This window comes from Pseudomonas sp. NFX5, assembly GCF_049132125.1.
GTDB lineage: Bacteria > Pseudomonadota > Gammaproteobacteria > Pseudomonadales > Pseudomonadaceae > Aquipseudomonas > Aquipseudomonas marginalis.
Genome location: NZ_JAFMZG010000032.1, coordinates 111,265 through 167,197, shown reverse-complemented (window position 1 = coordinate 167,197; position 55,933 = coordinate 111,265). Strand labels below are relative to the sequence as shown.

Annotated in this window: 52 protein-coding genes, 5 tRNA genes and 1 pseudogene (2 of these 58 running past the window's edge); 21 read left to right on the top strand and 37 right to left on the bottom strand. The window is 61.1% G+C overall.

Annotated elements, in window-relative coordinates:
• Positions 1-20: transfer RNA gene (locus J1N02_RS23360), tRNA-Val, on the bottom strand (it extends 56 nt beyond the left edge of the window).
• 159 nt (positions 21-179) lie between these two features.
• On the opposite strand from J1N02_RS23360, the gene rdgC reads away from it, so the two are divergent.
• The 3 genes from rdgC to sugE all read left to right on the top strand — a co-directional run bounded on the left by rdgC (position 180) and on the right by sugE (position 2,580).
• Positions 180-1,100 carry a recombination-associated protein RdgC gene (gene rdgC / locus J1N02_RS23355; RefSeq protein WP_027607105.1) on the top strand — a complete coding sequence of 307 codons (921 nt, stop codon included), beginning with the start codon at positions 180-182 and terminating at the stop codon, positions 1,098-1,100.
• A 92-nt stretch (positions 1,101-1,192) separates the two neighbouring features.
• Positions 1,193-2,158 (top strand): bile acid:sodium symporter family protein, encoded by a 966-nt coding sequence (locus tag J1N02_RS23350; protein ID WP_027607104.1) that lies wholly within the window; start codon positions 1,193-1,195, stop codon positions 2,156-2,158.
• A 107-nt stretch (positions 2,159-2,265) separates the two neighbouring features.
• Positions 2,266-2,580, top strand: a complete 315-nt coding sequence (sugE, locus tag J1N02_RS23345; protein ID WP_027607103.1) for a quaternary ammonium compound efflux SMR transporter SugE — start codon at positions 2,266-2,268, stop codon at positions 2,578-2,580.
• A gap of 56 nt (positions 2,581-2,636) precedes the next feature.
• Here sugE and J1N02_RS23340 read toward each other — a convergent pair whose 3' ends face one another.
• From J1N02_RS23340 to J1N02_RS23330, 3 genes are all read right to left on the bottom strand, one after another.
• Positions 2,637-4,511, bottom strand: coding sequence for an MFS transporter (locus J1N02_RS23340; protein ID WP_092358557.1), 1,875 nt, complete (start codon positions 4,509-4,511; stop codon positions 2,637-2,639).
• Between the two features lie 57 nt (positions 4,512-4,568).
• Positions 4,569-5,717 carry a TDT family transporter gene (locus J1N02_RS23335; RefSeq protein WP_027607101.1) on the bottom strand — a complete coding sequence of 383 codons (1,149 nt, stop codon included), beginning with the start codon at positions 5,715-5,717 and terminating at the stop codon, positions 4,569-4,571.
• Between the two features lie 88 nt (positions 5,718-5,805).
• Positions 5,806-7,005: an MFS transporter gene (locus J1N02_RS23330; RefSeq protein WP_098480066.1), complete on the bottom strand. Its 1,200-nt coding sequence runs from the start codon at positions 7,003-7,005 to the stop codon at positions 5,806-5,808.
• 90 nt (positions 7,006-7,095) lie between these two features.
• On the opposite strand from J1N02_RS23330, the gene J1N02_RS23325 reads away from it, so the two are divergent.
• Positions 7,096-7,635, top strand: coding sequence for a TetR/AcrR family transcriptional regulator (locus tag J1N02_RS23325; protein ID WP_027607099.1), 540 nt, complete (start codon positions 7,096-7,098; stop codon positions 7,633-7,635).
• A 66-nt stretch (positions 7,636-7,701) separates the two neighbouring features.
• On the opposite strand, the gene J1N02_RS23320 is transcribed toward J1N02_RS23325, so the two are convergent.
• The 4 genes from J1N02_RS23320 to J1N02_RS23305 form a co-directional block, all read right to left on the bottom strand.
• A complete protein-coding gene (locus J1N02_RS23320) occupies positions 7,702-8,481 on the bottom strand; it encodes an ABC transporter permease (RefSeq protein WP_012723134.1) in 780 nt (259 codons plus the stop codon).
• A complete protein-coding gene (locus tag J1N02_RS23315) occupies positions 8,478-9,410 on the bottom strand; it encodes an ABC transporter ATP-binding protein (protein WP_027607098.1) in 933 nt (310 codons plus the stop codon). The genes J1N02_RS23320 and J1N02_RS23315 overlap by 4 nt, the downstream gene beginning before the upstream one ends.
• Positions 9,411-9,544: 134 nt before the next feature.
• Positions 9,545-10,162 (bottom strand): glutathione S-transferase family protein, encoded by a 618-nt coding sequence (locus tag J1N02_RS23310; protein WP_027607097.1) that lies wholly within the window; start codon positions 10,160-10,162, stop codon positions 9,545-9,547.
• A gap of 56 nt (positions 10,163-10,218) precedes the next feature.
• On the bottom strand, positions 10,219-10,878 hold the full coding sequence (locus tag J1N02_RS23305; protein WP_027607096.1) for a transglutaminase-like domain-containing protein: 660 nt from the start codon (positions 10,876-10,878) through the stop codon (positions 10,219-10,221).
• Between the two features lie 191 nt (positions 10,879-11,069).
• On the opposite strand from J1N02_RS23305, the gene J1N02_RS23300 reads away from it, so the two are divergent.
• Together J1N02_RS23300 and J1N02_RS23295 are read left to right on the top strand one after the other, a co-directional pair.
• Positions 11,070-13,517, top strand: coding sequence for an acyl-CoA dehydrogenase (locus J1N02_RS23300; protein ID WP_421147785.1), 2,448 nt, complete (start codon positions 11,070-11,072; stop codon positions 13,515-13,517).
• A gap of 75 nt (positions 13,518-13,592) precedes the next feature.
• Positions 13,593-14,000: a PA2817 family protein gene (locus tag J1N02_RS23295; RefSeq protein ID WP_010567536.1), complete on the top strand. Its 408-nt coding sequence runs from the start codon at positions 13,593-13,595 to the stop codon at positions 13,998-14,000.
• A gap of 67 nt (positions 14,001-14,067) precedes the next feature.
• On the opposite strand, the gene J1N02_RS23290 is transcribed toward J1N02_RS23295, so the two are convergent.
• Complete coding sequence (locus tag J1N02_RS23290) at positions 14,068-15,000, bottom strand: LysR family transcriptional regulator (RefSeq protein ID WP_092358551.1); 933 nt, start codon at positions 14,998-15,000, stop codon at positions 14,068-14,070.
• Positions 15,001-15,089: 89 nt separating this feature from the next.
• Between J1N02_RS23290 and J1N02_RS23285 the strand changes: the two genes are divergently transcribed.
• Positions 15,090-15,716: a hypothetical protein gene (locus J1N02_RS23285; RefSeq protein WP_098480063.1), complete on the top strand. Its 627-nt coding sequence runs from the start codon at positions 15,090-15,092 to the stop codon at positions 15,714-15,716.
• A 147-nt stretch (positions 15,717-15,863) separates the two neighbouring features.
• Positions 15,864-17,603 carry a dipeptidase gene (locus J1N02_RS23280; protein ID WP_027607092.1) on the top strand — a complete coding sequence of 580 codons (1,740 nt, stop codon included), beginning with the start codon at positions 15,864-15,866 and terminating at the stop codon, positions 17,601-17,603.
• 64 nt (positions 17,604-17,667) lie between these two features.
• On the opposite strand, the gene J1N02_RS23275 is transcribed toward J1N02_RS23280, so the two are convergent.
• The 5 genes from J1N02_RS23275 to J1N02_RS23255 form a co-directional block, all read right to left on the bottom strand.
• On the bottom strand, positions 17,668-18,405 hold the full coding sequence (locus tag J1N02_RS23275) for a hypothetical protein (RefSeq protein ID WP_027607091.1): 738 nt from the start codon (positions 18,403-18,405) through the stop codon (positions 17,668-17,670).
• A gap of 144 nt (positions 18,406-18,549) precedes the next feature.
• Positions 18,550-18,625: transfer RNA gene (locus J1N02_RS23270), tRNA-Gly, on the bottom strand.
• A 3-nt stretch (positions 18,626-18,628) separates the two neighbouring features.
• Positions 18,629-18,704, bottom strand: a tRNA-Glu gene (locus tag J1N02_RS23265).
• Positions 18,705-18,809: 105 nt separating this feature from the next.
• A tRNA-Gly gene (locus J1N02_RS23260) sits at positions 18,810-18,885 on the bottom strand.
• Positions 18,886-18,888: 3 nt separating this feature from the next.
• Positions 18,889-18,964, bottom strand: a tRNA-Glu gene (locus J1N02_RS23255).
• A 359-nt stretch (positions 18,965-19,323) separates the two neighbouring features.
• On the opposite strand from J1N02_RS23255, the gene J1N02_RS23250 reads away from it, so the two are divergent.
• Both J1N02_RS23250 and J1N02_RS23245 read left to right on the top strand, forming a co-directional pair.
• Entirely contained in the window at positions 19,324-20,094 is a 771-nt protein-coding gene (locus J1N02_RS23250) for a hypothetical protein (RefSeq protein ID WP_027607090.1), read from the top strand.
• Between the two features lie 126 nt (positions 20,095-20,220).
• Positions 20,221-21,033 carry an alpha/beta fold hydrolase gene (locus J1N02_RS23245; RefSeq protein WP_027607089.1) on the top strand — a complete coding sequence of 271 codons (813 nt, stop codon included), beginning with the start codon at positions 20,221-20,223 and terminating at the stop codon, positions 21,031-21,033.
• A gap of 36 nt (positions 21,034-21,069) precedes the next feature.
• On the opposite strand, the gene J1N02_RS23240 is transcribed toward J1N02_RS23245, so the two are convergent.
• From J1N02_RS23240 to J1N02_RS23225, 4 genes and pseudogenes are all read right to left on the bottom strand, one after another.
• A complete protein-coding gene (locus J1N02_RS23240; protein WP_371263386.1) occupies positions 21,070-21,774 on the bottom strand; it encodes a methyl-accepting chemotaxis protein in 705 nt (234 codons plus the stop codon).
• Between the two features lie 201 nt (positions 21,775-21,975).
• Positions 21,976-22,128, bottom strand: a pseudogene (locus tag J1N02_RS23235) (HAMP domain-containing protein); the annotation flags it as partial.
• A gap of 1,024 nt (positions 22,129-23,152) precedes the next feature.
• Positions 23,153-24,565: a PLP-dependent aminotransferase family protein gene (locus tag J1N02_RS23230; RefSeq protein WP_027607087.1), complete on the bottom strand. Its 1,413-nt coding sequence runs from the start codon at positions 24,563-24,565 to the stop codon at positions 23,153-23,155.
• A 202-nt stretch (positions 24,566-24,767) separates the two neighbouring features.
• The gene (locus J1N02_RS23225) at positions 24,768-25,529 is read right to left on the bottom strand and encodes an SDR family oxidoreductase (protein WP_065924512.1); all 762 of its coding nucleotides are present in this window, start codon (positions 25,527-25,529) and stop codon (positions 24,768-24,770) included.
• Positions 25,530-25,757: 228 nt separating this feature from the next.
• On the opposite strand from J1N02_RS23225, the gene J1N02_RS23220 reads away from it, so the two are divergent.
• Positions 25,758-26,765, top strand: a complete 1,008-nt coding sequence (locus J1N02_RS23220; protein ID WP_027607085.1) for an NADP-dependent oxidoreductase — start codon at positions 25,758-25,760, stop codon at positions 26,763-26,765.
• A gap of 49 nt (positions 26,766-26,814) precedes the next feature.
• Here J1N02_RS23220 and pyrF read toward each other — a convergent pair whose 3' ends face one another.
• Positions 26,815-27,513, bottom strand: coding sequence for an orotidine-5'-phosphate decarboxylase (gene pyrF / locus J1N02_RS23215; protein WP_027607084.1), 699 nt, complete (start codon positions 27,511-27,513; stop codon positions 26,815-26,817).
• Between the two features lie 208 nt (positions 27,514-27,721).
• On the opposite strand from pyrF, the gene J1N02_RS23210 reads away from it, so the two are divergent.
• Positions 27,722-28,537 carry a response regulator gene (locus tag J1N02_RS23210; RefSeq protein WP_083236427.1) on the top strand — a complete coding sequence of 272 codons (816 nt, stop codon included), beginning with the start codon at positions 27,722-27,724 and terminating at the stop codon, positions 28,535-28,537.
• Positions 28,537-29,574: a sensor histidine kinase gene (locus J1N02_RS23205; RefSeq protein ID WP_027607082.1), complete on the top strand. Its 1,038-nt coding sequence runs from the start codon at positions 28,537-28,539 to the stop codon at positions 29,572-29,574. The genes J1N02_RS23210 and J1N02_RS23205 overlap by 1 nt, the downstream gene beginning before the upstream one ends.
• On the opposite strand, the gene J1N02_RS23200 is transcribed toward J1N02_RS23205, so the two are convergent.
• From J1N02_RS23200 to J1N02_RS23165, 8 genes are all read right to left on the bottom strand, one after another.
• Complete coding sequence (locus J1N02_RS23200; protein WP_368962621.1) at positions 29,571-30,632, bottom strand: AI-2E family transporter; 1,062 nt, start codon at positions 30,630-30,632, stop codon at positions 29,571-29,573. The two genes, J1N02_RS23205 and J1N02_RS23200, sit on opposite strands and share 4 nt — an antisense overlap.
• A 71-nt stretch (positions 30,633-30,703) precedes the next feature.
• Positions 30,704-31,522: a DUF4892 domain-containing protein gene (locus tag J1N02_RS23195; RefSeq protein ID WP_027607080.1), complete on the bottom strand. Its 819-nt coding sequence runs from the start codon at positions 31,520-31,522 to the stop codon at positions 30,704-30,706.
• A gap of 102 nt (positions 31,523-31,624) precedes the next feature.
• Entirely contained in the window at positions 31,625-32,479 is an 855-nt protein-coding gene (locus tag J1N02_RS23190) for an alpha/beta hydrolase (RefSeq protein ID WP_421147784.1), read from the bottom strand.
• Positions 32,476-33,279: an alpha/beta fold hydrolase gene (locus tag J1N02_RS23185; protein WP_027607078.1), complete on the bottom strand. Its 804-nt coding sequence runs from the start codon at positions 33,277-33,279 to the stop codon at positions 32,476-32,478. The genes J1N02_RS23190 and J1N02_RS23185 overlap by 4 nt, the downstream gene beginning before the upstream one ends.
• Positions 33,280-33,376: 97 nt before the next feature.
• Complete coding sequence (locus J1N02_RS23180) at positions 33,377-33,820, bottom strand: hotdog fold thioesterase (RefSeq protein WP_027607077.1); 444 nt, start codon at positions 33,818-33,820, stop codon at positions 33,377-33,379.
• 118 nt (positions 33,821-33,938) lie between these two features.
• A complete protein-coding gene (gene sixA / locus J1N02_RS23175; RefSeq protein WP_108574510.1) occupies positions 33,939-34,388 on the bottom strand; it encodes a phosphohistidine phosphatase SixA in 450 nt (149 codons plus the stop codon).
• Complete coding sequence (locus tag J1N02_RS23170; protein WP_027607075.1) at positions 34,385-34,732, bottom strand: DUF4389 domain-containing protein; 348 nt, start codon at positions 34,730-34,732, stop codon at positions 34,385-34,387. The genes sixA and J1N02_RS23170 overlap by 4 nt, the downstream gene beginning before the upstream one ends.
• Before the next feature lie 10 nt (positions 34,733-34,742).
• Positions 34,743-35,768 carry an NAD(P)H-dependent glycerol-3-phosphate dehydrogenase gene (locus J1N02_RS23165; RefSeq protein ID WP_027607074.1) on the bottom strand — a complete coding sequence of 342 codons (1,026 nt, stop codon included), beginning with the start codon at positions 35,766-35,768 and terminating at the stop codon, positions 34,743-34,745.
• Positions 35,769-35,963: 195 nt separating this feature from the next.
• Between J1N02_RS23165 and J1N02_RS23160 the strand changes: the two genes are divergently transcribed.
• From J1N02_RS23160 to fabB, 5 genes are all read left to right on the top strand, one after another.
• Positions 35,964-38,084, top strand: coding sequence for a TonB-dependent receptor plug domain-containing protein (locus J1N02_RS23160; protein ID WP_319805411.1), 2,121 nt, complete (start codon positions 35,964-35,966; stop codon positions 38,082-38,084).
• Between the two features lies 1 nt (position 38,085).
• Positions 38,086-39,015: an ABC transporter substrate-binding protein gene (locus tag J1N02_RS23155; RefSeq protein ID WP_027607072.1), complete on the top strand. Its 930-nt coding sequence runs from the start codon at positions 38,086-38,088 to the stop codon at positions 39,013-39,015.
• Entirely contained in the window at positions 39,012-40,913 is a 1,902-nt protein-coding gene (locus tag J1N02_RS23150; protein WP_146478060.1) for an ATP-binding protein, read from the top strand. The genes J1N02_RS23155 and J1N02_RS23150 overlap by 4 nt, the downstream gene beginning before the upstream one ends.
• 249 nt (positions 40,914-41,162) lie before the next feature.
• On the top strand, positions 41,163-41,678 hold the full coding sequence (gene fabA, locus J1N02_RS23145; protein ID WP_003210552.1) for a 3-hydroxyacyl-[acyl-carrier-protein] dehydratase FabA: 516 nt from the start codon (positions 41,163-41,165) through the stop codon (positions 41,676-41,678).
• An 11-nt stretch (positions 41,679-41,689) separates the two neighbouring features.
• The gene (gene fabB / locus J1N02_RS23140; protein WP_027607070.1) at positions 41,690-42,910 is read left to right on the top strand and encodes a beta-ketoacyl-ACP synthase I; all 1,221 of its coding nucleotides are present in this window, start codon (positions 41,690-41,692) and stop codon (positions 42,908-42,910) included.
• A gap of 106 nt (positions 42,911-43,016) precedes the next feature.
• Here the strand turns inward: fabB and J1N02_RS23135 are convergent, their stop codons facing one another.
• The gene (locus J1N02_RS23135; RefSeq protein ID WP_092358537.1) at positions 43,017-44,039 is read right to left on the bottom strand and encodes an amidohydrolase family protein; all 1,023 of its coding nucleotides are present in this window, start codon (positions 44,037-44,039) and stop codon (positions 43,017-43,019) included.
• Positions 44,040-44,179: 140 nt separating this feature from the next.
• Between J1N02_RS23135 and J1N02_RS23130 the strand changes: the two genes are divergently transcribed.
• Both J1N02_RS23130 and J1N02_RS23125 read left to right on the top strand, forming a co-directional pair.
• The gene (locus J1N02_RS23130; protein ID WP_092358535.1) at positions 44,180-44,596 is read left to right on the top strand and encodes an OsmC family protein; all 417 of its coding nucleotides are present in this window, start codon (positions 44,180-44,182) and stop codon (positions 44,594-44,596) included.
• A 64-nt stretch (positions 44,597-44,660) separates the two neighbouring features.
• Positions 44,661-45,527 (top strand): pirin family protein, encoded by an 867-nt coding sequence (locus tag J1N02_RS23125; protein ID WP_027607067.1) that lies wholly within the window; start codon positions 44,661-44,663, stop codon positions 45,525-45,527.
• A gap of 46 nt (positions 45,528-45,573) precedes the next feature.
• On the opposite strand, the gene J1N02_RS23120 is transcribed toward J1N02_RS23125, so the two are convergent.
• The 4 genes from J1N02_RS23120 to J1N02_RS23105 form a co-directional block, all read right to left on the bottom strand.
• Positions 45,574-46,302: a dienelactone hydrolase family protein gene (locus J1N02_RS23120; RefSeq protein ID WP_027607066.1), complete on the bottom strand. Its 729-nt coding sequence runs from the start codon at positions 46,300-46,302 to the stop codon at positions 45,574-45,576.
• Positions 46,303-46,368: 66 nt separating this feature from the next.
• Positions 46,369-48,273 carry a molecular chaperone HtpG gene (gene htpG / locus J1N02_RS23115; protein ID WP_027607065.1) on the bottom strand — a complete coding sequence of 635 codons (1,905 nt, stop codon included), beginning with the start codon at positions 48,271-48,273 and terminating at the stop codon, positions 46,369-46,371.
• A gap of 89 nt (positions 48,274-48,362) precedes the next feature.
• Positions 48,363-48,815, bottom strand: a complete 453-nt coding sequence (locus J1N02_RS23110; protein WP_065939925.1) for a PaaI family thioesterase — start codon at positions 48,813-48,815, stop codon at positions 48,363-48,365.
• Positions 48,812-49,288, bottom strand: coding sequence for a PaaI family thioesterase (locus tag J1N02_RS23105; protein WP_027607063.1), 477 nt, complete (start codon positions 49,286-49,288; stop codon positions 48,812-48,814). The genes J1N02_RS23110 and J1N02_RS23105 overlap by 4 nt, the downstream gene beginning before the upstream one ends.
• A gap of 158 nt (positions 49,289-49,446) precedes the next feature.
• On the opposite strand from J1N02_RS23105, the gene J1N02_RS23100 reads away from it, so the two are divergent.
• Positions 49,447-49,698 (top strand): hypothetical protein, encoded by a 252-nt coding sequence (locus J1N02_RS23100; protein ID WP_010211724.1) that lies wholly within the window; start codon positions 49,447-49,449, stop codon positions 49,696-49,698.
• A gap of 94 nt (positions 49,699-49,792) precedes the next feature.
• Here J1N02_RS23100 and J1N02_RS23095 read toward each other — a convergent pair whose 3' ends face one another.
• From J1N02_RS23095 to lpdA, 5 genes are all read right to left on the bottom strand, one after another.
• The gene (locus tag J1N02_RS23095) at positions 49,793-50,530 is read right to left on the bottom strand and encodes a DUF599 domain-containing protein (protein ID WP_027607062.1); all 738 of its coding nucleotides are present in this window, start codon (positions 50,528-50,530) and stop codon (positions 49,793-49,795) included.
• A gap of 143 nt (positions 50,531-50,673) precedes the next feature.
• Positions 50,674-51,987, bottom strand: a complete 1,314-nt coding sequence (brnQ, locus tag J1N02_RS23090; RefSeq protein WP_027607061.1) for a branched-chain amino acid transport system II carrier protein — start codon at positions 51,985-51,987, stop codon at positions 50,674-50,676.
• A 416-nt stretch (positions 51,988-52,403) separates the two neighbouring features.
• The gene (gene sucD, locus J1N02_RS23085) at positions 52,404-53,285 is read right to left on the bottom strand and encodes a succinate--CoA ligase subunit alpha (protein WP_003172813.1); all 882 of its coding nucleotides are present in this window, start codon (positions 53,283-53,285) and stop codon (positions 52,404-52,406) included.
• The gene (gene sucC, locus J1N02_RS23080; RefSeq protein ID WP_003233235.1) at positions 53,285-54,451 is read right to left on the bottom strand and encodes an ADP-forming succinate--CoA ligase subunit beta; all 1,167 of its coding nucleotides are present in this window, start codon (positions 54,449-54,451) and stop codon (positions 53,285-53,287) included. The genes sucD and sucC overlap by 1 nt, the downstream gene beginning before the upstream one ends.
• 204 nt (positions 54,452-54,655) lie before the next feature.
• A protein-coding gene (lpdA, locus tag J1N02_RS23075) for a dihydrolipoyl dehydrogenase (RefSeq protein WP_421147783.1) crosses the window boundary here: on the bottom strand, positions 54,656-55,933 show its 3' portion. 159 nt of this gene lie beyond the right edge of the window; 1,278 of the gene's 1,437 nt are visible here — the last part of the coding sequence; its start codon lies off the right edge, out of view — the gene reads right to left on this strand; its stop codon occupies positions 54,656-54,658.

The following is a 55,933-nucleotide window of genomic DNA, read 5'->3' as shown; positions in this document are numbered from 1 at the left end:
CCCAGCTGAGCTAATCACCCTTCGTCTCGGTGTGGCGCGCATTCTACGGAGCGACCTTATGTCTGGCAAGCACTTTCTTAAATCTTTTTTTTGAGGCCTTCCAATGGCTTAGGCAGGGTTGGCCTGGGGCGCTATCAAGAGAATAATGCCCCCCTTTGTATAAAGGAGAGACTCACCCCATGTGGTTCAAGAACCTGCTTATCTATCGCCTGACCCAAGATCTGCCTGTTGATGCCGAGGCGTTGGAAGCGGCCATGGCCACCAAACTGGCGCGCCCTTGTGCCAGCCAGGAGTTGACCACCTACGGTTTCGTCGCACCGTTCGGTAAAGGTGAAGACGCTCCCCTGGTTCACGTCAGCGGTGACTTCCTGCTGATCGCCGCCCGCAAGGAAGAACGCATCCTGCCGGGCAGCGTGGTGCGTGACGCACTGAAAGAGAAAGTCGAAGAGATCGAGGCCGAGCAAATGCGCAAGGTCTATAAAAAGGAACGCGACCAGATCAAGGATGAAATCATCCAGGCCTTCCTGCCCCGCGCTTTTATTCGCCGCTCGTCGACCTTTGCCGCCATCGCGCCGAAGCAAGGCCTGATCCTGGTGAACTCGGCCAGCCCGAAACGCGCCGAAGACCTGCTCTCCACCCTGCGTGAAGTGATCGGCACCCTGCCGGTGCGCCCACTCACCGTGAAAACCGCGCCCACCGCCATCATGACCGACTGGGTCACCACCCAGAAACCGGCCGATGACTTCTTCGTCCTCGACGAATGCGAACTGCGCGACACCCACGAAGACGGCGGCATCGTACGTTGCAAGCGTCAGGACCTGACCGGCGAAGAAATCCAGCTGCACCTGACCACCGGCAAAGTCGTGACCCAACTGTCCCTGGCCTGGCAGGACAAGCTGTCCTTCATGCTTGACGACAAGATGACCGTCAAGCGCCTGAAGTTCGAAGACCTGCTGCAAGACCAGGCGGAACAGGACGGTGGCGAAGAGGCCCTGGGTCAGCTGGACGCCAGCTTCACGCTGATGATGCTGACCTTCGGCGACTTCCTGCCGGCGTTGATCGAAGCCCTCGGCGGCGAAGAAACCCCGCAAGGTATCTAAGCCGTTTGAAGATCAAATTGTGGGAGGGGAATTGCCCCCTCACACATTTGATCGCATTTGCACTTCAAGAATCTAATAACAAGGACACCCCCATGCGCGCACTCGCCGCCTTGAGCCGCTTCGTCGGCAATACCTTCGCCTACTGGGTGTTGATCTTCGCCGTTGTCGCGTTCCTCGAGCCCAGCTGGTTCATCGGCCTGAAAAGCGCCATCGTCCCGCTGCTGGGCCTGGTGATGTTCGGCATGGGGCTGACCCTCAAACTTGAAGACTTCGCCGAAGTCGCTCGCCACCCGTGGCGCGTGGCCCTGGGCGTGGTCGCGCATTTCGTGATCATGCCGGGGGTGGCGTGGCTGCTGTGCCAGGCCTTTCACCTGCCGCCGGAAATTGCCGTCGGCGTGATCCTGGTCGGTTGCTGCCCAAGCGGCACCTCGTCCAACGTGATGACCTGGCTGGCCCGTGGCGACCTGGCGCTGTCGGTGGCCATCGCTGCCGTCACCACCCTCCTCGCCCCGCTGCTCACCCCGGCGCTGATCTGGCTGTTGGCCTCGGCCTGGTTGCCGGTGTCGTTCATGGAGTTGTTCTGGTCGATCCTGCAAGTGGTGCTGCTGCCGATCGTGCTCGGCGTGGTCGCGCAACGCGTGCTCGGCGAGCGGGTCCGCCATGCAGTGGACGTGCTGCCCCTGGTGTCGGTGGTCAGCATTGTGATCATCGTCGCCGCGGTAGTGGCTGCCAGCCAGGCGAAAATTGCCGAATCGGGCCTGCTGATCATGGCTGTGGTGATGCTGCACAACAGCTTCGGCTACCTGCTGGGCTACTTCACCGGCCGTGTGTTCAAACTACCATTGGCCCAACGCAAGTCGTTGGCACTGGAAGTGGGCATGCAGAACTCAGGGCTGGGCGCCGCCTTGGCCAGCGCGCACTTTTCGCCGTTGGCGGCAGTGCCCAGTGCGTTGTTCAGTGTCTGGCACAATATTTCCGGGGCATTGCTGTCGACGTATTTCCGCCGCATGAGCGAGAAGGAAGACCGCCGCGTACTGGAGAACACGCCGCAAACTTGATCGCATGATCAATTTTCGGCACTCTACCGGGCTTCGCGGGGACGACCTCGCGACGCTGTCGAGGCGCACAATCCGGGGACGACCCCGCCTATGGAAGCGAGGTCATCATGTCCTGGATCATTCTGTTTTTTGCCGGTCTGTTCGAAGTCGGCTGGGCCGTCGGCCTGAAGTACACCGACGGTTTCAGCAAGCCACTGCCCACCGCCCTGACGATTGCCGCCATGGCCATCAGCCTCGGCCTGCTGGGGCTGGCCATGAAGGAACTGCCCCTGGGCACCGCCTATGCCATCTGGACCGGTGTGGGCGCGGTGGGCACCGTGATTGCCGGGATTGTCCTGTTCGGGGAGTCCATGGCGTTGTTTCGATTGGCCAGTGTGGCGTTGATCATTTGCGGGCTTGTTGGGCTTAAGATCAGCGCTTAGGCCGCTACCGCCATCGGGGGCAAGCCCCCGATGAGTCCGGTACATCCAGCACAGAACTACCTGACACTCCCCCGCAAAACACCCACCACCGCCTGCAACTGCGCAGGCGTAGCCGCCTCCACGGCAACAGGCTCACCCGCCACCAATACCACCCGCGACCAGATCCGATGAAAGAAGCCCTTGTGCGGATCGCGGCTGAAGAAACTCCCCCACAGCCCCTGCAACGCCATCGGAATCACCGGCACCGGTGTCTCTTCCAGGATGCGCGTCACCCCACCACGGAACTCATTCATCTCGCCATCCGCCGTCAATTTGCCTTCCGGGAAGATACACACCAACTCCCCGTCCTTCAGGTACTGGGCAATGCGCGTGAAGGCCTTTTCGTAGATCTGGATGTCTTCATTGCGCCCGGCAATCGGAATCGCCCCGGCGGTGCGGAAGATAAAGTTCAGCACCGGCAAACGGTAGATCTTGTAGTACATGACAAAGCGAATCGGCCGACGCACCGCGCCACCGATCAACAACGCATCGACAAACGACACGTGATTGCACACCAGCAACGCCGCGCCTTCGTCCGGGATCAGGTCGAGGTTGCGATGCTCCACGCGGTACATGGAGTGGCTGAGCAGCCAGATCATGAAGCGCATGGTGAACTCGGGGACGATCTTGAAGATGTAGGCATTGACCGCGATGTTGAGCAGCGACACCACCAGGAACAACTCCGGGATCGACAGCTTGGCCACGCTCAGCAGCAGGATCGACACGATCGCCGAGACCACCATGAACAGCGCATTGAGAATGTTGTTGGCGGCGATCACCCGCGCCCGCTCGTTCTCGGCGGTACGCGACTGGATCAGCGCGTACAGCGGCACGATATAGAAGCCGCCGAACACACCCAGGCCAAGGATATCGAACAACACCCACCAGGCCTGGCCGTAGCTGAGCACCGCGAGCCAATCGTTGGCCTGGACGTTCTGCGGGAAACCGCCGGAATGCCACCAGAGCAGCAGGCCGAACACCGTCAGGCCGAACGAGCCAAACGGCACCAGGCCGATTTCCACCTTACGCCCGGAGAGTTTTTCGCAGAGCATCGAGCCCAGGGCGATGCCCACCGAGAACACCGTGAGGATCAGGGTGACCACGGTTTCATCGCCGTACAACCATTCCTTGGCGTAGGCCGGGATCTGCGTCAGGTAGATCGCGCCGACAAACCAGAACCACGAGTTACCGACAATCGAGCGCGACACCGCGGGCGTCTGCCCCAGGCCCATGCGCAGCGTGGCCCAGGACTGGGTGAAAATATTCCAGTCCAGGCGCAGTTGCGGCGTGGATGCGGCCGCCCGTGGAATGCTGCGGCTGGCCAGGTAACCCAGCACCGCCACGCCGACAATCGCCACCGCCACGATCGGCGCGTAATGGGTGGACGACATCATGATCCCGGCGCCAATGGTGCCGGCCAGGATGGCCAGGAACGTGCCCATCTCCACCAGGCCGTTGCCACCTACCAGCTCATCTTCGTGCAGGGCCTGGGGCATGATCGAGTACTTCACCGGACCGAACAGCGCCGAGTGGGTACCCATGGCAAACAACGCCAGCAGCATCAATTCCAAATGGTTGAACAGGAAGCCTGTGGCACCGACGGCCATGATCACGATCTCGCCGATCTTGATCGCACGGATCAACGCATCCTTGTTGAATTTCTCGCCAAACTGCCCGGCCAGCGCCGAAAACAGGAAGAACGGCAGGATAAACAGCAAGGCGCACAGGTTGACCCAAATGCTGCGGTCACCGTCGATGGTGAGCTTGTAGAGAATCGCCAGGATCAGCGATTGCTTGAAGATGTTGTCGTTGAAAGCGCCCAGCAACTGGGTGATGAAAAACGGCAGGAAGCGCCGTGTGCGCAGCAAGGTGAATTGTGAGGGGTGGCTCATCGTCCGTGTTCCTGCGTGGCCTAATAGTTATCAGGCCACGACTTTACCTAACTCCGCTTACTTATTCCCTAGTCCTGCAATGCACGGCGAAACAAAAAGCTCGCCTTTGTAGGCGCCCTGCACAGTGCGCTTGGCCACGATCAGCCACATCAGCGCCAACGCCGCCACCAGCAGGCTGCCGAAGGCGCTGAAGAAGCCCAGGTGCAGCAGGTTCGCCAGCTTCAGCGTGGCCAGGGCGTACACCCCCAACGGGAAGGTGAAGCCCCACCAACCCAGGTTGAACGGGATACCGCCGCGCAGGTAACGCAGGGTGATCAATACCGCGATCAGCATCCACCACAAGCCGAAGCCCCACAGGGTGATGCCTGCGACCAGGCCAAGCCCATTGGCTATTTCACCCACGCCGGGCAGGCCATTGGCGGCAAAGATCGCCGGAGCATCGCCGCCCAGCAACAACATGCCCAGGGCACCGGTACCGATCGGGCCCAACGCCAGCCAGCTCGACGCCGCCATGTTGGCGTGGGGCAGTTTGTGCAGGGCCATGCGCAACATCAGGATGGTCAGGATGCTGAACGCCACCGGCAGGGAAAACGCCCACAACACGTAGCTGGTCACCAGCATCACCAGTTGCGAATGAGCGTCCGCCAGGTGCGGCGCGAGCAAGCCGCCGCTGGCTGCGGCGACTTCGGCCGCCACCACCGGCAGCAGCCAGACCGCAGTCATCTGGTCGATGCTGTGTTCCTGGCGGGTGAACATCATGAAGGGAATCAGCACACCGCAGGCCAGGGCCATCGCCACATCCAGCCACCACAGGGCTTCGGCCAGCGGGATCACATCGGCGCCCCAACGCGGCAGGCCAAACAGCAGCAAGCCATTGAGAATGGTCGCCAGGCCCATGGGGATGGTGCCGAAGAACATCGAGACCGTGGAGTGCCCGAAAATCCGCCGCGCCTCGTGGAAAAACATCACCCAGCGCGCGGTATACAAGGCACTGAACAGAATGAACAGGCCAATGGTGAACCACCACAGTGCTTCGGCAATGGCCTGCACACCTGGCAGGTTGACCGGCCATTGCGCCAGGGCCAGCGCCAGCACCCCGGTGCCCATGGTCGCGGCGAACCAGTTGGGGGTGAATTGGCGAATCACTTCCCGAGGCCGGGTCAGGTGACTGAAGGGTTTGTAGCTGATGGTCGTCGAGCAGTTCATGATGGCAATCCTCTTCCTCGCATGAGGTTGAGGCCATGGTAGAACCTGATCGAATATCTATATAACGGGTAATATCTCTAACTGTTATCTACTTTACAGATATGCAGGCCGCCTTGGATTTTGCCGAATCCTGCAGCAGCAAGGCGACCAACGCCCCGAGGGCCAGCAGGATCAGTACGGCGCCGTAACCGTCGGTGGTGACGATCAGGCCAAAGCGGCGAATCAGGTTGCCCGCCAGCAGCGAAGGCAAGCAGAACGCCAAATAACTCAGCACATAGAATGCCGACATCAAGCCTGCCCGTTCATGGGGCAAAGCCAGCGGCACCACACTGCGCAATGCGCCGAGAAAGCCGGCGCCAAAGCCGCTGCCGGCGATCAATGTGGCGATAAAAAACAGCGGCAGGCTGGCGCTGTGCACCGCCGTAAGGATCAGCGCCACCCCCACCGCCAGCAGCGTCGCGCCCAGGCGCAGCACCTTGCTGGCCGGGCGATTGCGCAGGGTGAAGATCATCAGCGCCCCGCTCAACGTCAGCACCGCCACCAGGCCGCCACCGATAAGGTTCGATGTAGAGCCTGTCGCCGCCCGTACCAGCGACGGCGCCAGGGACAGGTAAAAGCCCCCCATCGCCCACACCGCCACGTCCACCGGCAATGACAGCCACAACGCGCGACGCGCCTGGGGCGGCACATGCAGCGTGGGGCGCAGCGAGGCCAGTGCACCGGGAATACGATCAACGGTTTCCGGCAGGCGCCACACATACAGCGCCTGCATCAGCATCAGCGCCAGCAGCGTCCAGTAGATCAACTGCGTCGGCAGTGGCGCGAACTCCGCCAGCACACTGCTGCCCATCGCACCGCACGCCATGCCCAGCAGAGGTGCCACGCTGTTGACCAGCGGGCCCTGCTGGCGGTCGGTGTCGAGCAAGGCCGCGCCCAGCACCGCCGTGGCCATGCCGGTGGCAAACCCCTGTACGGTACGCGCTGCGATCAGCCAGGCCACACTGTCTTCATTGATAAACAGCAGCATCGCCAACATATTCAGGACCAATGCCGTAAAAATCACGGGCCTGCGTCCCAGGTGGTCCGACAGCGAGCCCACGGTCAACAGCGCCGCCAACAGGCTCAAGGCGTACACGCCAAAGATCAGCGTGAGCGTGCCCGCCGAAAAATGCAGGCCCTCCTGATACAGGTGGTACAACGGTGTCGGCGCACTGGAAGCGGCGAGAAACGTCAGCAACGTGACCGCGAGGAACACCAGGCTGGAACGATGAGAAGTGAGGCTGGACATGGGCACGCTCCGCTAAAGCTAATATTTTGCTTTTGCGGAGTGTGCTACCCGCCGGCGCTTAAAGCAAATTCTTTGTGTTAAGGTCGCAACATGGCGATAAAAGAAGGCCTCCGCCCGGGGGGCCGCAGTGCCCGGGTACAGGAATCGGTCCACTCGGCCGTGCGTGAATTGCTCGAAACCCATGAGCGCTCCAGTGTCACGGTGCCGATGATTGCCGCGCGCGCAGGCGTAACGCCCTCGACTATCTACCGGCGCTGGGGCGACCTCTCGGTGCTGCTCGCGGATGTGGCCCTGGCGCGTATGCGCCCCGACAGCGAGCCCGCCAACACCGGCAGCCTGCGTGGCGACTTGCGGGCATGGGCCGAGCAATACCTGGATGAGATGAGTTCGGAGCCGGGCCGCAACATGATGCGCGACCTGCAATGCAGGGGGACGCCGGGCTACTGCGTGAGCATCTTGAGTGGGCAGCTTCAGGCGATTGTCGACCGTTATCCGCACCAGTCGCCACCAAGCGTGGACCACTTGATCAATCTGCTGGCAGCACCGACGGTGTTTCGTATTCTGTTCTCAAGCGCGCCGCTGACGGTTGAAGAACTGCACGCGCTGATCGAGCTGGCTCTGCAGGCCTGAAGACCTGAAACAAAACCAAATGTGGGAGGGGGCAAGCCCCCTCCCACATTTTTTGACCGCGCTTTATCAGGTCCGCATCCCGCGCCCGCTCACCAGCAGCTTCGCGCAACCGATATACAACACCACAGTCGCCACCAGCATGAAGGTGATCGCCACGCTGATCTTGATATCCGACACGCCCAGGATGCCGTAGCGGAAGGCGTTGACCATATGCAGCACCGGGTTGGCCAGCGACACGGTCTGCCAGAACGGCGGCAGCAAGGTGATGGAGTAGAACACCCCGCCCAAGTAGGTCAGGGGCGTCAGCACGAAGGTCGGGATGATCGAAATATCATCGAAGTTGCGTGCGAACACGGCGTTGATAAACCCCAGCAGCGAGAAGATCGTCGCCGTCAGCACCACCACCAGAATGGTGACGCCGAGGTGATGCACCTGCAGGTGGGTGAAGAACAGTGACAGCAGCGTCACGATCACGCCCACCATCAAGCCGCGCAGTACGCCACCCAAGGTGTAGCCGATCAAAATGGTATGCGGCGACACCGGCGAGACCATCAGCTCTTCGATGGAGCGCTGGAACTTGCTGCCGAAGAAACTGGAGACCACGTTGCCATAGGAGTTGGTGATCACCGACATCATGATCAGGCCCGGCACGATGTACTCCATATAGGTGAAACCACCCATGTCGCCGATCTGCCGACCGATCAGGTTACCGAAGATCACAAAGTACAACACCATGGTGATCGCCGGCGGCAGCAGGGTCTGCGGCCAGATCCGGGTAAAGCGCTTCACTTCGCGGTAGACGATGGTCTGCAGTGCGACAAGGTTGGGCTGCAGCTCAGAACTCATACCGCCACCTTCGTCAGATTTTTCTCCACCAAGGACACGAACAACTCCTCAAGGCGATTGGTTTTATTACGCAGGCTCAGCACGTCGATGTTCTGCGCCGCCAACTGGGTGAACAACGCGGTGATGCCCATGGCTTTATCCACCTGGACTTCCAGGGTATGGCTGTCCACCAGGCGGCTGGGGTAACCGAGCAATTGCGGCGGTGCCGACAGGTTGTTCTTCAGGTCGAGCAGGAAGGTTTCCACATGCAGTTGGCCCAGCAGGTTACGCATGCTGGTGTTCTCGACGATGGTGCCGTGGTCGATGATGCCGATGTTGCGGCACAGCTGCTCAGCCTCTTCCAGGTAATGGGTGGTGAGGATGATGGTGATGCCCTTCTCGTTCAGCTCGGTGAGGAAGGTCCACATCGAGCGACGCAGTTCGATATCCACGCCGGCGGTGGGCTCATCGAGGATCAACAGGCGCGGTTCATGCACCAGCGCACGGGCAATCATCAGGCGACGCTTCATGCCGCCGGACAGCGACCGGGACGGCACGTCGCGCTTGTCCCACAGGCCCAACTGGGTCAGGTATTGCTCGGCGCGCTCCTTGGCAACTTTCGCCGGGATGCCGTAGTAACCAGCCTGGGTCACGACAATGTCGAAAGTCTTTTCAAACTGGTTGAAGTTGAATTCCTGGGGCACCACGCCGATGGAACGCTTGAGCGCCGCCGGGGATTTGTCCAGGTCGTGGCCGAAGATATTCACCGTGCCGCTGGTCTTGTTGACCAGAGTGGAGAGGATACCGATGGTGGTGGATTTGCCGGCGCCGTTGGGGCCGAGCAAGGCGAAGAAGTCACCTTCAGCAACGTCCAGATCGATACCACTCAGGGCCTGGAAACCGTTGCCGTAGGTTTTGGTTAGCTGCCGGATGGACAGAGCGGAACTCATATCGGAATACGCACCAAAGAAGGGAATAGAAAGAGTAGATGAGGGCGCAGCGCACGTAGTTCAACGGCGGCGCATGACAGGCATGGTGCTTGCCCGCGCCGCACAAGTACAGTCACCTGTATTAATAGTCAGTATTAAGTCAACGCGGTCATGACCGCCTTGCGGTAGGCCGGGCGCTGTTGCAGGCGCTGGTACCAGGCCTCCAGATGGGGCATCGCAGGGCGCTCGATGGGCATCTCGAACCAGGCGTAGATAAAGCAGCCGAGGGGAATATCACCCATGCCGAAGGTCTCGCCCGACAGGTAAGGCTGCTCGGCCAATGCATCGTCAACGGTACTCAGTGCATCGATACAGGCCTGACGCCCGGCGTTGATGCTGCCCCAGTCCTGCTTCTCCGCCGGGGTGCGCACAACGCCCCAGAACACGGCCTTGAACGGCTCGGCGAGGGTCGAGGTGGTCCAGTCCATCCATTTCTCGGCGCTGGCACGCGCCTGCAGGTCGCTCGGGTATAACCCCGACGCGTGTTTGGCGCAGAGGTAGCGCACGATGGTGTTGGACTCCCACAGCACAAAGTCGCCATCCTCGATCATCGGCACCCGGCCATTCGGGTTCAATGCCCGGTATTGCGGCGTGTCCACCACGCCAAAAGCCCCGCCCGCATCAATTGCCTCATAGTCCAGGCCGAGTTCCTCGGCGCACCACAGTGCTTTCCTGACGTTTGATGAATTTTTACGACCCCAGATTTTCAGCATGACCGCGCCTTTTTGTTGATGAACATGGCTGGATGAACGCAGCAGCATACGCCGGTTCACCCGCGGCTCAAATCGCTCTGCATGTCGCCCAACAAGGCCGGCATCTGTTCGGCAAACAGGTGCGGGTAACATTTCTCCAGATGGGCGAAGAAGAAATCCTCGGGCACATCGGGAAACTGCCCATGGTCCACCACGTACTCCATCGAGCGCTGCCCCTGGCGGTTGAATGCATGGAACACGCTGTCGTTGATCCCGTCGAAGTCCAGTGGTGGCACGTCGAACACCTCACAGAGTTGGCGGTTGAACGCCGGCGTCGCCTTAACCCAGCGGCCATCCAGGTAAAGCTCGGTGTAGCCGTGCATCGCGAACACATCGCTTTTGAGCAACGCGATCAGGCGCGGTGTCGACAGATGATTGCGCACATCCGCAAGACCGATGCGCGCAGGGATGCCGCAGTGGCGAGCGCAGGCGGCGAGCAAGGTGGCCTTGGGCACGCAATAGCTTTCGCCGGCGGCCAGGGCAAAGCTGGCGCTGAGGCTGCCGGGGTCGCGGCTGAAGGTGTAGGGGTTGTAGCGAATCGCCTCACGCACGGCGTAATAGAGACTGACCGCCTGGTCACGTAAATTCGCGCTGGAGCCGCGGTGTTTTTCGGCGAACTCCACCACCGCAGGGTGGTCACTATCGATGAAGCGGCTGGGGCTCAGGTACGTATCCATGAGTTTGATCTCCGAAGGAAGCCTGGAGTTTAACGACAGGTCCGCCACGGAGATAACGACGATTCGGCCAAATGTCGGCGCCTGATGCCAGGTGTTCCCAGTACAACTTGTAACACCCTGATCACCCCGCTTGTTCGGATGCCGACTAAGCTCCCTGGTGGTTTCGCCCCTGGTTTCACGGAGGATTGAATATGCTGTTGTTGTGGATACTGGTTCTGGTGGTCGGCATTGCCTACCTGGCACATCGCCGCGTCGCCCCCCTGCCCGCCCTGGGCGTGATCGCCGTTTACCTGCTGGCGATGGGCGCCTGGAGCCATGCACCGGGTTGGCTGCTGCTGATTTTCTGGGTATTGATCGCTGTGGTGGCCGCGCCCTTGCTGCTGCCGGACCTGCGCCGCCAATACTTCACCAAGCCGCTGTTCAGCTGGTTCCAGAAAGTCTTGCCGCCGATGTCCGAGACCGAGCGCGACGCCATCGACGCCGGCACCGTGTGGTGGGACGGCGAACTGTTCAGCGGTCGTCCCGACTGGGACAAATTGCTGGCCTACCCCAAGGTGCAACTGACCGAGGAAGAACAGGCCTTTATCGACGGCCCCACCGAAGAACTCTGCGCCATGGTCAGCGACTGGGAAATCGGCCAGGCCATGGACCTGCCGCCGGCCGCGTGGGAGCACATCAAGACCCACGGTTTCTTCGCCCTGATCATTCCCAAGGAATATGGCGGCAAGGGCTTCTCCGCTTATGCCCACTCCCAGGTCGCGATGAAACTCGCCACCCGCAGCGGCGACCTCGCCTCCACCGTGATGGTGCCCAACTCCCTCGGCCCGGCCGAATTGCTGTTGCATTACGGCACCGACGAACAACGCAACCACTACCTGCCGCGCCTGGCGCGTGGCGATGACATCCCCTGCTTCGCCCTCACCGGCCCGCTGGCCGGTTCCGATGCCGGCGCCATGCCTGACACGGGGGTGATCTGCAAAGGCGAATGGGAAGGCAAGGAAACCCTCGGCCTGCGCCTGAACTGGGAAAAACGCTACATCACCCTTGGCCCGGTCGCGACCCTGCTGGGCCTGGCCTTCAAGGCCCATGACCCGGACCACCTGCTGGGTGAAGAAGAAGACCTGGGTATCAGCCTGGCGCTGATCCCTACCGACACCCCCGGCGTGGAAATCGGCCGTCGCCACCTGCCCCTCGGCGCCGCGTTCATGAACGGCCCCAACTCCGGCAAGGATGTGTTCATCCCCCTGGAATACCTCATCGGCGGCCAGGAAATGCTCGGCAAAGGCTGGATGATGCTGATGAACTGCCTGTCTGTCGGCCGTTCGATCTCCCTGCCCGCCGTGGGCACCGGTGCTGCCAAGTTCACCAGCCTGGTCACCGGCCAGTACGCCCAGGTGCGCGAGCAGTTCAACGTACCGCTGTCAGCCTTCGAAGGTATCCAGGAAGCCCTGGCGCGCATCGGCGGCAACGCCTGGCTGATGGACAGCGCACGCATGCTCACCGCCAATGCCGTGGACCTAGGGGAAAAACCCTCGGTGCTGTCAGCGATCCTCAAGTACCACCTGACGGAACGCGGCCGCGAGTGCATCAGCCACGCCATGGACGTACACGGCGGCAAGGGCATCATCATGGGCCCGAACAACTACCTGGGCCGCAGCTGGCAGGGCGCGCCGATCTTCATCACCGTGGAAGGCGCGAACATCCTCTCGCGCAACCTGATGATCTTCGGCCAGGGTGCCATCCGCTGCCATCCGTTCGTGCTCAAGGAAATGGCGCTGGCCGGTCGTGAGGACCACGATCAGGCGCTGAAGGAGTTCGACGGGCTGTTGATGCAACACATTGGCTTTGCCGTGAGCAATGCCGCCAGCACCCTGGTGCTGAACCTCGGCGTGGGGCACTTCGAGAAAGCCCCGGGCAACCGTTTGAGCCAGGGTTATTTCCGCGCATTGAACCGCCAGGCTGCCGCGTTCGCGCTGCTGGCAGACCTGAGCATGATGCTGCTGGGTGGCGAGTTGAAACGCCGCGAACGCCTGTCGGCACGCCTCGGCGACGTACTGAGCCACATGTACCTGGCATCGGCGGCACTCAAGCGTTACCACGACCTGGATTCGCCGGATCACCTGGAACCGCTGTTCGCCTGGGCCATGGAAGAAAGCCTCGGCGAGTCCGAGCGTGCGCTGGATGAACTGTTGACCAACTTCCCGAATAAAGTGCTGGGCTGCCTGCTGCGGGTGATTGTGTTCCCGTTCGGGCGACGCCATACCGGCCCGTCCGATGCGCTGGATGCGGAAGTGGCCGCGGTGATTGGCCGCGCCAAAGGCGACCCGACCCTGGAAGAATTGCTGGCCGGCTGCTACCGCCCGCAATCGGCAGACGATCCGGTGGGCGCGCTGCAAAACGCCTACGACCTGCTGGGTGCCAGCCACCCGCTGCAGAAAAAACTGCATGCCGCGCTCAAAAGCGGCCAGGTCAAACCGACTGCCGGCGAGCATGCCATCGACGCCGCGCTGCATGCCGGTGTGCTGCAACCGGCGGAAGCGCAAACCTTGCGTGACGCCGAAGCGGCACGGCGCAAGGTGATCGACGTGGATGATTTCAGCAAGGAAGAGCTGGTACACGCTGAAGGTAAAGTCCGCTGAGTCCGGCGGTCATATAAAAACGGGCGCGAGAGGCATATACTCTCGCGCCCGTTTTTGCTTTAGAGGACTTATCTCGTGTCCAACGTCGTTGCCGATCATCTCGTCTTGCTCGACCACCTGCGCAGCATCCTGGTTGCCGTCGGCGAAGCCGAACAGGTGCCCGAGGAAAGCCACACCCTGTTCCTGGAGCGCTTCGACGAACTGCGCGCCCTGCTGCCGATCGACCCGATCGAAAGCCAGTACCTGGGCCAGGACCTGATGAGCCAGGTCATCCTGCGCTACCCGCAGATCGCCCACCTGGTCCCGCGCGACCTGCTGTGGTTCTTCGGCGGCGATTGCCTGCACTTCATGCCCGACGAAGAACTGGACCTGTACCAGGCCCTGGAAGAGCGTCGCTTTGAAGCCGAACAAAACGACGAACCGTTCGACTGGAACCAGGAAAAGCAACTGCTGGCCATGCCGCAGGACCAAAGCAAACACTGATTGTTCAAGACACTGCACAACTGAATGCGGGAGGGAGCAAGCCCTCCTCCCACATTTTCGACCGCGCCTATCGCCGGCGCAATGTCGGCTCCCTCGCCATGCACTCCACCAGATAATCGATAAACACCCGCAGCTTCGGCGGCAGGTAACGCGTGGGCGAATGCAACAACCACGCCTCGCCATGGTAGGACGCAATAAAGTCCCACCCGGGCAGCACCTGTACCAAACGCCCCTCCTCCAACGCATGACGCGCGGTGAAATAGGGCAAGCTGCCAATTCCCACGTGCTGCAACACCGCATCCAGCCGAACGCCGGTGTGGTTCGCCGCATAACGTCCACGCACGCCAACCGTCACCGCCTTGCCGCCCTGGCGGAATTTCCAGCGCGAGTCACCCGGTGTTTCCCCCAGGTAGATACAACTGTGCTCCAGCAAATCATGGGGATGACTCGGCGTGCCATGCTCGGCCAGGTACTGCGGTGTCGCGCACAGCAAGTGCTCGATGGGCAATAGCTGTCGCCCGACCAGCCCCGGTGGCGGACTGTCGGTGATGCGAATGCTCAGGTCGACATTGTCGTCGATCAGGTCTACATGCCGGTCTTCAAGGATCAGTTGCACATCCACCTTGGGATAACGCCGCAGGAACTCCGGCATATGCGGGTGCACCACAAACCGCCCGACCGCCTTCGGCACACTGACCCGCACCAGGCCCTCGGCCTCGTGGGCGAACTGGCCGCTGATTTCCATCACTGAGCGCGCCGCGCTGACCATCTCCTGGCAGCGTTTGAAGACCTCCTCACCGGCTTCACTCAGGCGCAATTTGCGCGTGGTGCGTTGCAACAAGCGGGTTGCCAGGGCCTTCTCCAGGCGCGAGATGCTACGGCTCACTGCCGACGGCGAAACGCTCAACTGCCGCGCCGCTTCGGAGAAGCTGCCGGTCTCCACTACCTTGACGAAAATCGCCATTTCGCCCAGCAGCGGCAAAGGAAGATTGATGCTCATGACGCACAGGTCCATTGATAATTGAGTGGATTATCACCTATCTACGCACTATTTATACTCCCCGCAGAACCCTGATGCGGATGTAGAAAATGACCGAGCGCCTGTTTTTCACCCATGACCACCTGACCGCCGAGCTTGAAGTACTCAGTTGCACCCCCTGCGAGGGCCAGTTTGCGGTCGTTTTGCAATCGACGATTTTTCATCCCCAAGGCGGTGGCCAGCCGTTCGATACCGGCTGGCTGGGCGACAGCCAGGTGCTGCGAGTGACCCAGGAAACCGATCGCGTGGTGCACTATGTCAACCAACCGGTGGAACCGGGCCCCATCACCGCGCGGGTGGACGAACCGCGCCGAACCCTGCACACCCGCCTGCACTCCGCCGGGCATTTGATCGGCAACGCCGGCGAAACCCTGGGCTGGCTGCCGATCAAGGCGCACCACTGGCCAGGTGAAGGCAAGATCACTTTTATCCGTGGCGAAACCGCGCAAGCCATGGACGCCGAGATCATTCAACAGCAGATCAACCAATGGATCGCCGCCGACTATCCGCGCCATATGGCCCTGGACGACGGCACCCGCGAAGTGGGCTTCGGTGATCTGCCCACCTACGCTTGCGGCGGTACCCATGTGCAAACGCTGGGCGAGTTGGGTCAGGTAACGATCCTGGCGCTTTCGGAGAAAAAGGGCGCGTTGTCGGTGCGTTACAGCCTGGACTAAAGCACGGGGTCGAGGGTGATATCGAGTTTTTAGATAAGCCTACCAGTGGCCTCCCGGGCACACCTTGGCAGTGGTAGTGTGTCGAAATATTTCTGACACGTTGATCAGGAATCCCCTATTTCCCTTTGCAAAGGAATGCCCCTGACCATGCACTTTCGACTCAAGCAATTGGCGGCTGCCACCCTGTTCGCGACCGGCCTTTCGGTGATGACCACGCCTGCCTTTGCCAACATCACCCCAGAGCAAAGCACGGCGATCCTGAAGAGCTTCAGCGAAACGTCGGTCACGGATTTCCGTGGTTTCCTCGGCACCCTGGCCAAAGGCGACCTGGGCAAGGCCGACGACGTAGGCCCGGCGATCGGTGCCTTCCTCGATAACAAAACCCTGAGTGCCGACCAGCAGAACGAGATCCACCGCCTGCTGGGTATTTACACCCGAGTGAAATACGGCAAGGCCGCCTTAGATACCCTGCGCGAACTGGTGGAAATCCCGACCTTCAACGTGGACGGCGTGCCGCAGTATAAAAATCCGGAATTCATCCGGATTGCCGACAAGATCCAGGCCCTGGCCAAGACCTTCAACCTGAACTTCCGTAACATCGACAACCGCGTGTACGAGATTTCCCTGGCAGGCAGCGGCGACGAAGTGGTGGGTATCCACGCCCACGCCGACGTGGTGCCGGTGACGCCGGAGAACTGGGTCTTGAAAGACGGCACCAGGCTCGACCCGTTCAAGGTCACGCTGATCGGCGACCGCATGTATGGGCGTGGCACCGAGGATGACAAAAACGGCATCGTGGTGGCGATGTACGCCATGAAGGTGATCAAGGAAGAAAAGTTGCCGCTGGCACGAAACTTCAAGCTGCTGGTGGACACCACCGAAGAAACTTCCGGCGACGCGATCCCCTATTACTTCGAACGCAACCCGACGCCACAGTACAACCTGGCGCTGGATGGCGGCTACCCGGTAGTGATTGCCGAGAAAGGTTATGGCACTGTCATGGCCACCTTCCCGCGCCGCAAAGGGGAAGGCAAAGGCGCGGAAATCATCGCGATGACCGGCGGCATGGCCACCAACCAGATTCCCTCGGCCTCGGTTGCCACGTTGATCAGCGACACGCCGGCCGAACTGGCCGCCAGCCTGCAAAAAGCCGGTACGGAGTATGCCAAACGCAACGGCGGTGATTTCGAAGTGACAGCCAAGGTGGTTGGCAAAGAGGTGAAGCTGACAGTGACCGGGGTTTCCGCGCACTCCTCCGAGCCCGAATCCGGCATCAACCCGGTGTCGCGCATGCTGGAGCTGATCCACAGCATCGACGGCAAGATCGCCCTCAAGCACAACCACATCACCGACGCGGCCCGTTATGCCTCGGACAACTGGGGCCTGGATTATCTGGGCGGCAAATTGGGCGTGGGTTTCTCCGATGATTTCATGGGGCCGCTGACCACCTCGCTGACCTTTGTCGGCCTGGATGACAAAGCCTTCAAGCTGGCGGTGAACCTGCGTGTACCAAAGGGCAAATCGCCGGATAAACTGAAAGCCGAGATTTCGGACAAGTTGAGCGCCTGGGACAAGCAAACCAAAGTCAATGTGGACTTCACTTACTCGGTCGCCGAACCGATGTACCGCAACCCGGAAGGTGAGTGGGTGAAGGCCTTGTTGGCCGTGGCCAGCGAAAACCTGGGCATGGAGCACAAATTCGGCACCTCAGCCGGCGCGACGTCCGTGCATGAACTGCCCAATGGCGTGCAATTCGGCCTGGCGCGGCCGGAAGTGAAATACACCGGGCACACCGACAATGAGTTCAAGACGGTCGACCAGTTCTTGCTGGATCTGCAGATCGTCACCGAAATGATGGGGCGTATCGGACAGTTGCCGAAGCTCTGACAGCGATTGAAGTGTGCGCAAAAAAACGCCGATCAGTGATGATCGGCATTTTTATTCAGGTTCTTCATGCGCCAAGGTATCGCTTGCGCTCCTGCTCCCGCTGCAACATGTCCAGGGGTGGGTAGTAGATATACAGGGAAGACTCGATGGCAAACCATGCCGACGCCAACATTACCCCGCCCGCTACCACGACCATGCTGGCCAGAAACAGCCCCGTATCACCCAGTACATGCATGGCCGAGAAAATCAGCGAACCAGTGCCGAATCCAAAATATGGCACCGCCCAATCCACGACGGACAGCACCAAACAACCAAACACCAAGTGCGCTACTTTGTTCATCATCAACCGGTGCTGTTCTCGCAACTGCACATGCCGCTGATACCAGCTAAGCAGGAAATCACTGTTTTCCTTCAGTGCCAGGTCCAGAAGGTCGTTGGCCCACACATAACCGCTCCCCCTTGAAGGAGGTGTATAGGCATCACCCAAGAGCTTTGGAAAGGCCATTCGCAACCTTGTGCCGATCCCACGAACGATTTCCGTCAACAGCGGCAGAACGAAAGACACCACCAGCGCAAAAGAGGCAGCGGTGACCGCCAGGAATCCCAAGTCAGCAAGCAATGCGTCGCTGCTGGTCGTCCATTCCACCAAGGGCGTCCGGGTATGGATTAGCAAAGCGATATCAAGAAACAGCACAACGCTGACAAAGCGCATTGCCCAATGGAAATCCCATGCTTTTTCCAAGGCGCTGATACCCAATGGGGCGACCTTGGTTTCACCGGACGATTGAGAAGTTTCTGCCATCACGCGTGCTCCTTGAACTCAAACGCCAGACTATATCTCGAACACGCCAGGATCTGAGCCAGGAAGATGACAGGTTCAGGCAGATGAACAAATAACGCACAAACAAAAACGCCGATCATCACTGATCGGCGTTTTTGTTGAATATGGAGCGGGAAACGAGACTCGAACTCGCGACCCCGACCTTGGCAAGGTCGTGCTCTACCAACTGAGCTATTCCCGCAAATGGCGTCCCCTAGGGGACTCGAACCCCTGTTACCGCCGTGAAAGGGCGGTGTCCTAGGCCACTAGACGAAGGGGACACGCTACTGAAACACATGGTGTGTATTTCAGTGCCCAGAGGCCTCGTCCGAAGACTTGGTCCTGGTTTCACTCAGTGCCGCCCGAAAGCCACACTGCTTGTAAATTGGAGCGGGAAACGAGACTCGAACTCGCGACCCCGACCTTGGCAAGGTCGTGCTCTACCAACTGAGCTATTCCCGCATATGGCGTCCCCTAGGGGACTCGAACCCCTGTTACCGCCGTGAAAGGGCGGTGTCCTAGGCCACTAGACGAAGGGGACACACGTACAACATTCACTCCCTACCGCGTTTCGCTGTGTGCTTTACGCTGTAAGTGGCGCGCATTCTATGGATGGATTGAAAGGTCGTCAACCCCCAAGGATAAATTTATTTAAATCAATGACTTCGCCCGTGTTTACCGACCCGCGCAGGGCATTCTGCCCGTCCAGGCCTTGACGCCTATATTCTGGCGTCCGACAAGGCGCTATAGTTCGTTCCAGCAAGTGATGGCAATGTGCATCTACGCAGGGAGCGGCTACTTATATAGAAGAACTACCTGGGTAACTGGTCGATCAGTCCTATCCGTCGACAAGCCCAGTCACTACACTCCACTGTAAACCCTATCAAAGAGGTCACACCGGTGACACCACTCATGATCACCCTGCTGGTAATAGCCGGGATCGTAATACTGATCGCCATTGGCTACATGAACCACGTGGTGGAAAACAACAAGCTGGAAAAGAAGCGCACCGAGATCGAGCTTAATGATCGCCTGCGCCGTTGCGGTGAGATCACCGAGACCTTCCCTGGCCAACTGATGACCCCGGCGCTCAAGCTCTTACTGGCCCGCCTGGAGCTCAACGTCAATCAGCGCCTGTTGAACCTCAACAAGACCAGTGCACCGCTCAAGGCCCGTATCACCGAGCTGAACACGCTGGTGGCCCAGGGCGAGTCCATCCCGGTGAACAACCCGCCGGCGCCGATCCAGACCGAAGCCAAGGCCAAGGACGTGCGCTTCCTGCTGGAAGCCCTGCATGGCCAGGTCACCCGCGCCGCCCAGGACGGGTTCCTGCCGACCAACGAAGCCAAGCACTGGATCAAGGAAATCCGCCATATCCTGGTGCTGTTGCACATCGAGTTCTTCAACAACCTCGGCCAGCACGCCTTGCAGCAGGGCCAGCCTGGCCAGGCGCGCCTGGCCTTCGAACGTGGCGTGCAGTACCTGCGCAAGCAGCCTGAACCGGTGCTCTACAGTGCACAGCTGCAATTGCTGGAAGGTCAACTGGCCCGCGCCAACTCGACCGTCCTGGCTAACAGCAAACAGGCGGCGGAGGAAGTCAACGAATTGACCGAAGGCATGAAAGAAGTCGACGCCGATGCCGAGTGGAAAAAGAAAGTCATCTACGACTGATCTGCCCACTCCCCTGGGGTGAGCGGGCTGCCCGCTCGCCCCAACATGCCATCAATTTGCATCTATCGCCCCGCCCCCGACTAGCGTAAAAAAGTGCCCCTCACTCCGTGAAGTCAGAGGCCCGCTATGCCTATCGCCGTCATTGATGGACAACCGCTGCATTACGTCGACCAGGGCACCGGCCCTGTCGTCCTGCTCGGTTCAAGCTACCTGTGGGACCGCGACATGTGGGCCCCGCAGATCGAAGCCCTGTCGCAACAGTACCGGGTCATCGTGCCCGAACTGTGGGGCCACGGCGAATCGGGCCAACTCCCCACCCCCACCCACACCCTCGACGACCTTGCGCGCCAGGCCCTGGCCCTGCTTGACCATTTGGAGATCGCACAGATCAACCTGGCAGGCCTGTCGGTGGGCGGCATGTGGGGCGCACGCCTGGCGTTGCAGGCCCCCGAGCGGATCAACAGCCTGGTGCTGATGGACACCTACCTCGGTGCCGAGCCAGAGGCCACGCGCCAGTATTACTTCTCGTTGTTCAAGATGATTGAAGACGCCGGCGCCATTCCTGAGCCGTTGCTGGATGTGATCGCGCCGATCTTCTTTCGCCCCGACATCGACCGCGAATCGGCGCTCTACCAGGATTTTCGCAAGTCACTGCAGGACTTTCCCCGGGAACGCCTGCTGCACAGCATCGTCCCCCTGGGTCGATTGATCTTCAGCCGCGAAGATGTGTTGGAACAACTACCGCAGCTGGACGCCGATACCACCTTGGTGATGTGTGGCGAACAGGACAAGCCTCGGCCACCCGCCGAATCCGAGGAAATGGCCGAGCTGATTGGCTGTGCCCTGATCCTGATTCCAGACGCCGGGCATATCTCCAGCCGGGAGAACCCGGATTTCGTCAACGAAGCGCTGCTGACCTTCCTCGCCAACCACGCCTGATCGCCCTCCCTTTTGATCGCCGCCTCGGGGCGGCGATCAAAGGCGGAAGTGCCCCACCATCCCCTTGAGCTCCGCCCCCAACTGCGCCAGTTGGATGCTCGACGCCGCATTGCCCTGCATGCTCAACGCCGATTGATCGGCACTCGCACGAATACTGGTGACACTGCGGTTGATCTCTTCGGCCACCGAGCTCTGCTCCTCAGCCGCAGCGGCAATCTGCTGATTCATCTGCTGGATCAACGACACCGCTACCGCAATGCTGCCCAGGGCACTTTCGGTTTCCAGCGCATCGCTGACCGCCAGCTTGACCAGTTCGCCACTTTGCTGGATCTGCTGCACCGATGATTGCGCCGCGCTGCGCAAGGTACTGACGAGCCGCTCGATTTCTTCGGTCGATTGCTGGGTGCGCTTGGCCAGTGCCCGGACTTCATCGGCCACGACCGCAAAACCTCGGCCCTGTTCACCGGCGCGGGCAGCTTCGATGGCGGCGTTCAAGGCCAGCAGGTTGGTCTGTTCGGCAACGCTTTTGATCACGCCCAGCACGGTGCCGATATGCTGGATTTCGGCACTGAGGCTCTCGATGCTGGTGCTTGCGCGGGTACTGGAAGTGGCCAGCAGCTCGATGCGCTGCAAACTCTGGCGCACCACCTGTTGGCCACTGTCGACCTTCTCGTCCGCCGTCTGCGCGGCTTGCGCGGCCTCTTCGGCGTTGCGCGCCACATCGTGCACAGTGGCGGTCATCTGGTTCATCGCAGTGGCAACCTGCTCGGTTTCCTCCTTTTGGCTGCTCACCTCGACGTTGGTCTGCTCGGTCACGCTGGACAGCGACTGCGCCGAGCTGGCCAATTGTTCGATACCGGCCTGCAGGCCGCTGACCATCTGGCTTAGGCCGCTGCTCATCTGCTGCATCGCCTGCATCAACTGGCCGATTTCATCACGACGACTGACCTCCATGCGCCCGCTCAGATCCCCGGCGGCAATCTGTCGGGCTACCGCGATCACACTGCGCAGCGGCGCGACGATCAAGCGGGTAATCACCCAGGCCGCAATCAACCCCACCAGCAAGGCCAGGGCCGACGAGCCAATGATCAACATCGCGCTTTTCTTCAGTTGCGCCTGCATCGACAGGTCTTCAGCGTCATAGGCCTGGTTGACCCGGCTGACGACCTGGTCAGCTCGATCATGCAGTTGTTTGTAGACGACTTTTTCCTGAGCCAGCAGGCCGGTGTATTCCCCCAGCTTTTCGCTGAAGGCGGCGATATGCCCGGAAACTTCGTTGAGCACCGTCTGATAACCAGGGTCCTTGACCGACGTTTTCAGTTGCTCGACCTGGGCCAGGGCCTGGTCGGCCTGCTCGATCTTGCCTTGCTCGGCGTCGTCTGCATCCGCCTTGCGGCTCTGGTCCAGGCGCACATGGGCTTCGTTCATGGCCTGCAACATCAAGCGGGAAACCTGACTGATCTGGCCTGCCTGCTCGATAAACTCGGCGCCCTCCTTACCTTGGCTTTCCTTGAGGCCATAGGCGCCGTCGTCCGCCAGCCCGGCCTGCAATACATCCAGGTTATTCGCCACGCTGGACACCGACCAACTGGCCATTTCCAGCGCCAGGTCCTTGGTCTGCGTCAGCTCGACAAACTCATCGAACGCCTTCCGGTAGGCTGCCAGAGCCTGCTCGACCTCGGTCATCACCGGCACATTCGCCGCAGACTGGGCCTTGAGGCCGGCCGCCTGGGCCGCCAGGGCATCAAGACTTTCATGCAAGGCGTCGACGGCCTTGGGGTCGGCGTGCAGCGCGTAGTCCTGCTCGATCAGGCGCACCTTGAGCAAGCCGCTGTTAAGCGACGACATGGCCTTGAGGCCTTCAAAACGCTGGCCAACGGTTTGCAGGGACCACACGCCGATAGCCGCGACCAACGCCGTCAGCAGCAGCACCAGGGTGAAGCCTAAGCCCAGTTTTTTCGCCATACCCAGGTTGGCGAAACGTCGTTGCACGCCTGAAATCATTGCACTTGAATCCTCTTGCAATGGCGGACGCCATCAAGTCCGATGGACAAGCAACGAGATTCGCAACCAAAAGGCACTGAGCACAAGGCACTGGCGCCACAATAATGGCAAAAAGCTACACGCTCGTCGTTTTCAGAATGGTCGAGGTCGATCTGGCGGGCCCCATCGCACGGAACAACGCCAAGGCACGTTGATCAGTAGCATAGGCGACATTAAGGCGTAGCCACTCACTGTGCCCGCCGGTGGGACTGAACAACGCCCCAGGCGACAACAACACCCCCAACTGCCGGGCGCACGCCTGCAACCGCGAAGGCTGCGCCGTCCCCGGGCGTGCCCACAGGAACATACCGCCGGTGGGTACGGCGAACACCTCCCACTCTTCGTCCTCCAGCACTTGCAGGGTCACGGCCATTTCACTGCTCAACCGCTTGCGCAGGCGCTGCACCCACTTGCGATACGTGCCATTGGCCAGCAACGTCGCGACCACCGCTTCAGCAAACCGGGAGGTGCCGAAACCGGTCAAAGTCTTAAGGCTGGCCAGTTGCGCGATGATTGCACTGCTGGCGCAGAGGTAGCCCACACGCAAGGCGCTGCTCAGGGTCTTGGAAAAACTCGCGACGTAGATCACCCGATCATCATGGGGCAATGCCGAAAGCCGCGTGCAACTGGCCTGTTGCAGGTCGCCGTAGACATCTTCCTCGATGATCAGGAAGTTCTTGCGGTGTGCCAGTTCCAGCAAGCGCTCGGCCACCAGCCGGCACAGGCTGGTGCCCGTGGGATTGTGATAGAGGCTGTGGATGAACAGGCACTTGGGATGATGGTGCTGCAGCAGCGCTTCAAGTGCCGGGAGGTCGGGGCCGCCTCGGGTACGCGGTACTTCCAGCAGTTTCACGCCCTGGAACGCCAGCTGCCGGTAGAGATTGGCATACCCGGGGGTTTCGACCACCACGCTGTCGCCGGCCTTGAGCAGCGTACGTATCAGCAGGTCCTGGGCATGGCTGGCACCTGCGGTGGTCAGGATGCGCTCCAGGCTGGTGGCGATGTGAATCTGGGTCAGGCGCTTGAGCAGTTGCTCGCGCAGCGCAGGCAGACCCAGAGGGGTGCTGTAGTTGAACAGGCCGGCCGTGTCGGTGCGGGTGACTTCGCGAATCGCGTAACTGATGTCATCGCTTTCGCGCCAGGCATCGGGCAACCAGCCGCAGCCCAGTTTCAACTCGCCCAACGGATTGTCGGCAAAGGCGCCCCACTCGCGCTCCGCCCCCTCATACCAGTTGCCTTCGTGGCAGGCAGCCGGCTGGGCCACCACAAATCCCGAGCCCTGCCGGGGCGCCAGCACCCCTTGGGCGACCATCCGTTCGAATGCTTCGATCACACTGGATTGGCTGAGCAGGTTGTCCAGGGCCAACTGGCGGACGGATGGCAAGCGTGTTCCGGGACTCACGCCGTCCTTGCGAATCCATTGCACCACGGCACTGACGATTTGCTGCACTACCGGTACAAGGGCCTGTCGATCGATCCCTAAATCCATGAGCCACTCACTTCAACTGTCTGTTATCAACCCGGAGAGTTAAGCACAGAAGCAGCAGGTTGCCGGCCGCATAAATTTATTAAATTATTGATTTTATTGACTTATTTACCTACTGACACATATTCGGTCACAGCGTTTTGCCAGCTTTGGAAAAGCCCCACGCGCCCCCAGACGTTTTCGAACAAGGGGCCGGCGCCAGGTCCTAGATAGCCGTCGCGCCACCGTCCACGGCCAAGGCGTGGCCGGTGGTGAACGCCGCTCCGTCGCTGCACAGGTACAGCACTGCGCTGGCAATTTCCTCCACCTTGCCGATACGCCCGACCGGGTGCATGGCGGCGGCGAATTCGGCCTTGCGCGGGTCGGCTTCATAGGCGCGCCGGAACATATCGGTATCGATCACCGCCGGGCAGACGGCATTGACGCGGATTTTCTTCTTCGCGTACTCGATCGCCGCCGATTTGGTCAGGCCGATCACCGCATGTTTGGAGGCTGCATAGATACTCATCTTCGGCGCCGCGCCCAACCCCGCCACCGACGCGGTGTTGACGATCGCCCCGCCGCCCTGGGCCAGCAGCAGCGGCAACTGGTACTTCATGCACAACCACACACCCTTGACGTTGACGCCCATGATCGCGTCGAACTCATCCAGGCTGCCGTCCGCCAGCCTGCCCTTCTCGATCTCGATGCCGGCGTTATTGAACGCATAGTCCAGGCGACCATAGGCGCCGATGGTCTGTGCCATCAACTGCTGCACATCCGCCTCCTGGGTGACGTTGCAGCGCACGAACAGCGCCTCGCCCCCGGCCTGGTGGATCAGCGCGACCGTACCCTCGCCGCCCGCTACGTCCAGGTCGGCGACCACGACCTTCAAGCCTTCGGCGGCGAACGCCAGCGCAGTGGCGCGACCAATACCGGCGGCGGCGCCAGTCACCAGGGCGACCTGGCCGGAAAACGTCATGCTCATGGAGGATGTCCTATTGGGATTAATGGCAGTGGCACGAGTCTAGCCAACGCCGAGACGCACACGTCAGCACTATCAGAAGGCCGGTTAGCGCCGTATGAGTCATGGTGATAAGGCAACCGGGCTCACTATCAATGGCACCTATCAATGAGCATTCGCACCTTCGGCTGACCTTGCCCCCAGGCCGTCCAAGGTCTATCAATCATGCTTCACTTCTAAAGAGTCCTTGCCATGACCGCCCAGACCAACCGCCAATTCCTGCTCGCCAAACGCCCGGTCGGCGCGGCCACGCGGGAAACCTTCACTTACCAGGTCGTGCCGGTGGGCACCCCCGGGGACGGGCAGGTGCTGGTGCGCAACGAATACCTGTCCCTCGACCCGGCCATGCGTGGCTGGATGAATGAAGGCAAGTCCTACATTCCGCCCGTAGGCCTCGGCGAGGTCATGCGCGCGCTGGGTGTGGGCAAGGTGATTGCCTCGAATAACCCGAAATTCGCCGTCGGCGACTACGTGAATGGCGCCCTGGGCGTGCAGGATTACTTCCTGGGCGAGCCGCGCGGCTTCTACAAGGTCGACCCCAAGCTGGCGCCCCTGCCCCGTTACCTGTCTGCGCTGGGCATGACCGGCATGACCGCCTACTTCGCGCTGTTGGACACCGGCGCGCCCAAGGCCGGTGAAACCGTGGTGATCTCCGGCGCGGCCGGTGCCGTGGGCAGCATTGCCGGGCAGATCGCCAAGCTCAAAGGCTGCCGCGTGGTCGGCATTGCCGGCGGTGCCGACAAGTGCAAGTTCCTGGTGGATGAACTGGGCTTCGACGCCGCCATCGACTACAAGAACGAAGACGTGCCCGCCGCCCTCAAGCGCGAGTGCCCTAAAGGTGTGGATGTGTATTTCGATAACGTCGGCGGCGACATTCTTGACGCGGTGCTCAGCCGGCTGGCGTTGAAAGCCCGCGTGGTGATTTGCGGGGCCATCAGCCAGTACAACAACAAGGAAGCGGTGAAAGGCCCGGCCAACTACCTCTCACTGCTGGTCAACCGCGCACGGATGGAAGGCTTTGTGGTGATGGATCACGCGGCGAACTTTGCCGCCGCCGGGCAGGAAATGGCCGGCTGGATGGCCCAGGGCAAGCTCAAGAGCAAGGAGGATATCGTCGAGGGGTTGGAGACGTTCCCGGAGACGCTGATGAAGCTGTTCAACGGCGAAAACTTTGGCAAATTGGTGCTCAAGGTCAGCTGATACACGGCAGATCCGCGCGTCCCCACGCGAACGTGGGAACGCGCATCGATCAGGCGATCTCGGCGACTACCGCCGCCAACGCCTTGGCCGGATCCGCCGCCTGGCTGATCGGACGGCCGATCACCAGGTAGTCGGAACCCGCGTCCAGTGCCTGGCGCGGGGTCAGGATGCGGCGCTGGTCGTCCTGGGCACTGCCCGCCGGACGAATCCCCGGGGTCACCAGTTGCAACGACGGATGGGCAGTCTTCAAGGCCTGGGCTTCCAGCGCCGAGCACACCAGGCCATCAAGGCCGGCTTTCTGCGCCAGGGCGGCCAGGCGCAGTACCTGCTCCTGAGGCTCGATGTCCAGGCCGATGCCAGCCAGGTCCTCGCGCTCCATGCTGGTCAGCACGGTCACGCCGATCAGCAACGGCTTGGGGCCGTTGCGCTGTTCCAGCACTTCGCGGCAGGCGGTCATCATGCGCAGGCCGCCGGAGCAGTGTACGTTGACCATCCACACGCCCATCTCGGCCGCAGCCTTGACCGCCATGGCGGTGGTGTTGGGGATGTCGTGGAATTTCAGGTCGAGGAACACCTCGAAGCCTTTGTCACGCAGGGTGCCGACGATTTCCGCGGCGCAGCTGGTGAACAGTTCCTTGCCGACCTTGACCCGGCAAAGCCTGGGGTCCAACTGGTCAGCCAGCTTCAGTGCGGCGTCACGGGTGGGGTAATCCAGGGCGACGATGATAGGAGTCTGGCAGACGGACATTGGAATGGGCTCTCAGGCAAGTCGAAATCGGCGCGGATTGTAGCGCAAGCAGCGCCGTTGCGGGATCCGATGATCGGTAAATACTGACCAACCACCATCAGCCGGGCATTCCAGATGATTATTTCAAAGCTGATACATTCATGACATGCCCACAACACGCCCTGCCGCTAGCCTCGCCCGCACGACCCACCGACCAGCACTACCAGCCATGGGGCTGGGCGCCTATGCTGAGCGCAACAACCAGGCAGATGATCGCACTATGCATACCCCTTCCGTCCCCGTGAATGACGAGCCCAAAGGCGCGGTGGTCGCCGACGACAAGCGCTGGAACACCCGTGCGCTGATCGTCGACGACGATGTGCCGATCCGCGAATTGCTGATCGACTACCTGGCACGCTTCAATATCCTCGCCACCGGCGTGACCGACGGCGCCGCGATGCGCCTGGCCATGCAAGCCGAAACCTATGATGTGGTGGTACTCGACCTGATGCTGCCGGGGGAAGACGGCCTGACCCTGTGCCGCTGGCTGCGCGCCGAGTCGGATATCCCGATCCTGATGCTCACGGCCCGCTGCGAGCCCACCGACCGCATCATCGGCCTGGAACTGGGGGCCGACGACTACATGTCCAAGCCCTTCGAACCCCGTGAACTGGTAGCGCGGATCCAGACCATCCTGCGCCGCGTACGCGATGACCGCACCGAACAGCGCGCGAATATCCGCTTCGACAACTGGCGCCTCAACAGCGTGTTGCGTCAATTGGTGGCCGACGATGGCCTGGTGGTGCCGCTGTCCAACGCGGAATTCCGCCTGTTGTGGGTGTTTATCGAACGCCCGCGCCGGGTGCTGAGCCGTGAGCAACTGCTCGATGCCGCCCGCGGCCGTTCCATTGAAGCCTTTGATCGCAGTATCGACTTGCTGGTGTCGCGCCTGCGGCAAAAACTCGGGGATGACCCCAAGGCACCGCAGTTGATCAAGACCGTGCGCGGCGAAGGCTACCTGTTCGACGCCCGGGATATTGGCTGATGCGCGCGCCCTTCAACACGCTGTTCGGTCGGCTGTTCGGCGTGTTGCTGGTGGCGATTGTGCTGGCCCATGGGCTGGCGTTCTTCTGGTTTCACCACTACGGCCAACCGCCGCCGCCCCCTCCTGAGCGATTTATCGAGCAGCCGGACGGGACCCTGGCGCCGATGCGCGACAAGCACCCACGCCCCTGGTTTGGCGGCCCGGTGGTGCCCCTGACCTTTCAATTCGTCTCGTTGATTATCGCGGCCTGGTACGGTGCCAAACTGCTGAGCCGGCCGATACAGCGCCTGAGTGAAGCGGCGGAACGCTTGAGCCTGGACCTCGACAGCCCACCCCTCGATGAATCCGGCCCGAGGGAAGCACGGCAGGCCGCCTCGACCTTCAACCTGATGCAAAGGCGCATTCGCGAGCAGGTCAGCCAACGCGCGCGCATGCTCGGCGCCGTCTCCCATGACCTGCGCACCCCGCTGTCACGCCTCAAGCTGCGCCTGGAGCAGATCGAGGACACCCGGCTGCAGGGCCAGATGCGCCAGGACCTGAACGACATGATCGGCATGCTCGACGCCACCCTGAGCTACCTGCACGAACAGCGCACCAGTGAAACCCGGCATTGGCTGGATGTGCAGGCGCTGGTGGAGTCCATGAGTGAAAACGCCCAGGACCAGGGCTCCGATGTGCAATGTGCGGGCAGCTGCCTGCCCTTGCAGGTGCAACCGATGGCCCTGCGCTCATGCCTCAACAACCTGATCGACAACGCCTTGCGTTATGCCGGCACAGCCCGCGTGGAGCTGGAGGACAGCCGCGAAGCGCTGGTCATCCGTGTGATCGACCACGGGCCGGGGATCGCGGTCGATAAGCGTGAGGCGGTGTTCGAGCCGTTCTACCGGCTGGAAGGCTCGCGTAACCGCAATTCCGGCGGCGTTGGCCTGGGCATGACCATTTCCAAGGAAGCCGCGGAGCGCCTGGGCGGCCGCCTGAGCCTGGAAGAGACCCCAGGCGGCGGCTTGACCGCCGTGATGTGGTTGCCCAGGGCTTAAAGGGGCTTGTCTTCACGCCGAACCTGGGCCTGGGTTGCGCTCCAATCCATCAGCAGACTGTAGGCCACGGCCAGCAGGGTCGGGCCGATAAACAGGCCGATAAAGCCAAAGGCAATCAAGCCGCCGAAGACCCCGAGCAACACGATCACCAGCGGCAGGTTGCCGCCACGGCTGATCAGGTACGGCTTGAGCACGTTGTCCACGCCGCTGATGATGAACGTCCCCCACACGCCAAGGAACACCGCGTAGGTGTAGTCGCCTTTCCACGCCAGCCAGGCCGTGGCCGGGATCCATACCAGCGGCGGGCCCATCGGGATCAGGCTGAGCAGGAACGTCACGATCCCCAGTACCAACGCACCCGGCACGCCGGCGATCAGGAAGCCGATCAGTGCCAGCAGGGCCTGGGCGGCGGCAGTGCCGATCACACCGTTGACTACCCGCTGCACCGTACCGGCCACCAGTTCGATGTAGTAGCCGGCACGGTCACCGATCAGGCGCTCCAGCAAGCGATGCACGAACATCGCCAGACGCGGCCCGTCACGATAAAAAAAGAACACGAACACCAGGCTCAGGGTCAGTTCGAGGATGCCGCCGCCGATCTGCGCACTGCGCGCCAACAGCCAGTTACCCACCTGCCCCAGGTACGGCTTGAGGCTGACCATCAGCGCCGCGCCCTGCTCGTCGATGCTGTTCCACATACCGACCAGGCGTTCCCCCACAAAAGGAATCGCCCCCAACCAGGTTGGCGCCTCGGGCAGCCCATCGACCTGAATATCCTTGATCAACGCCACGGCATCGCGTACATGGTCCGCGAGATTGAACCCCAGCCATACCAGCGGCACCGCCACCAGCAACATCCAGCCCAGGGTCAGGATGCCGGCGGCCAGGGACTCACGGCCGCCCAGCGCGCGGGTCAGCAGCACCATCAGCGGCCAACTGGCAAACGCCAGCACCGCCCCCCAGAACAGCGCCGACCAGAACGGCGCCATCACCCAGAAGCTGGCACCAAACAGCACCAGCAGCAGGATTTGCACCAGCAGGCGATCGTTATTGAGCATGGGGTATCTCTAGAAAAGGCTGTAGGAAGAAAGCTTAGGCGAACAGCGCGGGTCCGTTCGCCCTGTTGCGGTCAGCGTATCAGATGCAGGTGCAGGCCTTGGGTTTCAGTGCTGCCGGTTTCCAGGCGCGCGGCACGCACGCCTTTGTCGACCAGGGCCTGGCGCCAGGCTTCGGCTTTCGGGCCGGTCAGACTGACGCGCAAGGTCGTATCGAGGTTCAAGCCCCGGGAAATCAGGGTCAGCCAGGTGTCGTCGGGGTCGCCGCCAAGCGCGGGGAAATCCAGCTCACCGGTGCTTTTGAGCTCGCGCAACAAGGTGGCCGAGGTGGGCAGCAGGTCGCCCAGCGGTGCGCCGGCATCCAACTGCTCCACATGCAGGTAGGCACGACGGTTGCCTCGGGTGATGCCGTACATGGCCACCAGGGAGTTTTCCTGCGGGGCAGCCAGGCGCAGCAGCAGGTATTCCTGCTGGCCGTCGGCACCTACCAGCTTGGCATTACCGAACACTTCGTTGGCCCACAGGCTGCTTTCACCGCAGTCGCGGGCCTGGCACCAGAACAACAACTGCGCGCCGTTGGCCTGCAACGCTTCGCGCGTCGACGTGAACGCAGCACTGGAGGTGTGTTCGGCAGGCAGTTCGTAGGTAATCGCTGTGGCTCGCCCACGGGCAGTGGCCTGGCCCTCGTAACGCAACTGGCCACTGATCTTGCGGATCGCCCCCATGGGGTAGATGCGTTCCTTTTCTTCAGCGGGACGGTAATCGACGATCTGTGCGTCGACCTGACGGGCCACGGCAGGCAGGTCCTGGCTTCCCGGCACATCGGCGGCGAACACCAAGGGGCTGAAACAGCACAGTCCGAGGGCACGTATACATCCTTTACGCAGGCTCATCGGATCGGTGAGCCCTGGCCATCGGAGGTCGCAGCAGTGTTGAGTTGGTTCATGGTTGACTCCCTTTCAATCCGCCCAGCCTCGGCAGTTGACCGCCCCAAGTCAAGGCGCGGAGAAGAACCGATTGAAACAGTCTGCAACAAGGACCGCACCTGGCTCATCATTCAGGTGTAAATGATGGCCACCCGGCAACGTGGTTACCGTAAAGGGTAGCTGGGAAAGCAATTCGGGATGTTTCGCCAACATGCCATCGGCGGCGACCACCAACTGCGTGGGGCAACCGACGCGGTGCACGAAAGCCATCGCCTGCTCATCGGTCAGGCGCATCGGCGAAGCCAGGGTCAGGCGACTGTCCGAGCGCCAGGTATAACCGCCCGGCACCGGCATCAAACCGCGCTGGGCCAGCAGTTCTGCGGCTTCACGGCTCACGGCGACCAGACCTTTCATACGCGCCTCAACCGCCCGATCCAGGGTGCTGTAGACCGGCTTGCGCTTATCCTGCAGGTTCAATTGCGCCTGCAAGGCCATGCCCAGGCGCTCGGCCGCGTTCTCACCGCTGGCAGTGGGCGGGATCACGCCGTCAATCAAACCCAGGGCCGTCACCCGTTCCGGCAAGGCACCGGCCAGCACCAGGGACACGATGGCGCCGAGGGAGTGGCCGAGTAATGCAAAACGTTTCCAGCCCAGTTGCTCGGCAACGTGCAGCACGTCGTGGACGTAATCCCACAAGGCATAACCGGCACCTGTAGGACGATGCGCCGAATGCCCATGGCCGGCCATGTCCAGCGCCACGATACGTAAACCCGCAAGCTTCGGCGCCAGGCGTGCAAAGCTGTTGGCATTGTCCAGCCAGCCATGCAGGGCGATCACCGGCAAACCGTCCTCGGGGCCAAACAGATGGGCCGCCAACTCAATGTGCGGCAGGCTCAGGCGAACCTCTTCGACGGGTGTGCTCATGCGCAGCTGCGCTCCCGGGCTTCCCAGCGCGCGAACAGGGTCTTGATCAAGGTCGCGGTGTCCTGGGGGCGTTCGAGGGGAAACATATGGCCGCCGGGCATGGTGAGCATTTCGCCCATGGGCAGACGGTCGACACCGCTGGCGTGGTGACGCATCACCACGCGGCTCTGGCGACCGCGCACCACCGCCAGCGGCACTTTCAATTGGCGCACCTGGCCAGGGCTGGTGTGGGGCACGCCCCGGTAGATGCTGATTTCGGTGGCTGGGTCGAAACGCAGGCGCAGGCGATCACCCGCCTGGTACAGGCCGTGTTGCAGGTAGGCGTCGAAGCATTCCGGGTCAAAGCCTCGGAACAGGGTCTTGCCGGCAAAGTAGCTGCGTGCGGCGTCCAGGTCGCTGAACTCTTCACGACGGCCCAGGGTGCGCCCGGCCGGCGTGAGGCGGTCGATAAAACCGAAGCGCTTGGCGGCGCGGATCACCCAGCGGTCGGCGCGGGTCAATACCGGCGAATCGAGCATCACTACCCCGCGATACAGCTGCGGGCAGCGCAGGGCCGCGTGCAAATGCAGCACGCCACCCAGGGAATGGCCCACGCCCCAGACGGGCTGCGGTTGCTGCTCCAGATGATGGATCAACTCGTCCACCAGGTTCTGCCAGTTATCGTCCACTGGAAACCTGGGGTCGTGACCGTGCTGCGGCAAGTGAGCCACCGCATATTCCGGGGCCAGGGCGGCAAACAGCTTGCCGTAGGTGGCCGAGGGGAAGCCATTGGCGTGGGCAAAAAACACGTGCTGCGACATAGCGGATCCATCTGCAAAAACCGAGATTGATTGTCACCAGGCCCAAGCCCCACAGCAATGACTGTAACTGCCAGGAATGATGACACTCACGCCACACCTATCGCGCCGGAGGGGTTTCGCCCAAAGGCACCACGGCCATGGTCAGCCGTGAGACACAGTTGCACTTGCCGTCATCGGTGGTCAGGCGAATGTCCCAGACCTGGGTGGTGCGGCCGATATGGATCGCCTTGGCCACCGCCGTCACCCGCCCGCTGCGCACACCGCGCAGGTGATTGGCGTTGACCTCCAGGCCCACGCAATAGAACTTGCTCGGGTCGATGCACAAATAAGCCGCCACGGAGCCGACACTCTCGGCCAGTACCACCGACGCACCGCCATGCAGCAGGCCGTAAGGCTGGTGAGTGCGGTGGTCGACCACCATGCTGGCGGTGAGGGATTCGTCGTCGAAGCTTTCAAAACGGATGTCCAGCAGTTCACCGATGGTGTTTTTCTGGCCGGCATTGAGTTGTTCGATATTCGGTTGGGTGCGCCACAAGCTCATGGAATTGTCCTTATTGGTTTTATTACGACCCTAATCCTGCCACACAACTGCCTCGCTGCGCTCGCTCCAACGAAAAACGACGGACATAAGACCCGATCCTCTGTGACCCGGCGATAGCCTACGGATTCTTCACGCTGACCAGGCTCATCAACCCCGCCAGCGGGAAGTCGCCTTCAAGCTCCGCCAGGCTGGCGGTGGACATCGGCTGCGGCTGGCGCTGATGGCCATGCTGCAGAAAACTGATCAAGCTGCCGACCAGGGGCTGATGACTGACCAGCAGCACGTTGTCATCACTGTCGAGCTTGCTCAGGACCTCCAGCGGATTGCCCTCCGGCGTGAGCCAAGGCACCGTGCGGATATCCGGTTCAAAACCCAACGCGTCCCGCACCAGCTGTGCAGTCTGCTGCGCCCGCACGTACGGGCTGGCAATGATCGCGCTGAGCGGCTGGCCGATCAGGTGCGCCGCACTGCGCAACACCTCGGCGCGGCCATGTTCGGTGAGGTTGCGCTCGGCATCCGTGCGGGCATGCGCCTCGGCCTCACCGTGACGCAAGACCCACACCTTCATAGCTTCGGCTCCTCATCCCGCACCGGGTGCGGCGCCGGCGGCACGCTGTGGGCGGCTTCGCCCTCGGGAGCGCGAGGGGTTGGCCAGTCGGCGAACGGCCAGGGCTTCTGTTCGGTGTGGAAGCTGCCAAAGCGGCCGATCTGGGCAAGAAACTGGCTGAGGCTGTCGCCGAAGTTCATCAGGCCCAGGTTCGGCGCGCTGTAGACCAGGCGGTAGATCAACTGCACCACCACCAATGCGCCGAGCAGGAACTGCGCCACCTGCCACACCAGGGCAAACACCAGCATCCACAGGATGCGCAGGATAATGGACTCGTACTTGGGGGCTGCTTTCGGATCGTTCATGGCGCGTTCCTCAGTTGAAACCACTGGTGGAAATAAAGTCGACGTCGGTTTTGGGCTCGGCCCGCATCAGCAACTCGATGACCTGGTTCAAGGTGCGCCCTTCAAACAGGATCGCGTGCAGCCCGGCGACCAGCGGCATGTACACGCCGACTTCCTGGGCCTTGGCCTTGAGCACCTTGAGGGTGTTGACCCCTTCGGCCACTTCGCCCAGGCGCGTCACCGCGTCTTCCAGGCTCAGGCCCTGGCCCAGGGCGAAACCCACCTGGTAGTTGCGGCTTTTCGGCGACGAGCAGGTGACGATCAAGTCGCCCACGCCGGCCAGGCCCAGGAAGGTCATGGGGTTGGCGCCCTGGTTCACCGCGAAGCGGGTCATTTCCGCCAGGGCACGGGTAATCAGCATGCTCTTGGTGTTTTCGCCCATGCCCAGCGCCACCGCCATGCCGGCGATGATCGCGTAGACGTTTTTCAGCGCCCCGCCCAGTTCCACGCCAAAGCGGTCGCCACTGGCGTATACGCGGAAGGTCCGGCCATGCAGCACCGCCTGGACGCGCTCGCACAACGCCTCATCCTCGCTGGCGATCACCGTGGCGGTCAGCGCGTGCTCGGCGACTTCCCGCGCCAGGTTCGGCCCGGACAGCACGCCAATGCGCGCCCGGGGGGCGATCTCGGCGAGGATTTCGCTCATCAGCTTGAAGGTCTGCGCCTCGATGCCCTTGGTCAGGCTGACCAGCAGCTTGCCCGCCAGGCGCTCGGCATGGGGCGCCAGCACCGCGCGCAAGGCGCTGGAAGGCAGCGCGACAAAGCACAGGTCGCAGTCCGCCAGGGTGGCCAACAGGTCGGTGACCGGCTCGACCGCCGGATGAATCTTGATGCCTTTAAGGTAACGAGGATTTTCGCGGTGTACGCGAATGGCCTCGGCCTGCTCGGGATCGCGCATCCACTGGCGCACCGCATGGCCGTTCTCGGCCAGCAGGTTAGCCACGGCGGTACCAAAACTTCCGCCTCCCAGGACCGCAATAGGGCGCTGTTCAGTCATATGCAATCCGTTAATCCATACCAGTGGCGATGGCGGCATTATACGGGGCGACCCGCTTGCGGCCAGCCCCCGTATCAAATCGTGGGCCTGTCGGGAAATGCCATGTCCGTGTAACGGAATTGCAAGGGCGACGACTGGCAAATAGCCTCGCCTCGGTTAACATGGGCGGCTATCCGTCATTATCAAGGCCATGTCGTGTATTTGGGCCCTCCTTCCCGTTCATCTCTACTGCTTATGCTGTTGTGCAGTGCACCTGCGCTGGCTGACGACCTGTTCCTCGACAGCCAGCCGCTGCCGCAGGTATTGACCGCCACGCGTCTCAAGCAATCGGCGGCCGCCGTGCCGGGCAGCATGACCGTGATCGACAGCGAGTTGATCAAGGCCAGCGGCGCAAGGGACATCAGCGAGCTGCTGCGCCTGGTGCCGGGGATGATGGTCGGCTACACCACCGGCAACCAGGCGGCGGTGAACTACCACGGCACCAGCGCCAGCGATGCGCGCCGCATGCAGGTATTGATCGACGGGCGTTCGGTGTACCGCGCCGGCCTGGCCACGGTGGACTGGAGCGACATTCCGGTAGCAATGGAAGACATCGAGCGCATCGAGGTCTTCCGCGGCCCCAACACCGTCAGCTACGGGGCGAATGCCTTGATGGCGGTGGTCAATATCCTCACGCGCTCACCGGCCAACAGCCATGGCTCACGGGTGAAGGTGATTCGCGGTGAGCGCGGTATCAATGACTTTTATGCCAGCCAGGGCGTGGGCTGGGAAACCGGCGATCTGCGCCTGTCGCTGTCCGGGCAACAGGACGATGGCTTTGACAGCGATGCCGCTGGCGCCGACCGCCGCGACGGCCGTCGCCTCAACCGCTTCAGCCTGGCAGTGAGCCAGACCTTGAACGCGCAACAGAGTATCGACTGGCAACTGAATGCCAAGGAAGGCACCAACCAGCGCCCTTATACCTACACCCCGGTATTCGCCGGGATTACCGAGGGCGGCGACAATTCCGACGTCACGGCCAAGGACTACGCCGGTTCCCTGCGCTGGAACTTTGATTTCAACCCCGAGCACAGCCTGTATATCCAAGGCTCGGCCCAGCAGTGGGACCGCCGGCAAATCTGGAAGGCCTGTGACGCCAAGGTCTCGTTCAGCCCCGAGCTGACCCAGTTGTGGCAGCTCAACCCCAACTATGCCGAACGGCTGGCCCGGCATATGGACACCTACAGCCAGGGCACCGCGCCACCGGGCAGCGCCGCCGAACAAGCCTTGGCCAACCAGGTACTGGACCAGTGGCGCAACGGCGCCAACCAGAGCGTCTGCGGCGACATCGACCAGAGCACCCGCGAAAGCCGCTACGATGTGGAAATCCAGGACACCCTCAGCCTGTCCGACAGCCTGCGCCTGGTCAGCGGCATGAATTACCGCTACGACCGCGCCGACTCCGATACCTACTTCAACGGCACCCTGGACGACACCACCTGGCGCCTGTTCGGCCAGTTGGAATGGCGCGCCAGTGAACATTGGCTGCTGCAAGGCGGCGCCATGTTCGAAGACACGCACCTGAGCGGCCATTCGCTGACGCCCAGGGTGGCGGTCAACTATTTGATCAACCCGCGCCACGGCTTGCGCGCGGTGTACTCGGAAGCCATCCGTTCGCCGGACATGTTCGAGAACAATGTCAACTGGAGCTACCGCGTCACCAACCTCAGCTCACCGACCTATGGGCAGAGTTCCGGACAGTACTTCGTGAAGACGCGAGGCCCGGGCAACCTCGACAAAGAACTGATGCGCTCGCGGGAACTGGGCTACAACGGCTTCTTTGCCGACATCGGGCTGAACATGGACGTGAAGGTGTTCTACGACGAAATCACCGACATGATCAGCTCGCCGCTGCGCAATAACCAGTACATTGCCAGCAACGCCAACAGCTCACGCTTCACCGGCGCCGAGTCCCAGTTCGACTGGCGCGTGAGCAACGCCGACCGCCTGCGGCTGACTTACGCGTATGTCGACGCCACCACCAGCAACCCACTGGACAAAGCACAGACCGCGCGTAACAGTGGCTCGGCCGGCTGGTTGCGCGAATGGGGCCAAGGTTGGTCCAGCGCGCTGTTCTACTATGGCGACGACGCACTCAACCAATATCGTTTCGAACGGGTCGACCTGCGGGTGGCCAAGCGCATTGCCCTGGGCAAAGCCAACGTGGAGCTGGCCGGCATGTTGCAACAACGCCTCGATAACCAGCCCACCACCTGGGCCGACAACACTTACGACCATCGTCACGTACTCTACTTCAGCGCGGAGTTAGAGTTCTGACATGGGCGACTCGTCACGGATGACCTTCTTCTTTATCTATAGGCTGCGGCAACTTGCCGGGCTGCTGGCCGGCCTGTTGCTGTGCGCACCGGCGTGGAGCGCCGAGATCCTGCTGACTGCCGCCGAAGACGGCGCCGGGGTGCAGGCCTTTACCCAGGCGCTGGCCCGGCAACGCCCCGAAGACCGCGTCACCTTCACGTCCCTCGGCGACTTGCCAGCACCCAGCCACCTGCCCGCCGGCACGCGCCTGATCCTGCTCGACCTGCCCGGCCTCGACTGGCGCCTGCGGGATACTCAAGGGCCGCCGACGCTGGTGCTGCGCATCAGTCGGCTCCAAGCCCATCAGCGCCCGGACGCCTCACGGCACGCGCGGGTCAGCCTGTTGTGGAGCGACCCGCCGCTGGAGCGGCAGCTGCGCCTGATCAGCAGCGTCCTGCCCCAGGCACGGCGCATCGGCGTGCTCTACGGCACCGACAGCGAATTCCTGCTGCCCGAATTGCGCCAGCATGCGGCGGCCCTGGAGCTGGAGATCGTGCCGCAGCGCTGGGACAACACTAACGACAGTCGTCCGCTGCAAACCCTGTTCAGGAACAGCGACGTGCTGCTCGGCCTCGATGACCCGCAGCTGTACAACCCGAAGACCGCTAAAAACCTGCTGCTGAGCAGCTACGCCCAGCAATTGCCGCTGTTCGGGCCCAATGCAGGGTTTGTGCGCGCCGGCAGCCTCGCCAGCACCTACAGCGACCAGGACGATTGGCTGGCGGTACTCGATCGTTTGCTCGACCAGCCGCCGGCCGCTTGGCCACGCGCGCTGTACCCCGAACGCTTCAAAGTCGTGGGCAACGCGCAGGTCGCACGCTCACTGGGCATCGAACAGGTGGACGAAGCCAGCGTCGCCGCCCGAATGGCCGAAGGAGAAAAACGCCCATGACCTTGCGTCGTCGTTGGGACATCAATACCCGCACCCAGCTCATCACCCTGGGCCCGGCGCTGTTGCTGACGTTGCTGTTGATCAGCTTCTTCACCTTCGTGCGTATCCAGGACCTGCGCCAGGAACTGGACCACACCGGCCAATTGATCGCCAACCAACTGGCACCGGCCACCGAATATGGGGTGATCTCGGGCAACAACGATGTGCTCGACAGCCTGCTTCGCGCCACGCTGGCGACGCCCCATGTGCGTTTCCTGGAGATTCAGGACAGCAGCGAAAATATCCTGGTGTACGTCGAGCAACCCGCGGAGAAACACGACCGCGCGCTGTCGGTCAAAGTGTTCCAGGCACCGATCCGCCTGCAGCATATCCAGTTGGGCAATGACTTTTTCCAGGACAACCTCAACGAACCCAAGGCCCCCCGCGCGGACTACCTGGGCCGGGTGATCGTCGGCATGTCCAATGACGCCTTCAGCCAGCGCCAGCAGGAGATCCTGTTCAAGGCCGGTATCCTCGCGCTGTTCGCCCTGCTGTTTACGTTCCTGCTCGCCCGGCGCCTGGCGGCGAGCCTGTCGCAACCGATCAGCGCCATGGGCAATGCGGTCAAGGCCATCCAGCAGGGCGACTACAAGACGCCGCTGCCGATTGTGGATGACTCGGAGCTGGGCGACCTGTCGCGGCATATCAACAACCTCGCCGAAGGCCTCAACCAGGCCAGCCGCGAACAACAGCAGGCCATGGCCCAGTTGATCCAGACCCGCGAAGAGGCCGAACGGGCCAACAACGCCAAGTCAGACTTCCTGGCCATGATGAGCCACGAACTGCGCACGCCGATGAACGGCGTACTGGGCATGCTGCAACTGCTGGAAACCACCGAAATGACCGAGGAACAGACCGAATACGCGGCGCTGGCCTCCGAATCCACCGAGCATTTGCTCAAGGTGATCAACGACATTCTCGACTTCTCGCGCATCGAACGCGCGGCCCTGGAGCTGGAACATATCCCCTTCAACCTGGCCGACCTGATCAACAGTTGCGCCCAGGCCTTCCAGCACAGCGCCCAGCAGCGCGGGCTGGCGCTCAAGCTGCCGATCCCGCCCGGCATGGACGCACTGCGGGTACAAGGCGATCCGACACGGATCCGCCAGATCCTGGTGAACCTGATCGGCAATGCCTTGAAGTTCACCGAACACGGCACCGTCAGCGTCGAGCCCCACTGGCAGGTGCTCGACCATGAGTTGGTGTGGTTCACCTGCACCGTGCGTGACAGCGGCATCGGGATTTCCGCCGAGCGCCTGGAATTGATGTTCGATGCGTTCCAGCAGGCCGACAGTTCCATTTCAAGACGTTACGGCGGTACCGGTCTCGGGCTGCCCATCGCCCGTACCCTGGCCGAACGCATGGGAGGCACGCTGCGCGCGCAGAGCGAAGAAGGCCGTGGCTCGGTGTTTACCCTGGAGATCCCGCTGGCCATCGACCCCCACAGCCAGCCGTCGATCGCCCTGGATGCCGAGGGCAAGCACAGCGCCGGCGAGGGTCGCCATGTGTTGCTGGTGGAGGACAATCCGGTCAACCGCACCGTGGTCGAAGCCATGCTGCGCAGCCTGGGCTTTGAAGTCAGCCTGGCCACCGATGGCGCCGAGGCGATCCGCAGTGCCGAGAGCCTGATCTTCACCGCGATCCTGATGGATTGTCGCCTGCCCCTGATCGACGGTTATGAAGCCACCCGGCAGATTCGCCAACTGCCCGGCTGCGCCGGCCTGCCGATCATCGCCCTGACGGCCAACGCCTTGCAGGGCGACCGGGAAGCCTGCCTTGCGGCCGGAATGAACGATTACCTGGCCAAGCCGTTCAAACGCACGGATCTGCAGCAAATCCTGCAGCGCTGGGTGCAATAGCGGCGCGCCATCAGCCAACTCCGACTGGCGTGAAAGACGAAAGTGCGGCAGTCTTAGGCACCCGAACGGGCCCATAAACAGGCTCGGTTTAAAATTTCAGTGAACAAGTGTACATTCAGTACCTTGCCGCTGTGACTTTCACTACAACGCAATAGTCTATGTGTAGGCTGCCGACATGAGGCATGAACGCTTCATTCGGTTCGGGAAGATTTGCCCTACCCTGCCGCATGGGATTATTGAGGAGCTCGCATGACCAAACAAAACGCCTTTACTCGGGAAGACCTGCTGCGCTGCAGTCGCGGTGAGCTGTTCGGCCCAGGTAACGCGCAACTGCCCGCCCCGAACATGCTGATGGTGGATCGCATCACCCATATCAGCGAAGAGGGTGGCAAGTACGGCAAAGGTGAATTGGTCGCCGAGCTGGATATCACCCCGGACCTGTGGTTCTTCGCCTGTCACTTCGAAGGTGACCCTGTCATGCCGGGCTGCCTGGGCCTCGACGCCATGTGGCAACTGGTCGGCTTCTACCTGGGCTGGCAAGGCCTGCCAGGCCGTGGCCGCGCCCTGGGTTCGGGCGAAGTGAAGTTCTTTGGCCAGGTCCTGCCGACCGCCAAGAAAGTCACCTACAACATTCAAATCAAGCGCGTCCTCAAGGGCAAGCTGAACCTGGCCATCGCCGACGGTTCGGTGACTGTCGACGGTCGCGAGATCTATACTGCCGAAGGCCTTCGGGTCGGCGTATTTACTTCCACTGACAACTTTTAAGGGTTATCCGCATGCGCCGCGTCGTTATCACTGGTCTGGGCATTGTTTCTTGCCTGGGCAATGACAAAGAGACCGTCACCGCTAACCTGCGTGCAAGTCGCCCTGGCATCCGCTTCAACCCGGAATATGCCGAAATGGGTCTGCGTAGCCAGGTTTCCGGCTCCATCGACCTGCCCCTCGAAGAACTGATCGATCGCAAGATCTATCGCTTCGTGGGCCACGCTGCCGCCTACGCCTACCTGGCCATGAAAGACGCAATCGCCGACTCCGGCCTGAGCGAAGACCAGGTATCGAACGTACGCACCGGCCTGATCGCCGGCTCCGGCGGCGCATCGACCCTCAACCAGATGGAAGCGCTGGACATCCTGCGCGAAAAAGGCGTGAAGCGAGTTGGCCCGTACCGTGTCACACGGACCATGGGCAGCACCGTTTCGGCCTGCCTGGCCACGCCATTCCAGATCAAGGGCGTGAACTACTCGATCTCCTCCGCATGCGCCACCAGTGCACACTGCATCGGCACCGCCGTCGAGCAGATCCAACTGGGCAAGCAGGACATCGTGTTCGCCGGCGGCGGCGAAGAAGAACATTGGAGCCAGTCGTTCCTGTTCGACGCCATGGGTGCCCTGTCCACCCAGTACAACGAAACCCCGGAAAAAGCCTCCCGCGCCTACGATGCCAAGCGTGACGGTTTCGTCATCGCCGGCGGTGGCGGCATGGTGGTGGTCGAGGAGCTGGAGCACGCCCTGGCCCGTGGCGCCAAGATCTACGCGGAAATCGTTGGCTACGGCGCTACTTCCGATGGCTACGACATGGTTGCGCCAAGCGGTGAAGGCGCCATCCGTTGCATGCAGATGGCCATGTCCACCGTGGACACCCCGATCGACTACCTGAACACCCACGGCACCTCGACTCCGGTCGGCGACGCCAAGGAAATGGAAGGTGTACGCGCGGTGTTCGGCGACAAGGCACCGGCCATCAGCTCCACCAAGAGCCTGTCGGGTCACTCCCTGGGCGCCGCCGGCGTTCACGAAGCGATCTACTGCCTGCTGATGATGGAAGGCAACTTCATGGCCGGTTCGGCCAACATCGACGAGATCGACCCGGTCGTCGCCGATATGCCGATCCTGACCAAGACGGTTGAAAACGTCAAAGTCGACACCGTGATGAGCAACAGCTTCGGCTTCGGTGGCACTAACGCCACCCTGGTGCTGAAACGCTGGCAGGGTAAGTAAGCCCCGCAGGTTGATCACCTGAAAAAGCCCCGACTGGTTCGGGGCTTTTTTATGGGCGACTGGATTTGAGACCGCAACCGCATTTGCGTGAGACGAAAACGCAATATCAACGCGCACCCTCATCGCCGCGAGGTTTAGGCAGGATGGCCAGGAAGTTGTCCCTCGCCACTTTGTGGGCAACGTCTTCAGGCAATGCATCAAGGAAGACATCAAAGCGGTGCATTTCCTCACCCAGCTTGTTGAAACGCCCGACGACATCCGAACCCAGCATAAAGCGCTCCGGGAAGCGCTCCACCAGCGTTACCCACTCCGGCCGAGGCTTGCCCCCATCATCCAGCAAGTACGGCGTGAGCATGCTCCAGGACAGGTCGATATACAGGTTGGGGTAAGCCTCGAGCATACGGCTCAAGGTGGGCAGCAAAAAGTCCATTTGCACCTGGTGGCGGTGAATTTCCTTGCTGGTGCCGGCGTGAGCCCAGATAAAGCGAGTGTGCGGGTGGTTGCGCAGCGGCTCTTCGATTTCGGCCAAATACAGCGGGTTACGCTCGCGCTTGGAGGTAATGTTGGAGTGCAGCATCACCGGCAAGTCGTTTTCCGCCGCCAGGTGATAGATGCGCGTCATGGCCTCGTTGTTGGCGCGCGGGGTATCCCCCGATGTGAGGGCGGTAAGGTCGTCGTGGCGGGTAAACACTTCACCGATGCCTTGCCACAGCCCCGGGTTGAGGTCGAGCATGCGCTGGATATGGGCATCCGAGTTCTTGTCATTGGGGTTGAAGCCGGACAGAAACGGATGAAAGTGCTGGCGCTGTTCAGGCGTCAGTTTATTTACCGCTGCGGCGACAATCACGTCGGTGGCGCTGTACCAATAGGCATCTGCGTCATCACCGGCGTAGTAGCGCGGGCGCTTGGGTTCGTCTTCGTGCCATTTCTTTGCGACGGGAATGCCGGAAATCATGACATGCTCGATGCGATTTTCTGCCATTGCCTTGAGCAACTTATCCATCCCCGCCGTTTCCTGGAAGAAATCCACGTAATGCAGATGGGCATCGCTGTAGGCATAGTCGCGAGCCTGTGTCGCAAGGCTGTTGGCGGCGAGCAACAGGGCGAGACTCAAGCGGGTCCAGGGCACGGTATAACCTCGATAAGGGCGAATACCGGTAGACCTTGCGTGCCATACCGTGGTTCAGCCGGCAAAAAATGTGGAACACCCCCGTGCCAGCATGCTCTATAACTGCATGACCTTCCTTCTGCCACCCCGTGAGGTTTGCCATGCCTGTTACCGTCAATACGCTGAACACCGACAACTTCCGCCACAGCGTCAATATCAATAATCACGAGCTGTTTACCGACCTGCCCAAGAGCCTGGGTGGTGACGACTCGGCGCCCTCCCCCCACGATTACTTCGACGCCGCGCTGGCATCGTGCAAGGCGCTGACCGTCAAGCTCTACGCCCAGAAAAAAGACATCCCCCTGACCGGCGTGACCGTGGAAGTCACCCACGACGCCACCGAAGAACAAAAGGGCAAATACAGGCTCAACGTCAAGCTGACGCTCAAGGGCGTACTCACCGACGAACAGCGCGACGAGCTGCACCGCGTGGCCGATCGCTGCCCGGTACACAAGCTGATGACCACCGCCGAGGTCACCATCGAAACCCGCCTCTCTGAAGGCGCGTTCAGCCAATAGCGGCAACCTCCCGTCGAGCGGGTTATGCTCATTACCCTACAACCCGCTCAGACTGGGACGCACCATGACCACCCTCACCGTGATCCGCCCACGCCCCGAAGATGTCGAAGGCCAGCCGATCCTGCGCCCGCTGCCCTCGCGGGAATGTCGCAGCGTCGGGCCCTTTGTGTTTTTCGATCATATGTTGCCGACCCGCTATGCACCGGGCAGCGGCATGAACATCCGCCAGCACCCCCATATCGGCCTGTCCACCCTCACCTATCTGTTCGAAGGCGCACTGCAGCACAAGGACAGCCTGGGGTCGGATCAGGTGGTAGAGGCCGGCGATGTCAGCTGGATGACCGCAGGCAGTGCAATCGCCCATGTCGAGCGCACACCCGAGGCACTCAAGGCCCGTGGTTTCAGCATGCATGGCCTGCAAGTATGGCTGGCATCGCCCAAGGACCACGAAGAGGGGCCTGGACACTACAGCCATCACCCTGCGGCGAGCCTGCCGGTGAGTGACAACCTGGGCGTGCGGATTCGCCTGATCGCCGGCAGTGGCTTCTGCCTCAAGTCACCGGTGCCGGTGCTGTCGCCTACGTTGTATGCAGATGTACACATGCAAACGGCCACGACCCTGCTGATTCCTGACGAGCACGAGGAACGCGCGGTGTATGTGCTGGAGGGTGAAGCCCAGTTGGAGGGTGAGCAGCTTGAGGTGCACAGCCTGGTGGTATTGCCGGCCGGGCAGGTAATGACCCTGTTCGCCGAAAGCGATTGCCAGTTGGTGGTGTTGGGCGGAGCACCGCTGGATGGGCCACGGCGGATCAATTGGAATTTTGTCGCGAGCGATCCGCTGAAGATCGAGCAGGCCAGGCAGCGCTGGGCGGCGGGGGATTGGCCGACGGTGCCGGGTGAAACCGAAAGAATTGAGTTGCCGGTGAGATAGCTATCGGGGGCAAGCCCCCGATGACGCTGGAACAGGCGCTGAAGATTCAGCCCTTGAACACTTCATCCAGCAAGTTATGCATCGACCGGAACGCCCGTGCAGCGGTCTTGGCGTCATACATCATCTTGCCCGGCACATTGGCGTGCGGGTCGGTGAAGGAATGCACCGCACCGCCGTAGCTCAGCAATTGCCAGTCCACGCCGGCCGCGTTCATTTCATCTTCGAACGCCGGCAGTTGCTCTTTCGGCACCAACGGGTCGGAAGCACCGTGCAGCACCAGCACTGAACCCTTGATGTTTTTCGCATCTGCCGGGTTCGGCGTGTCGAGGGTGCCGTGGAACGATACGGCAGCCTTCAATGGCGCACCGGTCCGTGCCAGCTCCAGGGAGCAGCAACCGCCGAAGCAGAAACCAAAGGTGGCCAGCTTCGAGGTGTCCACTGCCGCTTCGGTCTGGCCCTGCAGCTGCTCAAGGGCAGCCTGCATGCGTTTGTTCAGCAACGGGCGATCATTTTTCAACGGCATCATTGCGGCGCCGGCTTCATCGCCATTCGACGGGCGCACGGTTTGCCCATAGAGGTCGGCGATCAGCACCACGTAGCCCTTGGCGGCAACGCTCTTGGCGATCTCTTCGGCCCCCGCACTTACCCCCATCCAGTTCGGCGCCATCAGCAGGCCGGGCAGCGGGTTCTTTTGGCTGGCATCGAACGCCAGGCGACTTTCATAAGACTGGCCATCAATCTGATAGACCACGGAACGCACGGTGACTTGGCTCATCATTTTCTCCAGTTAGGGTGCACTAGAACGAAAAAACCCGCCGAAGCGGGTTTTTCTACAACGGTATCAAACCGACAGTTCAACCAACAGCTTGTTCAGTCGGCGCACATAGGCGGCCGGGTCCTTGAGGCTGTCGCCGGCGGCCAGGGCCGCCTGGTCGAAAAGGATGTGGGACAGGTCGCCAAAGCGCTCTTCGCTCTGCTCGCCGTCGAGTTTCTCGATCAACGGGTGAGCCGGGTTGAATTCGAAGATCGGCTTGGAGTCCGGGACCTTCTGGCCGCTGGCTTCGAGGATCTGGCGCATCTGCATGCCCAGGTCCTGCTCGCCGATGGCCAGGATCGCCGGGGAATCGGTCAGACGGTGGGAAACCCGCACTTCGCTCACGGCATCGCCCAGGGACGCCTTGATCCGCTCAACCAGGCCTTCTTTGGCCTTGGCGACTTCCTCGGCTTCTTTCTTCTCTTCCTCGGAGTCCAGGTTACCCAGGTCCAGGTCGCCACGGGCCACGTCGACAAAGGATTTGCCGTCGAACTCGTTGAGGTAGCTCATCAGCCACTCATCGATACGGTCGGTCAGCAGCAGCACTTCGATGCCTTTCTTGCGGAAGACTTCCAGGTGCGGGCTGTTCTTGACCTGTGCGTAGGTTTCGCCGGTCAGGTAGTAAATCTTGTCCTGGCCTTCCTTGGCACGTGCCAGGTACTCGGCCAGGGACACCACCTGCTCGCCCTCTTCACCCTGGGTGGAAGCAAAGCGCAACAGACCGGCGATTTTTTCCTTGTTGGCAAAATCTTCCGCCGGGCCTTCTTTCATGACCTGGCCGAAGTTTTTCCAGAAGCCCTTGTATTGCTCTGGCTCGTTCTTCGCCAGTTTTTCCAGCATGTCGAGCACGCGCTTGGTCAGCGCCGACTTCATGGAATCGATGATCGGGTCTTTTTGCAGGATTTCCCGCGACACGTTCAGCGACAGGTCATTGGAGTCGACCACGCCCTTGATAAAGCGCAGGTACAGCGGCAGGAACGACTCCGCCTGGTCCATCACGAACACGCGCTGCACGTACAGCTTCAGGCCCTTCGGCGCTTCACGCTGGTACAGGTCGAACGGCGCACGGGCCGGCACGTAGAGCAGCGAGCTGTATTCCAGCTTGCCTTCGACCTTGTTATGGCTCCAGCTCAGCGGGTTTTCGTAGTCGTGACCGATGTGCTTGTAGAACTCCTGGTATTCCTCGTCCTTGATCTCGGTACGCGGACGGGTCCACAGGGCACTGGCGCGATTGACGGTTTCCCATTCCTGGGCAGGCTTCTCTTCACCTTCGGCAGCCGTTTGTTCTTTCGGCAGCTCGATCGGCAAGGCGATATGGTCGGAGTACTTCTTGATGATATTGCGCAGGCGCCAGCCATCGGCAAACTCGTCTTCACCGGATTTGAGGTGCAGGACGATGCGGGTACCACGGTCAGCCTTGTCGACGGTGGCGATTTCAAATTCGCCCTCGCCCTTGGAAGCCCAGTGCACGCCTTCGCTGGCGTCAAGGCCGGCACGACGGCTGAACACTTCAACCTTGTCGGCCACGATGAAGGCCGAGTAGAAGCCCACACCGAACTGGCCGATCAGGTGCGAATCTTTCTTCTGGTCGCCGGACAGGTTTTTCATGAAGTCGGCGGTACCGGATTTGGCGATGGTCCCCAGGTGGGTAATCGCATCTTCACGGCTCATGCCGATACCGTTGTCTTCGAGGGTGACGGTATTGGCGTCTTTGTCGAAGCTCACACGGATTTTCAGTTCCGCGCCGCCTTCCAGCAGTTCAGGCTTGGACAGGGCTTCGAAACGTAATTTGTCGACAGCGTCAGAGGCGTTCGAGATCAATTCGCGAAGGAAGATTTCCTTGTTGGAATACAGCGAATGGATCATGAGGTGCAGCAGTTGCTTCACCTCGGTCTGGAAGCCCAGGGTTTCCTTTTGAGTTTCCACACTCATGGTCATCAAACTCCAATTGGATGGCAGTGGCCGCGCCCTGAAGGGTTGGCGGCGGGTTGTCATCAAAGTTGGGGGCTAAGAGCAGGATTTCAAGGGCGGACCACGTCCTCGATCTTGAAATGCGCACGGGCGGTGGCGATGGGCTCGGCGGCGGTGGTTTGCCAGGCGGTGATCGCCACATTCGCCACACGTCGGCCCTGGCGCCACACCTGGCATTTGGCGTAAGTGTCGCGAAACTGGCCGGCGCGCAGGTAATCGAGGGAGAAATCGATGATTTTCGGGAGGCCCGGCGCTCCGGTAAACACCAGCAGGTGCAACGCCGCTGCCAGCTCCATGAAGCCGGCAATCACCCCGCCGTGAAGCGCCGGCAATATGGGGTTACCAATATTGTCCTTGTGGGCCGGCAGGCGAAACAGCAATTCATCCCCCAGCCGGGTGCATTCGATACCGATCAGTTTGGCGTAGGGGATCAGGTCCAGCAGCGCCTCGTAGCTGCCGCGCTGATGGGCCTGTTCCAGGCGGGTCTTGAATCGATGGGTCATGCCTGCTCTCCCTTGATGGCGCGCCCCAACCCTTGGGTGCCCTTGAGACGCTTGCCCATGCGCATGAAGGTGCCCACCACATGGGCGATGGGTTGTTGCGGGTCGTCCTGATAGGCAAAACCACGGGTGAAGATCACGTCGGTGGTCACCCGGTAGCACTGGGCGAAACCATATACCGGCTTATGCGGCTCGGCGGGATGCATATAGTCGACACGCAGGTCCAGGGTCGGGCACACCTCGAACTCCGGCAGGACACACAGGGTGGCCATGCCGCAGGCGGTATCCATCAAGGATGTCAACGCGCCACCGTGGATCACGCCGGTCTGGGGATCACCCACCAACTGCGGCGCGTAAGGCATGACCAACGTGATGCCCTCCTCGCTGGCATGATGAACGCTGATACCCAGCACCTGACAATGGCGCAAGGCCGAGACAAAGCGCGTCGCGCGCTCTAACAAGGGATTTTCGGTCATTCGTTGCAGACTCTTATTAGTGCTGATGGGCGAAATAGACGGTGCGGGCGAAAGTTCCTTTGAGGTCGTTGTTTATATATCTGTGGAATAAAAGGAACTAATGCTGAACGGCCATGCTCGAAAGGCCAGTAGATATCTTCACTAAGGAGAAACACCCCATGCGTAAGACTTTAGCTATTTCCATGATGTTGGCCGCTGCCCTCGGTCTCGCTGCTTGCGACAAGAAATCCGAAGACAAAGCCCAAGATGCAGCAGCGCATTCTGAGCAAGCTCAAAAAGACATGGCGAAAGCTCAGGATAAAGTGAACGACGCTGCGAAAGAAAACGCCGATGCTGCCAAAGCTCAGGCTGAATCGAACGAAGCCGCCGCAAAAGAAGCAGCACCAGCTACTCCTGCCACCGGTTCCTGATACCGCGGCATGAAATAGCTTCGCTGCAAAAAGAAAGCCCGCTTATATAGCGGGCTTTACTTTGCCTGTTGTTTTTAACTCAGCGCGTCACGCATTAAATCTCCTCTTTGGCGGGCTCAGGCATCGGTGTATCCGTCTGCGTATACACCATCACTTGCAGTACGTCGGAATGAAACTCCCGGCGATACAACACGAACACCACCCCGGCACTCATCAACATGAACAACCAGGGGCTGACGAACCACGCCAGCATGGTCATGCCGAAGTAATAAGAACGCAGGCCAAAGTTGAACTGGTTGGCGGCCATGGAAATCACTCGCGCCGCACGCAGGGCAAACGCCTTGCGCTCCTGCTCCGACACATGCCGCTCACCGATCATCGGTGCCGACCCGACCAGCACCGCGGCAAAGTTGTACTGGCGCATGCACCAACTGAAGGTGAAGAAGGCATAGACAAAGACCAGCGCCAGGCAGAGCAGCTTGATCTCCGACATGCCCTGGGAGGCCTGCTGCACCATGGGTATGTCCGCCAGCAATGACACCGCCCGCTCGGAGGCCCCCAGCACCGTGAGAATGCCGGCGAGGATGATCAAGGTGCTGGAGGCGAAGAATGAGGCATTACGCTCCAGGTTGCCGATCACACTGGCGTCGGCGATGCGGTTGTCACGCAGCAGCATACGACGCATCCAGTCTTCGCGATACAAATGCAGCACGCTGGCCAGGCACGCGGTGTCTCGGGCTTTCCAGGTGGCATAACGGGTGTAGCCGCCCCAGCACAGGATGAACCAGAGGGCAGCAAGCAGGTGGATCTGATTGGCTTCGACGAACGACATGCGGGTCCTTGCAGAAAGAAGATTGAGAAACTTTTTGCGTCTGTTCGACGTTAGCGCAGAGAAAAAGACACTGCCTTGCGCTCAAAAAAAATGCCCCGTATCAATCGATACGGGGCATTTCAGTGCAAGCCGAAGCCCGCGAGTTAAGCGATAGCTTCACTACGCTTGCCGAGCACTCGGTCGACCACCACAGCCACGACCAGCGTCATCACCGAGGGCACCAGCCACGCCAGGCCTTGCTCACTCAGCGGCAGGTTCGCCAACTGCGAAGGCATCCAACCCGCCAGACCCGCGCCCTTGAGCGCGTCGATGCAGCCAAAGATGAACGACACCAGCATCACCGGACCGACGATACGGCCCTGCTCCTGCCAGAAGTCTTTGCAGAAACTCAACGCCACCAGCACGATGCACGGCGGGTAGATCGCAGTGAGTACCGGGATCGAGAACGCAATCAGCTTGGTCAGGCCCAGGTTCGACACGAACAGCGAGAACAGCGCCAGAATGACGACCAGCGCCTTGTAGGACAGCGGCAGGATTTTGCTGAAGTACTCGGCACACGCGCAGGTCAGGCCGACGGCTGTGACCAGGCATGCCAGGGAGATCAATACAGCCAGGAACCCACTGCCCAGGGAACCGAAGGTGTGCTGAACATAAGCGTGCAGCACTGCGGCGCCATTGGCCGCGCCGGCAGCGACTTCATGGCTGCCCGACCCGAGGCGGAACAGGCTGACATACACCAGCGCCAAACCGACGCCGGCAATCAACCCGGCAATGATCGCGTAGCGGGTGATCAGCTTGGGCGATTCGACACCACGGGAACGGATCGCATTGACGATCACAATGCCAAACACCAGCGCACCCAGGGTATCCATGGTCAAGTAGCCATTGATAAAGCCCTGGGAAAACGGTGCGGCGACGTATTCCGGGGTGGCGACACCCACCTCACCAGCCGGCAGGGCAAACGCGGCAATGCCGAGGATGGCCAGGGCGATGATCTTCAGCGGCGCCAGGAAGCGACCCACGGTGTCCAGCAGTCGGCCTGGGTACAGGGAGACAAAGAACACCACCAGGAAATACACCGAGCTGTAGAGGAACAACGCCAGCGGGCTTTCGCCGGTCAGCGGCGCCAGGCCCACTTCAAACGACACGGTCGCGGTACGCGGGGTGGCGAACAGCGGCCCTACCGCCAGATACGCCGCCGCCGCGAGCAGGCCACCGGCGATCTTGCCGATCGGGCTGCTCAGCGCGTCCATGCCGCCTCCGACCTTGGCCAGGGCGATCACGGTGACCACCGGCAGGCCAACGGCGGTGATCAGGAAGCCCAGCGCCGCCATCCAGACATGAGGCCCGGACTGCAAACCAACGATAGGCGGGAAGATGATGTTGCCGGCGCCCACGAACAGGGCGAAGGTCATGAAGCCCAACGCCAGGATGTCCTGGCTTTTCAACACTTTCATTTGAGGAAATACCACACTACTGAATCGGAATTTAGAGAGGGATTCCCTATGGATGAGGGAAATGCTGCCGGCCCTTATGGGCACCGGCCGGTCTAGCGCGCAGCTTCCTTTTGGGAGGCGGACGCATAAAGAGGCGGCTAGGGTACAGAATTAGCCTGACAAACGCACTGTTGCGGGGCGGACTGTCCGATAAGCGACATCTCGATGTCGCGTTTTCATACTTAATTTGGCAATACAAACAAAATTGTGGGAGGGGGCTTGCCCCCGATAGCGGTGCGTCAGTCCCACATTAGCTGGCTGATGCACTGCAATCGGGGCAAGCCCCCTCCCACATTTGAATCGTCAACAATCTGCAGAATGCACAAAGGCCACCCGAAGGTGGCCTTTGCTGGTAAAGCGTCAGCTAAGCGCGAGGCTTACTTGACAGCCCAACCGGTCAGCTCGGCCAAAGCCTTGCCGATGTCTGCCAGCGAACGCACGGTTTTAACGCCTGCGTCTTGCAGTGCAGCGAATTTCTCGTCTGCAGTGCCTTTGCCGCCAGAGATGATTGCGCCCGCATGGCCCATGCGCTTGCCCGCAGGGGCAGTCACACCAGCGATGTAGGAAACAACCGGCTTGGTCACGTGTGCCTTGATATAGGCAGCCGCTTCTTCTTCAGCCGAACCGCCGATCTCACCGATCATCACGATCGCTTCGGTCTTCGGGTCTTCCTGGAACAGCTTCAGGATATCGATGAAGTTGGAGCCCGGGATCGGGTCACCGCCGATGCCGACGCAAGTCGACTGACCGAAACCGGCGTCAGTGGTCTGCTTCACAGCTTCGTAGGTCAGGGTGCCGGAACGGGAAACGATACCGACTTTACCTGGCAAGTGAATGTGACCTGGCATGATGCCGATCTTGCATTCGCCTGGAGTGATCACGCCTGGGCAGTTAGGGCCGATCAGGACTACGCCCAGCTCGTCGCACTTAACTTTAGCGTCCAGCATGTCCAGGGTAGGAATGCCTTCGGTGATGCACACGATCAGCTTGATGCCGCCGAATGCCGCTTCCAGGATCGAGTCCTTGCAGAAAGGAGCTGGAACGTAGATCACGCTGGCGGTGGCGCCAGTGGCAGCTACAGCGTCTTTCACGGTGTTGAACACTGGCAGGCCCAGGTGCTCGGTGCCGCCTTTGCCCGGGGTTACGCCGCCAACCATCTTGGTGCCGTATTCGATGGCTTGCTGGGTGTGGAAACTACCTTGCGAACCGGTAATACCCTGGCAGATAACTTTGGTGTCTTTATTGATCAGGACGCTCATTATTTGCCCTCCGCAGCTTTGACAACTTGTTGAGCAGCGTCGGTCAGGCTGGTAGCCGCGATGATGTTCAAACCGCTTTCTGCCAGTACTTTAGCGCCCAGTTCAGCATTGTTGCCTTCAAGGCGAACAACAACCGGGATTTTAACGCCGACTTCTTTCACTGCACCGATGATGCCTTCGGCAATCATGTCGCAACGAACGATGCCGCCGAAGATGTTGACCAGTACTGCAGCGACGTTGGAGTCGGACAGGATGATCTTGAAGGCTTCGGTTACGCGTTCTTTGGTAGCACCACCGCCCACGTCGAGGAAGTTGGCTGGTTTGCCGCCATGCAGGTTGACGATGTCCATGGTACCCATGGCCAGGCCGGCACCGTTGACCATGCAACCGATGTTACCTTCCAGGGCTACGTAGTTCAGTTCGAACTTGGCAGCGTGCGCTTCGCGCGGATCGTCCTGGGACGGATCGTGGAAAGTCTTCAGCTTAGGCTGACGGTACATGGCGTTGGCGTCGATGTTGATCTTGGCGTCGAGGCAGTGCAGATCGCCATCAGCCTTGATCACCAGCGGGTTCACTTCCAGCAGGGCCAGATCGTGATCCTGGAACAGCTTGGCCAGACCTACGAAGATCTTGGCGAACTGGGCAACTTGCTTGCCTTCCAGGCCCAGCTGGAAAGCCAGCTCGCGACCCTGGAATGGCTGGGCGCCAACCAGTGGATCGATAGTGGCTTTCAGGATTTTTTCTGGGGTTTCGTGAGCGATCTTCTCGATGTCCACGCCACCTTCGGTGGAAGCCATGAACACGATGCGACGGCTCGAACGGTCAACGACAGCGCCCAGGTACAGCTCTTTAGCGATATCAGTGCACGATTCAACCAGGATCTTGGTGACTGGCTGGCCATTGGCATCAGTCTGGTAAGTCACCAGACGCTTGCCCAGCCACTGCTGTGCGAAGGCCTTGGCGTCTTCTTTGCTGCGAACCAGCTTAACGCCGCCCGCTTTACCGCGACCACCAGCGTGGACCTGGGCTTTGACAACCCACTCGGTGCCGCCGATTTTGTCGCAAGCTTCTGCTGCTGCTTCCGGGGTGTCTACTGCGTAGCCCTTGGAAACTGGCAGGCCGTATTCAGCGAACAGCTGCTTACCCTGATACTCGTGAAGATTCATGCTTTTTACCGTCTTCGTTAGGTACTGCGCATTCGGCGCTGCGCTCATTATGAGTGCCGCGCCACCTGTGACTGCTGCTTGCGCAACTTGCGGGGCTCAAGGCCCGTAAAGCTGCGCAAGACTGCGTCCAGCGGATATTCCGCGGTGAGTCTTGCGCGCAAGGCTCACGACGGGCAACTCCGCCGTGGTTTCTTATTATCTCGCTTAGCGCTTCTTCTTGTTGGCGATGTGGATGGCATGGCCATTCACTGCCAACGCGGCTTCGTGCAGCGCTTCGGACAGGGTCGGATGGGAGAAGACCATCATGCCGATGTCCTCGGCACTGGTGCCGAATTCCATACCGATCGCGCCCTGCTGAACCAGTTCTGCTGCGCCTGGGCCAATCACGTGGACGCCCAATACGCGGTCAGTCTTGGCATCAGCGATGACTTTGACAAAACCACCGGTGTCGTTGGCTGCCATGGCACGGCCAGAAGCGGCGAACGGGAAGGTGCCGACGTTAACTTCAACGCCTTCAGCTTTCAACTGCTGTTCGTTCTTGCCGACCCATGCAATTTCAGGGTGGGTGTAGATAACCGATGGGATCAGGTCGTAGTTCATCTGGGTCTTGTGACCCTTGATGCGCTCGACCACCATGATGCCTTCTTCGGAAGCCTTGTGCGCGAGCATCATGCCGCGAACCACGTCGCCAATGGCGTAGACGCCCGGAACGGTGGTAGCGCAGTGATCGTCAACGTGGATGAAGCCACGCTCGTCGATGTTCACGCCGCTGTCGGAAGCCAGCAGGTCGGTGGTCACTGGACGGCGACCAACGGCTACGATCAGCTTGTCGAACGTGATGGTCTGTTCGCCATCCTTGTCGGTGTAGGTCACGACGACTTCTTCGCCGTTGACCTTAGAGCCGGTCACGCGAGCGCCCAGCTTGATGTCCAGACCTTGTTTGGTCAGGGTTTTCAGCGCTTCCTTCGACACTGCGGCGTCAGCAGCCAGCAGGAACGTGTCCAGGGCTTCCAGCACGGTCACTTCGGAACCGAGGCGGGACCAGACCGAACCCAGTTCCAGGCCGATGACGCCGGCGCCGATCACGCCCAGGCGCTTAGGCACAGCCTGGAATTCCAGGGCGCCGGTCGAATCAACGATCACGTTCTGGTCAACCGGAGCCGGTGGAATATCGATTGGACGCGAACCTGGGGCCAGGATCACGTTCTCGGCTTCGATGACTTCTACCGAGCCGTCCGGCTTGGTGATTTCAACTTTTTTGCCGGCCAGCAGCTTGCCGTGGCCTTGCAGGGAAGTCACGCCGTTGGCCTTGAACAAGGTGGCAACGCCGGAAGTCAGGCCTTTGACGATGTTGGCTTTACGGCCGACCATTGCTGGCACGTCCATGGTCACGCCGGCATGGTTGATGCCGTGGATCGCGAAACCGTCCTGGGCTTCGTGGAATTTCCAGGAGCTGTCCAGCAGCGCCTTGGACGGAATGCA

What these genes read in the sequence shown, in the direction of transcription:
- J1N02_RS23275 (WP_027607091.1), bottom strand. Translation starts at nt 18,405, where the DNA reads ATGGCAGAAACTTCTCAATCGTCCGGTGAAACCAAGGTCGCCCCATTG.
- J1N02_RS23280 (WP_027607092.1), top strand. Translation starts at nt 15,864, where the DNA reads ATGCACTTTCGACTCAAGCAATTGGCGGCTGCCACCCTGTTCGCGACC.
- J1N02_RS23095 (WP_027607062.1), bottom strand. Translation starts at nt 50,530, where the DNA reads ATGTCGTTCGTCGAAGCCAATCAGATCCACCTGCTTGCTGCCCTCTGG.
- J1N02_RS23110 (WP_065939925.1), bottom strand. Translation starts at nt 48,815, where the DNA reads ATGACCCATCGATTCAAGACCCGCCTGGAACAGGCCCATCAGCGCGGC.
- J1N02_RS23245 (WP_027607089.1), top strand. Translation starts at nt 20,221, where the DNA reads ATGCCTATCGCCGTCATTGATGGACAACCGCTGCATTACGTCGACCAG.
- J1N02_RS23205 (WP_027607082.1), top strand. Translation starts at nt 28,537, where the DNA reads ATGCGCGCGCCCTTCAACACGCTGTTCGGTCGGCTGTTCGGCGTGTTG.
- sucD (WP_003172813.1), bottom strand. Translation starts at nt 53,285, where the DNA reads ATGAGCGTCCTGATCAATAAAGACACCAAAGTTATCTGCCAGGGTATT.
- sucC (WP_003233235.1), bottom strand. Translation starts at nt 54,451, where the DNA reads ATGAATCTTCACGAGTATCAGGGTAAGCAGCTGTTCGCTGAATACGGC.
- J1N02_RS23165 (WP_027607074.1), bottom strand. Translation starts at nt 35,768, where the DNA reads ATGACTGAACAGCGCCCTATTGCGGTCCTGGGAGGCGGAAGTTTTGGT.
- J1N02_RS23105 (WP_027607063.1), bottom strand. Translation starts at nt 49,288, where the DNA reads ATGACCGAAAATCCCTTGTTAGAGCGCGCGACGCGCTTTGTCTCGGCC.
- htpG (WP_027607065.1), bottom strand. Translation starts at nt 48,273, where the DNA reads ATGAGTGTGGAAACTCAAAAGGAAACCCTGGGCTTCCAGACCGAGGTG.
- J1N02_RS23185 (WP_027607078.1), bottom strand. Translation starts at nt 33,279, where the DNA reads ATGTCGCAGCACGTGTTTTTTGCCCACGCCAATGGCTTCCCCTCGGCC.
- J1N02_RS23150 (WP_146478060.1), top strand. Translation starts at nt 39,012, where the DNA reads ATGACCTTGCGTCGTCGTTGGGACATCAATACCCGCACCCAGCTCATC.
- J1N02_RS23315 (WP_027607098.1), bottom strand. Translation starts at nt 9,410, where the DNA reads ATGAGTTCCGCTCTGTCCATCCGGCAGCTAACCAAAACCTACGGCAAC.
- brnQ (WP_027607061.1), bottom strand. Translation starts at nt 51,987, where the DNA reads ATGAAAGTGTTGAAAAGCCAGGACATCCTGGCGTTGGGCTTCATGACC.
- J1N02_RS23195 (WP_027607080.1), bottom strand. Translation starts at nt 31,522, where the DNA reads ATGAGCCTGCGTAAAGGATGTATACGTGCCCTCGGACTGTGCTGTTTC.
- sugE (WP_027607103.1), top strand. Translation starts at nt 2,266, where the DNA reads ATGTCCTGGATCATTCTGTTTTTTGCCGGTCTGTTCGAAGTCGGCTGG.
- J1N02_RS23120 (WP_027607066.1), bottom strand. Translation starts at nt 46,302, where the DNA reads ATGAGCCAAGTCACCGTGCGTTCCGTGGTCTATCAGATTGATGGCCAG.
- J1N02_RS23180 (WP_027607077.1), bottom strand. Translation starts at nt 33,820, where the DNA reads ATGAGCTTGTGGCGCACCCAACCGAATATCGAACAACTCAATGCCGGC.
- J1N02_RS23155 (WP_027607072.1), top strand. Translation starts at nt 38,086, where the DNA reads ATGGGCGACTCGTCACGGATGACCTTCTTCTTTATCTATAGGCTGCGG.
- J1N02_RS23240 (WP_371263386.1), bottom strand. Translation starts at nt 21,774, where the DNA reads ATGACCGCCACTGTGCACGATGTGGCGCGCAACGCCGAAGAGGCCGCG.
- J1N02_RS23325 (WP_027607099.1), top strand. Translation starts at nt 7,096, where the DNA reads ATGGCGATAAAAGAAGGCCTCCGCCCGGGGGGCCGCAGTGCCCGGGTA.
- J1N02_RS23330 (WP_098480066.1), bottom strand. Translation starts at nt 7,005, where the DNA reads ATGTCCAGCCTCACTTCTCATCGTTCCAGCCTGGTGTTCCTCGCGGTC.
- J1N02_RS23320 (WP_012723134.1), bottom strand. Translation starts at nt 8,481, where the DNA reads ATGAGTTCTGAGCTGCAGCCCAACCTTGTCGCACTGCAGACCATCGTC.
- pyrF (WP_027607084.1), bottom strand. Translation starts at nt 27,513, where the DNA reads ATGTCCGTCTGCCAGACTCCTATCATCGTCGCCCTGGATTACCCCACC.
- J1N02_RS23300 (WP_421147785.1), top strand. Translation starts at nt 11,070, where the DNA reads ATGCTGTTGTTGTGGATACTGGTTCTGGTGGTCGGCATTGCCTACCTG.
- J1N02_RS23310 (WP_027607097.1), bottom strand. Translation starts at nt 10,162, where the DNA reads ATGCTGAAAATCTGGGGTCGTAAAAATTCATCAAACGTCAGGAAAGCA.
- J1N02_RS23100 (WP_010211724.1), top strand. Translation starts at nt 49,447, where the DNA reads ATGCGTAAGACTTTAGCTATTTCCATGATGTTGGCCGCTGCCCTCGGT.
- J1N02_RS23285 (WP_098480063.1), top strand. Translation starts at nt 15,090, where the DNA reads ATGACCGAGCGCCTGTTTTTCACCCATGACCACCTGACCGCCGAGCTT.
- J1N02_RS23200 (WP_368962621.1), bottom strand. Translation starts at nt 30,632, where the DNA reads ATGCTCAATAACGATCGCCTGCTGGTGCAAATCCTGCTGCTGGTGCTG.
- J1N02_RS23305 (WP_027607096.1), bottom strand. Translation starts at nt 10,878, where the DNA reads ATGGATACGTACCTGAGCCCCAGCCGCTTCATCGATAGTGACCACCCT.
- fabB (WP_027607070.1), top strand. Translation starts at nt 41,690, where the DNA reads ATGCGCCGCGTCGTTATCACTGGTCTGGGCATTGTTTCTTGCCTGGGC.
- J1N02_RS23190 (WP_421147784.1), bottom strand. Translation starts at nt 32,479, where the DNA reads ATGAGCACACCCGTCGAAGAGGTTCGCCTGAGCCTGCCGCACATTGAG.
- J1N02_RS23340 (WP_092358557.1), bottom strand. Translation starts at nt 4,511, where the DNA reads ATGAGCCACCCCTCACAATTCACCTTGCTGCGCACACGGCGCTTCCTG.
- J1N02_RS23130 (WP_092358535.1), top strand. Translation starts at nt 44,180, where the DNA reads ATGCCTGTTACCGTCAATACGCTGAACACCGACAACTTCCGCCACAGC.
- fabA (WP_003210552.1), top strand. Translation starts at nt 41,163, where the DNA reads ATGACCAAACAAAACGCCTTTACTCGGGAAGACCTGCTGCGCTGCAGT.
- J1N02_RS23210 (WP_083236427.1), top strand. Translation starts at nt 27,722, where the DNA reads ATGGGGCTGGGCGCCTATGCTGAGCGCAACAACCAGGCAGATGATCGC.
- sixA (WP_108574510.1), bottom strand. Translation starts at nt 34,388, where the DNA reads ATGAAGGTGTGGGTCTTGCGTCACGGTGAGGCCGAGGCGCATGCCCGC.
- J1N02_RS23170 (WP_027607075.1), bottom strand. Translation starts at nt 34,732, where the DNA reads ATGAACGATCCGAAAGCAGCCCCCAAGTACGAGTCCATTATCCTGCGC.
- J1N02_RS23335 (WP_027607101.1), bottom strand. Translation starts at nt 5,717, where the DNA reads ATGAACTGCTCGACGACCATCAGCTACAAACCCTTCAGTCACCTGACC.
- J1N02_RS23230 (WP_027607087.1), bottom strand. Translation starts at nt 24,565, where the DNA reads ATGGATTTAGGGATCGATCGACAGGCCCTTGTACCGGTAGTGCAGCAA.
- J1N02_RS23125 (WP_027607067.1), top strand. Translation starts at nt 44,661, where the DNA reads ATGACCACCCTCACCGTGATCCGCCCACGCCCCGAAGATGTCGAAGGC.
- J1N02_RS23225 (WP_065924512.1), bottom strand. Translation starts at nt 25,529, where the DNA reads ATGAGCATGACGTTTTCCGGCCAGGTCGCCCTGGTGACTGGCGCCGCC.
- J1N02_RS23220 (WP_027607085.1), top strand. Translation starts at nt 25,758, where the DNA reads ATGACCGCCCAGACCAACCGCCAATTCCTGCTCGCCAAACGCCCGGTC.
- J1N02_RS23290 (WP_092358551.1), bottom strand. Translation starts at nt 15,000, where the DNA reads ATGAGCATCAATCTTCCTTTGCCGCTGCTGGGCGAAATGGCGATTTTC.
- J1N02_RS23350 (WP_027607104.1), top strand. Translation starts at nt 1,193, where the DNA reads ATGCGCGCACTCGCCGCCTTGAGCCGCTTCGTCGGCAATACCTTCGCC.
- rdgC (WP_027607105.1), top strand. Translation starts at nt 180, where the DNA reads ATGTGGTTCAAGAACCTGCTTATCTATCGCCTGACCCAAGATCTGCCT.